At 71.4% G+C, this 47,123-nt stretch carries 47 protein-coding genes; 25 read left to right on the forward strand and 22 right to left on the reverse strand.

Features of this window, described 5'->3' with window-relative positions:
* Positions 1 to 847 (reverse strand): SLAC1 family transporter (locus tag ABD437_RS08150; protein ID WP_344648113.1); only part of this gene is annotated, 847 nt, incomplete at its 3' end.
* A 70-nt stretch (positions 848 to 917) separates the two neighbouring features.
* Between ABD437_RS08150 and ABD437_RS08155 the strand changes: the two genes are divergently transcribed.
* Both ABD437_RS08155 and ABD437_RS08160 read left to right on the forward strand, forming a co-directional pair.
* Positions 918 to 1,841, forward strand: coding sequence for a LysR family transcriptional regulator (locus tag ABD437_RS08155; protein ID WP_344648114.1), 924 nt, complete (start codon positions 918 to 920; stop codon positions 1,839 to 1,841).
* A gap of 90 nt (positions 1,842 to 1,931) precedes the next feature.
* Positions 1,932 to 2,393 carry a hypothetical protein gene (locus tag ABD437_RS08160; RefSeq protein ID WP_344648115.1) on the forward strand — a complete coding sequence of 154 codons (462 nt, stop codon included), beginning with the start codon at positions 1,932 to 1,934 and terminating at the stop codon, positions 2,391 to 2,393.
* A 7-nt stretch (positions 2,394 to 2,400) separates the two neighbouring features.
* On the opposite strand, the gene ABD437_RS08165 is transcribed toward ABD437_RS08160, so the two are convergent.
* The gene (locus tag ABD437_RS08165; RefSeq protein WP_344648116.1) at positions 2,401 to 2,856 is read right to left on the reverse strand and encodes a lamin tail domain-containing protein; all 456 of its coding nucleotides are present in this window, start codon (positions 2,854 to 2,856) and stop codon (positions 2,401 to 2,403) included.
* A gap of 261 nt (positions 2,857 to 3,117) precedes the next feature.
* Between ABD437_RS08165 and ABD437_RS08170 the strand changes: the two genes are divergently transcribed.
* From ABD437_RS08170 to ABD437_RS08180, 3 genes are all read left to right on the forward strand, one after another.
* The gene (locus tag ABD437_RS08170; RefSeq protein ID WP_344648117.1) at positions 3,118 to 3,519 is read left to right on the forward strand and encodes a hypothetical protein; all 402 of its coding nucleotides are present in this window, start codon (positions 3,118 to 3,120) and stop codon (positions 3,517 to 3,519) included.
* 88 nt (positions 3,520 to 3,607) lie between these two features.
* Positions 3,608 to 4,561 carry an ATP-binding protein gene (locus ABD437_RS08175; RefSeq protein WP_344648118.1) on the forward strand — a complete coding sequence of 318 codons (954 nt, stop codon included), beginning with the start codon at positions 3,608 to 3,610 and terminating at the stop codon, positions 4,559 to 4,561.
* A gap of 14 nt (positions 4,562 to 4,575) precedes the next feature.
* Positions 4,576 to 4,968, forward strand: coding sequence for an SCO5389 family protein (locus tag ABD437_RS08180; protein WP_035858565.1), 393 nt, complete (start codon positions 4,576 to 4,578; stop codon positions 4,966 to 4,968).
* Between the two features lie 122 nt (positions 4,969 to 5,090).
* On the opposite strand, the gene ABD437_RS43000 is transcribed toward ABD437_RS08180, so the two are convergent.
* The 3 genes from ABD437_RS43000 to ABD437_RS08190 all read right to left on the reverse strand — a co-directional run bounded on the left by ABD437_RS43000 (position 5,091) and on the right by ABD437_RS08190 (position 7,119).
* The gene (locus ABD437_RS43000) at positions 5,091 to 5,360 is read right to left on the reverse strand and encodes a transposase (RefSeq protein ID WP_425558108.1); all 270 of its coding nucleotides are present in this window, start codon (positions 5,358 to 5,360) and stop codon (positions 5,091 to 5,093) included.
* Positions 5,291 to 5,836, reverse strand: a complete 546-nt coding sequence (locus ABD437_RS08185) for an IS5 family transposase (protein ID WP_425558109.1) — start codon at positions 5,834 to 5,836, stop codon at positions 5,291 to 5,293. Before ABD437_RS08185 ends, ABD437_RS43000 begins: the two co-directional genes overlap by 70 nt.
* A gap of 101 nt (positions 5,837 to 5,937) precedes the next feature.
* Positions 5,938 to 7,119 (reverse strand): glycosyltransferase, encoded by a 1,182-nt coding sequence (locus ABD437_RS08190; RefSeq protein ID WP_344648119.1) that lies wholly within the window; start codon positions 7,117 to 7,119, stop codon positions 5,938 to 5,940.
* Positions 7,120 to 7,211: 92 nt separating this feature from the next.
* Here ABD437_RS08190 and ABD437_RS08195 point away from each other — a divergent pair, with 92 nt between their 5' ends.
* Together ABD437_RS08195 and ABD437_RS08200 are read left to right on the forward strand one after the other, a co-directional pair.
* Entirely contained in the window at positions 7,212 to 8,177 is a 966-nt protein-coding gene (locus ABD437_RS08195; protein ID WP_344648120.1) for a Gfo/Idh/MocA family protein, read from the forward strand.
* Positions 8,170 to 9,228 carry a zinc-dependent alcohol dehydrogenase gene (locus ABD437_RS08200; protein WP_344648121.1) on the forward strand — a complete coding sequence of 353 codons (1,059 nt, stop codon included), beginning with the start codon at positions 8,170 to 8,172 and terminating at the stop codon, positions 9,226 to 9,228. The genes ABD437_RS08195 and ABD437_RS08200 overlap by 8 nt, the downstream gene beginning before the upstream one ends.
* Here the strand turns inward: ABD437_RS08200 and ABD437_RS08205 are convergent.
* The 3 genes from ABD437_RS08205 to ABD437_RS08215 form a co-directional block, all read right to left on the reverse strand.
* A complete protein-coding gene (locus ABD437_RS08205; protein WP_344648122.1) occupies positions 9,201 to 9,887 on the reverse strand; it encodes a SemiSWEET family transporter in 687 nt (228 codons plus the stop codon). The two genes, ABD437_RS08200 and ABD437_RS08205, sit on opposite strands and share 28 nt — an antisense overlap.
* A gap of 111 nt (positions 9,888 to 9,998) precedes the next feature.
* The gene (locus ABD437_RS08210; RefSeq protein WP_425558110.1) at positions 9,999 to 11,129 is read right to left on the reverse strand and encodes a chitinase; all 1,131 of its coding nucleotides are present in this window, start codon (positions 11,127 to 11,129) and stop codon (positions 9,999 to 10,001) included.
* A 330-nt stretch (positions 11,130 to 11,459) separates the two neighbouring features.
* The gene (locus ABD437_RS08215) at positions 11,460 to 12,266 is read right to left on the reverse strand and encodes a hypothetical protein (protein ID WP_344648123.1); all 807 of its coding nucleotides are present in this window, start codon (positions 12,264 to 12,266) and stop codon (positions 11,460 to 11,462) included.
* A 227-nt stretch (positions 12,267 to 12,493) separates the two neighbouring features.
* Here ABD437_RS08215 and ABD437_RS08220 point away from each other — a divergent pair, with 227 nt between their 5' ends.
* From ABD437_RS08220 to ABD437_RS08240, 5 genes are all read left to right on the forward strand, one after another.
* Positions 12,494 to 14,290, forward strand: a complete 1,797-nt coding sequence (locus ABD437_RS08220; protein ID WP_344648124.1) for an AfsR/SARP family transcriptional regulator — start codon at positions 12,494 to 12,496, stop codon at positions 14,288 to 14,290.
* Positions 14,291 to 14,364: 74 nt separating this feature from the next.
* Positions 14,365 to 15,021, forward strand: a complete 657-nt coding sequence (locus tag ABD437_RS08225; RefSeq protein ID WP_344648125.1) for a DUF5709 domain-containing protein — start codon at positions 14,365 to 14,367, stop codon at positions 15,019 to 15,021.
* A 94-nt stretch (positions 15,022 to 15,115) separates the two neighbouring features.
* Positions 15,116 to 15,406: a DUF4190 domain-containing protein gene (locus ABD437_RS08230; RefSeq protein WP_344648126.1), complete on the forward strand. Its 291-nt coding sequence runs from the start codon at positions 15,116 to 15,118 to the stop codon at positions 15,404 to 15,406.
* A 204-nt stretch (positions 15,407 to 15,610) separates the two neighbouring features.
* Positions 15,611 to 16,195 (forward strand): SigE family RNA polymerase sigma factor, encoded by a 585-nt coding sequence (locus tag ABD437_RS08235; protein WP_425558111.1) that lies wholly within the window; start codon positions 15,611 to 15,613, stop codon positions 16,193 to 16,195.
* Positions 16,192 to 17,106, forward strand: a complete 915-nt coding sequence (locus ABD437_RS08240; protein ID WP_344648128.1) for a hypothetical protein — start codon at positions 16,192 to 16,194, stop codon at positions 17,104 to 17,106. The genes ABD437_RS08235 and ABD437_RS08240 overlap by 4 nt, the downstream gene beginning before the upstream one ends.
* Here ABD437_RS08240 and ABD437_RS08245 read toward each other — a convergent pair whose 3' ends face one another.
* On the reverse strand, positions 17,107 to 18,612 hold the full coding sequence (locus ABD437_RS08245; protein WP_344648129.1) for an APC family permease: 1,506 nt from the start codon (positions 18,610 to 18,612) through the stop codon (positions 17,107 to 17,109).
* A gap of 70 nt (positions 18,613 to 18,682) precedes the next feature.
* On the opposite strand from ABD437_RS08245, the gene ABD437_RS08250 reads away from it, so the two are divergent.
* On the forward strand, positions 18,683 to 19,399 hold the full coding sequence (locus tag ABD437_RS08250) for a TetR/AcrR family transcriptional regulator (protein ID WP_344648130.1): 717 nt from the start codon (positions 18,683 to 18,685) through the stop codon (positions 19,397 to 19,399).
* Positions 19,393 to 20,355 carry an acetylxylan esterase gene (locus tag ABD437_RS08255; protein ID WP_344648131.1) on the forward strand — a complete coding sequence of 321 codons (963 nt, stop codon included), beginning with the start codon at positions 19,393 to 19,395 and terminating at the stop codon, positions 20,353 to 20,355. Before ABD437_RS08250 ends, ABD437_RS08255 begins: the two co-directional genes overlap by 7 nt.
* On the opposite strand, the gene ABD437_RS08260 is transcribed toward ABD437_RS08255, so the two are convergent.
* Together ABD437_RS08260 and ABD437_RS08265 are read right to left on the reverse strand one after the other, a co-directional pair.
* Positions 20,343 to 22,046, reverse strand: coding sequence for a PAS domain-containing protein (locus ABD437_RS08260; protein ID WP_344648132.1), 1,704 nt, complete (start codon positions 22,044 to 22,046; stop codon positions 20,343 to 20,345). The genes ABD437_RS08255 and ABD437_RS08260 overlap by 13 nt on opposite strands.
* Before the next feature lie 79 nt (positions 22,047 to 22,125).
* Positions 22,126 to 24,471, reverse strand: a complete 2,346-nt coding sequence (locus ABD437_RS08265) for a hypothetical protein (protein ID WP_344648133.1) — start codon at positions 24,469 to 24,471, stop codon at positions 22,126 to 22,128.
* Positions 24,472 to 24,664: 193 nt separating this feature from the next.
* Between ABD437_RS08265 and ABD437_RS08270 the strand changes: the two genes are divergently transcribed.
* From ABD437_RS08270 to ABD437_RS08280, 3 genes are read left to right on the forward strand one after another with little or no spacing between them, the layout of a single operon-like run.
* Positions 24,665 to 25,093 carry a hypothetical protein gene (locus ABD437_RS08270; protein WP_344648134.1) on the forward strand — a complete coding sequence of 143 codons (429 nt, stop codon included), beginning with the start codon at positions 24,665 to 24,667 and terminating at the stop codon, positions 25,091 to 25,093.
* Positions 25,087 to 25,311 (forward strand): helix-turn-helix transcriptional regulator, encoded by a 225-nt coding sequence (locus tag ABD437_RS08275; RefSeq protein ID WP_344648135.1) that lies wholly within the window; start codon positions 25,087 to 25,089, stop codon positions 25,309 to 25,311. Before ABD437_RS08270 ends, ABD437_RS08275 begins: the two co-directional genes overlap by 7 nt.
* Positions 25,308 to 26,282, forward strand: a complete 975-nt coding sequence (locus tag ABD437_RS08280; RefSeq protein ID WP_344648136.1) for an NAD(P)-dependent alcohol dehydrogenase — start codon at positions 25,308 to 25,310, stop codon at positions 26,280 to 26,282. The genes ABD437_RS08275 and ABD437_RS08280 overlap by 4 nt, the downstream gene beginning before the upstream one ends.
* On the opposite strand, the gene ABD437_RS08285 is transcribed toward ABD437_RS08280, so the two are convergent.
* Complete coding sequence (locus tag ABD437_RS08285) at positions 26,272 to 28,221, reverse strand: serine/threonine-protein kinase (RefSeq protein ID WP_344648137.1); 1,950 nt, start codon at positions 28,219 to 28,221, stop codon at positions 26,272 to 26,274. The two genes, ABD437_RS08280 and ABD437_RS08285, sit on opposite strands and share 11 nt — an antisense overlap.
* Before the next feature lie 231 nt (positions 28,222 to 28,452).
* Between ABD437_RS08285 and ABD437_RS08290 the strand changes: the two genes are divergently transcribed.
* On the forward strand, positions 28,453 to 29,952 hold the full coding sequence (locus tag ABD437_RS08290) for an FAD-binding oxidoreductase (RefSeq protein ID WP_344648138.1): 1,500 nt from the start codon (positions 28,453 to 28,455) through the stop codon (positions 29,950 to 29,952).
* A gap of 140 nt (positions 29,953 to 30,092) precedes the next feature.
* Positions 30,093 to 30,964 (forward strand): IS5 family transposase gene (locus ABD437_RS08295; RefSeq protein ID WP_425558112.1). Its coding sequence is split into 2 segments (ribosomal slippage): positions 30,093 to 30,477 and positions 30,477 to 30,964, totalling 873 coding nucleotides; the frame shifts between segments, so codons are not numbered across the junction.
* A 19-nt stretch (positions 30,965 to 30,983) separates the two neighbouring features.
* Here ABD437_RS08295 and ABD437_RS08300 read toward each other — a convergent pair.
* The gene (locus ABD437_RS08300) at positions 30,984 to 31,640 is read right to left on the reverse strand and encodes a response regulator (RefSeq protein WP_344648139.1); all 657 of its coding nucleotides are present in this window, start codon (positions 31,638 to 31,640) and stop codon (positions 30,984 to 30,986) included.
* The gene (locus ABD437_RS08305) at positions 31,637 to 32,860 is read right to left on the reverse strand and encodes a sensor histidine kinase (RefSeq protein ID WP_344648140.1); all 1,224 of its coding nucleotides are present in this window, start codon (positions 32,858 to 32,860) and stop codon (positions 31,637 to 31,639) included. The genes ABD437_RS08300 and ABD437_RS08305 overlap by 4 nt, the downstream gene beginning before the upstream one ends.
* A gap of 131 nt (positions 32,861 to 32,991) precedes the next feature.
* Here ABD437_RS08305 and ABD437_RS08310 point away from each other — a divergent pair, with 131 nt between their 5' ends.
* Positions 32,992 to 33,690, forward strand: coding sequence for an ABC transporter ATP-binding protein (locus ABD437_RS08310; protein WP_344648141.1), 699 nt, complete (start codon positions 32,992 to 32,994; stop codon positions 33,688 to 33,690).
* Entirely contained in the window at positions 33,683 to 34,447 is a 765-nt protein-coding gene (locus ABD437_RS08315) for an ABC transporter permease (protein ID WP_344648142.1), read from the forward strand. The genes ABD437_RS08310 and ABD437_RS08315 overlap by 8 nt, the downstream gene beginning before the upstream one ends.
* 65 nt (positions 34,448 to 34,512) lie before the next feature.
* On the opposite strand, the gene ABD437_RS08320 is transcribed toward ABD437_RS08315, so the two are convergent.
* Genes ABD437_RS08320 through ABD437_RS08340 form a run of 5 tightly spaced genes read right to left on the reverse strand, consistent with a single transcriptional unit; the run spans position 34,513 to position 40,553 of the window.
* Positions 34,513 to 34,995, reverse strand: coding sequence for a hypothetical protein (locus ABD437_RS08320; protein ID WP_344648143.1), 483 nt, complete (start codon positions 34,993 to 34,995; stop codon positions 34,513 to 34,515).
* 6 nt (positions 34,996 to 35,001) lie between these two features.
* Positions 35,002 to 36,171 (reverse strand): ABC transporter substrate-binding protein, encoded by a 1,170-nt coding sequence (locus tag ABD437_RS08325; protein WP_344648182.1) that lies wholly within the window; start codon positions 36,169 to 36,171, stop codon positions 35,002 to 35,004.
* Positions 36,172 to 36,197: 26 nt separating this feature from the next.
* Complete coding sequence (locus ABD437_RS08330) at positions 36,198 to 36,791, reverse strand: GTP-binding protein (RefSeq protein ID WP_344648144.1); 594 nt, start codon at positions 36,789 to 36,791, stop codon at positions 36,198 to 36,200.
* Between the two features lie 13 nt (positions 36,792 to 36,804).
* Positions 36,805 to 37,227: a roadblock/LC7 domain-containing protein gene (locus tag ABD437_RS08335; RefSeq protein ID WP_035869809.1), complete on the reverse strand. Its 423-nt coding sequence runs from the start codon at positions 37,225 to 37,227 to the stop codon at positions 36,805 to 36,807.
* A complete protein-coding gene (locus tag ABD437_RS08340; protein ID WP_344648145.1) occupies positions 37,224 to 40,553 on the reverse strand; it encodes a sensor histidine kinase in 3,330 nt (1,109 codons plus the stop codon). The genes ABD437_RS08335 and ABD437_RS08340 overlap by 4 nt, the downstream gene beginning before the upstream one ends.
* A gap of 245 nt (positions 40,554 to 40,798) precedes the next feature.
* On the opposite strand from ABD437_RS08340, the gene ABD437_RS08345 reads away from it, so the two are divergent.
* Together ABD437_RS08345 and ABD437_RS08350 are read left to right on the forward strand one after the other, a co-directional pair.
* Positions 40,799 to 41,485 carry a response regulator transcription factor gene (locus tag ABD437_RS08345; RefSeq protein WP_344648146.1) on the forward strand — a complete coding sequence of 229 codons (687 nt, stop codon included), beginning with the start codon at positions 40,799 to 40,801 and terminating at the stop codon, positions 41,483 to 41,485.
* Positions 41,486 to 41,759: 274 nt separating this feature from the next.
* The gene (locus tag ABD437_RS08350) at positions 41,760 to 42,209 is read left to right on the forward strand and encodes a hypothetical protein (RefSeq protein WP_344648147.1); all 450 of its coding nucleotides are present in this window, start codon (positions 41,760 to 41,762) and stop codon (positions 42,207 to 42,209) included.
* A gap of 55 nt (positions 42,210 to 42,264) precedes the next feature.
* Here ABD437_RS08350 and ABD437_RS08355 read toward each other — a convergent pair whose 3' ends face one another.
* Positions 42,265 to 43,476 carry an ABC transporter substrate-binding protein gene (locus ABD437_RS08355; protein WP_344648148.1) on the reverse strand — a complete coding sequence of 404 codons (1,212 nt, stop codon included), beginning with the start codon at positions 43,474 to 43,476 and terminating at the stop codon, positions 42,265 to 42,267.
* Between the two features lie 221 nt (positions 43,477 to 43,697).
* On the opposite strand from ABD437_RS08355, the gene ABD437_RS08360 reads away from it, so the two are divergent.
* A complete protein-coding gene (locus ABD437_RS08360; protein WP_344648149.1) occupies positions 43,698 to 44,912 on the forward strand; it encodes an MFS transporter in 1,215 nt (404 codons plus the stop codon).
* 130 nt (positions 44,913 to 45,042) lie between these two features.
* Here the strand turns inward: ABD437_RS08360 and ABD437_RS08365 are convergent, their stop codons facing one another.
* Positions 45,043 to 45,402 carry an alpha/beta fold hydrolase gene (locus tag ABD437_RS08365; RefSeq protein ID WP_425558114.1) on the reverse strand — a complete coding sequence of 120 codons (360 nt, stop codon included), beginning with the start codon at positions 45,400 to 45,402 and terminating at the stop codon, positions 45,043 to 45,045.
* The gene (locus ABD437_RS08370; protein WP_344648150.1) at positions 45,395 to 46,231 is read right to left on the reverse strand and encodes a helix-turn-helix transcriptional regulator; all 837 of its coding nucleotides are present in this window, start codon (positions 46,229 to 46,231) and stop codon (positions 45,395 to 45,397) included. Before ABD437_RS08370 ends, ABD437_RS08365 begins: the two co-directional genes overlap by 8 nt.
* 54 nt (positions 46,232 to 46,285) lie before the next feature.
* On the opposite strand from ABD437_RS08370, the gene ABD437_RS08375 reads away from it, so the two are divergent.
* Complete coding sequence (locus ABD437_RS08375; RefSeq protein ID WP_425558115.1) at positions 46,286 to 47,077, forward strand: SDR family NAD(P)-dependent oxidoreductase; 792 nt, start codon at positions 46,286 to 46,288, stop codon at positions 47,075 to 47,077.
* Positions 47,078 to 47,123 lie beyond the last annotated feature (46 nt).

The raw sequence follows: 47,123 nt of genomic DNA on the forward strand, positions 1-47,123 counted from the left end.
TCGTTCCGGTGACGAGTGTGCCGGTCGGGAACGTGAAGCCCCACCAGGCGAGGCCGAACGGCGGTCGCGTCCGGAGCGTGACCGCGCCGGCCAGCGCGAGCCACAGCAGGGCGAAGCCCCACACCGGCAGCGTGTACGCGAGCGGGTGTTCCCACAGCAGGTGCGCCGCGGTGATCGACTGGCCGAGCGGGCCGAGCACGATCCAGAGCGTGGGCACGAGCTTGGCCGGCAGCGGCGGGCCGGCGACCAGCCGCCCCCAGAGCTGGGAGATCACCAGCAGCGCGGCGATCAGCGCGGCGCCGAACAGCGCCGTGCAGACGAGCGTCAACTCGGCCCCGAACGGCACGTGCGGTGCGAGGAGCGCCCCGTTGGCCGCCGACACCATCGGCGGCACGACCGGCATCAACCACCCGCCGAACGGCAGCTCGCGGTGCTGGCGGGTGATCATCCGGTAGGGCACGCCGACCGCCGTCACGAGGCCGCCGACGGTGCCGAGCGTCCAGAGGACCGTGTCGAGCGCGACGGCGGCCGGCGCCGCACCGGACAGCACGAGCGCACCCCCGCCGACGGTCATCAGCGCCATCGGTGGCGCACCGTAGAACTGCAGGGTGATCGGGTCGGCCAGATGCCGGGTGACCCTTCTCCACTGCGCCGCCGACACCACGAGCAGGCCGACGAGCAACCCGGCCGCCGCGAGCCAGGTGACGGTGGCGAGCACGCGCAGCCCCGGCACCTGAACCGGTAGCCCGGCCGCGGAGACGGCGACGATCCCGGTGCCCATCACCGCGGCGAACCAGTTGGGGAGCAGGTCGCCCCGGGTAGGGGCGGGAAGTTCGATCGTCGTCACGCCTCCAGCCTCGGCCGCACCGGGACGGGCCGGTAGAGAGCGAATCGCGCTGAGCTCATAAGCTGCGGTTATGCCTCTCGCGCCGCTGTTCGCCGATCTGGGTAGCTTCGACCTGCTGCTCTCGGTCGCGCGGCTCGGCAGCGTCGGGCAGGCCGCCCGCGAGCACGGCGTCTCCCAGCCCGCGGCGAGCGCCCGGCTGCGTCAACTGGAACGCCGCCTCGGCATCGCGCTGCTCAACCGCACGCCACGCGGCTCCACGCTCACCGGCGAGGGCGCGCTGGTCGCCGATTGGGCCCGCGCCGCGATCGACGCCGCCGACGCGTTGGCGGCCGGCGTCGGCGCGCTGCGGGCCGCGCACGACAGCACGCTGCGGGTGGCGGCCAGCCAGACCGTCGCCGAGTACCTCTTCCCGGGCTGGCTGGTGTCGGTGCGGGCCGCGCACCCGGCCCTCGGCGTGACGCTCGACGCGGTGAACTCGGCCGACGTCGCCCGGCGCGTGCTGGCCGGCGAGGTCGACCTGGGCTTCGTCGAGGGCCCCGACCTCCCGTCCGGCCTGCACGCCGAGACCGTCCATTCCGACCGGCTCACGCTCGTCGTCGCGCCGAACCACCCGTGGGCGCGGCGTCGGCGCGGTGTGCCGGTGCGCGAACTGGCGGAGACGCCGCTGGTCGCACGCGAGTCCAGCTCCGGCACCCGCCGTGCGCTGGAGAGCGCGCTGAACGCGGCCGGCGTGACCTCGATCGTCCCGCCCCTGCTCGAACTCTCCTCCACCACCGCGATCAAGCACGCGGTGGCGGCCGGGAGCGGCCCGGCCGTGCTCAGCTCGCTGGCGATCGCCGGCGAGCTGAGCAGCGGGACGCTCGTCGAGGTGACGGTGAAGGCCGACCCCGGCGCCGCGCCGCTGGTGTTGCGGCGCGAGCTCAGGGCGGTGTGGCCCACCGGGCAGCCGCTCTCCGGCCCGGCGCGCGACCTCTACGCGATCGCCCGCAAATAACGTCCCTTGTGGATCGACGGTTGCCTCGCGGCGGTGGAACGACAAGAATGTAAGACGCGTGTCGTTTCTCGGTAGGGCGGGTGTTCAGGCGTGTTGGAGTTCGGCTTCTCGTTAGCCATCGCCGCGGTTGCGGTGTTCCTCACGATCGCCCTGGTCACGACGCTCTTACCGGTCGGTGCCGGCCTCGGCGGCGTCGCCGTCACGTTCCTCGGCCTCACCGGCGCCCTGTCCGGGTACTCGGCTTGGCGCTGGGTGCGTTGGGTCCGCTCCCGGGTGGAGCGCATGCACTGGTCGGTGATCGCCTCGCTCGGCGCCGCGGCCACCGCCGCCGAACTCTACGGAATGACGCGCCTGGCCACCGACTCGCTCGTCGGCATGCCGCAGCAGCTCGCCGGGCTGGCCGGTTTCAGCCTGCTCGCCGCGGTCACGGTGGCGATCACCGGCGTGTCGAGCCTGGGCCTCTACCAGCGCGCGATGACCGACCAGGCGCTCACCCGGTGGGCCGAGCGTCGCCTGAGCCGGCTCTCGGCCGGCGCGCTCACCGTCGCCTGAGGCCGCTTCAGCAGGCCACCGATCCGGTGCCCTTCTTCCAGCCGCAGGTGTCGATCTGGTTCCCGGCCGGGTCACGCAGGTACGCGGTGTCGCCGGTGTTGTTCCAGATGTAGTTCCCGGAGTTCCAGTACCGGTGGGTGGCGGTGTTCGTCCCCCGCCCGGTGTGCAGCCACAGCGTGGCGCCCGGCCGCACCGTGACGTTTCCGGTGAACGTGTAGACGTGGTTCGCCACGTCGCGCACCGTCCAGCGGTTGAGGTTCACGGTGGCCTTGCCGGTGTTCTTCAGCGTCAGGTACTCGGCGTTCAGGCTGGTGTTGGTGCGGGTGTCGGTGCCCGGCGAGTCGTAGACCGCGCGGCTGAACTGGACGACCGGCGCGGCCGAGGCCGGAGCCGCCGGAACGAGGGCGAACACGACAGCGGCGGCCGCAGTGGCCGTGGACGTCAGACCCGGGATTAGACGCAACGTAGTGCTCCATCGTCGTTGATCGCGGCACGAAGTGGGTCGACCGTATCCACACCGCAGCCGGAAAACCTCAGCCGCCGGGACGTGTCGGGCGGGCCGTTCATCCACAGGGGAATCTGCGTTCGGCGGCGGCGGTGGAGAAACGGCTGAGCCGGCATCGGCGTCCCTAGCGTGGTCGACGACCCCGCTTCGTCCGCCGGAGGGAACACCGTGAGCTGCCCGGGAAGCCACTGCCACGAGCACGACGGCCACGAGGTCGCGATGCAGCGAATGCTCCTCGACGCCGTCGACGAGATCCTCCGGTCCGGCTCGGCGGCGCCGGCCGACGAGGTGAGCCGGCGGCTCTCCGGTGTCGGCGCCCGGCCCGGCGAGGCCGCGTTCGCGGTCGAGTCGGTCGCGGCGGACCAGTTGCTCGCCCTCCGGTTCGGCTGGGCGCCGCTCGATCCGGTCGCCGTCGTCCGCTGGGTCTCCGATCGGCTCGGCGCCGAGCACGGCCGCCGAGCGCTGGGCGCGGCCGGCCTCCTCGGCCACCCGGAGGCTCCGCGGTGGTCGTCGGTGCGGCCGCAGCCGGGTGGTGCCGGGCGTCTGCTGCCCGCACTGGTTCTGCTCCTCGCCGGTGTCGTGGCTCTCGCCACCGAAGCGTCGGCCGATCACACGCCGTGACCCGACACGCCGCTGCCGACTCCCCTCGAGGCAGATCTTCATGATATTCATTTTCAGGTCCGGGCCAACCGTCTATCGAGGAGTTCCCGTGAAGATCGCGTTCGTCGGAAAGGGAGGGAGCGGCAAGACGACGCTGAGCGCGCTCTTCATCCGCCGGCTCGCCGCCGAAGGCCGGCCGGTGCTCGCCTTCGACGCCGACATCAACCAGCACCTCGGCGTCGCGCTGGGGCTACCGGAAGACGTCTCGATCACCCCCTTGGGCCAGCACCTCGATGAACTCAAGGACTATCTGCGCGGCGACAATCCGCGCATCGCGTCGGCGGCCGAGATGATCAAGACCACGCCGCCGGGGCGTGGCTCCCGGCTGCTGCGTGTCGGCGACGACGAGCCGCTCTGGGCGAAGTACGGCCACCCGGTCGGCGGGGCCCGGCTGCTGGTCACCGGGCCGTTCGCCGAGGCCGACCTCGGGGTGGCCTGCTACCACAGCAAGGTCGGCGCGGTGGAGCTCCTGCTCAACCACCTGGTGGACGGCGCGGACGAGTACGTCGTCGTCGACATGACGGCCGGCGCGGACGCGTTCGCCTCCGGGCTGTTCACCCGGTTCGACCGGACGGTGCTGGTCGTCGAACCCACCCGCAAGAGCGTCAGCGTCTACCACCAGTACCGCGGGTACGCCGCCGAGCACGGCGTGGAGGTGTCGGTCGTCGGCAACAAGGTGCTCGATGACGGCGACGTCGCCTTCCTGCGCGAGCAGGTCGGCGGCGACCTGCTCGGCTGCGTCGGGCTCTCACCCGCGATCCGGGCGGCCGAGCGCGGCGAGCCGCTGCACCTGGACGACCTGGCCCCGTCCGACCACTCGGCGCTGACCGCGGTGCGTGCCGCGCTCGACGCGACACCCCGCGACTGGCACCGCTACACCCGCCAGGCCGTCGATTTCCACCTGCGTAACGCGGCGGCCTGGGGCGACCAGCGCACCGGCACCGAGCTGGCCGATCAGATCGATCCCGGCTTCGTGCTGGGCCCCGACGCACTCATCCACTGATCGAAGGAGAAAACATGTCCCTCAACGTCCCCACCGCACTGCTCGAGCGGGCCGAGCACGGCGAGGTCAGCGACGCCGAGTTCGTCGACTGCGTCCGTGAGTCGCTGCCCTACGCCTGGTCGACGATCACCCGGGTGATCGCCGACCTGGAGTCCGGCTCCGACCCGTTCGCCGACGACTCGACGCCGCCGCCGAGCGAGGCCGAGCGCGGGCAGCTCCTGCGCGCCCTGGCCAGCGACGCGATCCGCGGTGGCCTGGAGCGGCACTTCGGGGTGGCGCTGGCGTTCCAGAACTGCCACCGCGTGGCGGCGTTCCGCCCGGCCGCGGTCGGCGGCCCGGAGCACCGCGCGTTCACGTCCACCCGGGGCCAGCTGCTCAACCAGTCCCCGGAACTGCGCGACTGCTGATCCACGCCGGCCGGCCGCCCCACGCACGACGGCGGCCGGCCGGCGGTCTCCCGTGGGCACACCGTCGAGGACGGACGTACCGGACCGGGCGCGGCCGTGTCCTGCGAATCACGTCAGCCAGATCAGCGTCGCTGCGAGGGTGAATAAAGCACGGCGCGTTTGGCGTAACGAGTCGCGATCGCGCGGAACTGTTCGAGCCGATTGAAGCCGCGTTCGACGAGGTTGCGCTGCCGGTAGACCACCGCGTCGAAGGCAGGCGGGCGGCCACCGGCCGAGCCTTTGGCTGCCCGCCGGGCGAGGTGATCCGACCGTTCCGGGATCGTCACCGCGATTCCGCGCCGCCGCAAAGCGATGCGGGTCGATAAATGTGCGTAAGCCTTATCTGCGACCACCCGGTCAGGGCGTTTGCGGGGCCGGCCCCGGCCCCCCGCGGCACCCGGACCTCATCGAGCAGCGGCAGCAGCTGCGGGTTGTCACCGGCCTGTCCCTCGGTCAGCCGGACAGCCATCGGTCGGCCTCGCCCATCGACAGCGAGGTGGATCTTGCTGCTCAGCCCGCCGCGGGACCGCCCGATCGCCTCACCCGCGACCGCAGGGATCGTGACGCCCGCACGCGTGGTGCCCCTTTTTTCACCGTCCCGGGCTTCGGGCCCCGGCGGCGTGCTGGTGAGCGCGGACCACGCTGGAATCGACGTGAAAGGTCCACTCGATCTCACCGACCGCGTCGTCGTGGACCTGCACATGTCCCAGGTCCCGTCCGCCGACCAGCGCCGCAAACGCTCGTGAGCGGTCTTCCACGATCCGTATCTATCGGGGATGTCGCGCCATGGCGCGCCCGTGCGCAGCTTCCACACGATCGCGTTGAGCACCTGCCGGTGGTCTTTCCACCGGCCTGTTCGAATTGCTGGTCAGCGCGGCCACTCGTTGATCGCGGCGATGTGCAGGGTCGCGAGAGCCGTTGTCCGGGCACCTAACCGGCTGGGGCATTACCTGGGAGGTCGGCGCCGCGGGTCAGAATTCGGTGGTAGAGGGCCACGTACTCGTCAGCGGCTCGGGACGGGGTGAAGCGTTGGGCGGCCGAGGCCGCGCAGTCTGCTGGGCTCAAGCGATCGGCCAGGCGCCAGGCCTCGGCGAAGCCGTCCTCGTCGTCGGCGAGTAATCCGGTGACGCCGGGCTCGATCAGCTCGGGCAGACATCCCCGCCGCAGCCCGATCACCGGCGTACCGAGCGCCAACGACTCCACCGCCGCGGTGCCACCCGGTTCCTCCCACCGCAGCGGGAAAAGCATGGCCCGCGCCGTGGCCACCAGCTCGTCCCGCTCCGCACCGGCCACGGTGCCGACCCACCGCACCAACTCGCCGTCCACGAACGGTTCCACGCTCTCCCGCCAGTACCGCACGTCCGGGTTGGAGAGCGCCGCATCACCGGACGCCACCAGATCCTCCGGCCGGTGATACGGCCCGATCGGCCCGGCCAGCACCAACCGCCGACCGACCCGGTGTGCGAGACGGGCCGCCAGATGCTGCCCCTTCAACGCACTGATTCGCCCCAGCACCACGCTGTGATCCCCTTTGGGGGGCCGAACCCGCTGGTCGGCGTCAGTGGCGAGAGGCGTCGCCAGATAGACGTGCCCAACGCTGTGCGCGCGCAACGCCGCCGGGGCCCGAGCCAACTGCGAAGCGGACACCCCGTTGACGAACACCCGGCCGCCACCGTCGAATCCGCTGTACAGAGCCGGGTGCTTGGCCAGGTCCCAGTGCAGCGTGTGCAACACCGGCGCACCCGTGCCGGCGGACAGCACCACCGGCCCCCACACCTCCACGTTGTCGTGCACGACGTCGATCTCGGGGCGTCGTTGGAGTTCCCGCGCAACCTGATGCATGTGGGCCGCGGCTACTCCCGCCGCCCGGTTGTACGGCCGCTGCAGCTGAGCGAACTGCCCGTCGTCGAAAGTCACGATCCGGTCCTCCGCCGCGAGCGTGCTGGTGCCTACCGTCGCCAGCACCACCCGCACACCTCGGCGGCGGAGTTCCGGCACCAGCGCCGCGATGACGTTCTCGATGCCGCCGTAGCCGTTCGGCGGCACCGGTAGCCAGGGGCCAGCATTCATCAGAACGGTGAGCGTCGACATCGGCACCTCCAGGGGCCACATGTCCATCACCGGTTTGCACGCCTCTAAACAATGAACGTTTTCCTCGTTGGGCAACGGGAACCGAACGCCCGACCCCCACTCGGAGGAACTCCATGCGCGCAGACCGGTACCGCGTCGGATTCGTCGGAGCCGGAGGCGTGGCCGCCCGCCACGCCTCGGTACTGGCCGGATTTCCGGACGTCGCAATAGTCGGTGTCGTCGATCCGTACGCGGACGCGGCCCGCTCGTTGTCCGAGAAATTCGGCGCGACCGTCGAGGAGAGCGTCGATGATCTCCTCGCGCTGGAGCCCGACGCGGTCTACGTCTGCGTGCCGCCGTTCGCCCACGGGCCGGCCGAGGCCGCGGTGCTGGCGGCGGGGATACCGCTGTTCGTGGAGAAGCCGCTCGGCCTCGACGCCGAGTTACCGCAGCAGCTCGCGGCGCGCATCGTCGCTGCCGACGTGGTGACCGGCGTCGGCTTCCACTGGCGGTACTCGGCCGCGGTGGCGCGGGCGCGGGACATCCTCGACGGCCACCGCGTGAGCCTCGTCGCCGGTACCTGGCTGGACAAGGTGCCGCCGGTCGGCTGGTGGCCCCGGCGCGACGGCTCCGGTGGTCAGCTGATCGAGCAGGCCGTGCACGTCGTCGATCTGGCGCGGGTTCTGGTGGGCGACGTGACCGAGGTCTACGCCGTAGCCGACGCGGCTCCGCCGGACGTGCCGGACGCCGACGTCGACAGTTCGGCGGCCGCGACGCTCCGGTTCGCCTCCGGGGCGGTCGGCACGCTGTCGACGACGTGCCGGCTGGGCTGGAAGCACCGCGCGGCGCTGGAGATCTTCGCGGACGGGATCGCGCTGGCGATTTCGGAGGAGGGGTGCGAGGTGCGGACCACCGAGGGGAACGAGTGGCATCCGGTGGATCCGATGGACGCCAAGCGCGCGGTCGACCGGGCGTTCCTGAACGCGGTCGGTGGCGACCGTGAAGGTCTGCGCGTCGATTATCCCGACGCTCTGCGCAGCCATCAGCTCGCGTGCGCACTCGCCCGCTCCGCGTCCGAACGGCGTCCGATCGATGTCTGACCGGGTGCTCGTCGTCGAGCAGCCCGGGCACCCGACGATTCGGGAAGTGCCGTCGGGCGGCGGTGGTCTGCGGGTCGAGACCGTGTTCAGCGGTCTGTCGGCCGGCACCGAGCTGGCCGCGGTGAAGGGCACCACGCCCTTCGCCACCTCGGCGTGGGACAGCGAGCTCGGCCTCTTCCGACCGGGCTCCGGCGCCGGGTACCCGATCGAACGACTCGGGTACATGGAGGTCGGCCGGGTGGCCGAGACCGGAGCGCTGGTGGCCATGGCCTACGGGCACCGCACCGGGTACGAAGCCGACCCGCTGGTCGATCGGATCGTGCCGCTACCACCCGACCTCGACCCGATCCTCGGGGTGTACGTGGCCCATGCCGGGCCGATCTGCGCGAACGGGCTGCTGCACGCCGCAGCTGATCTGTACGGCGAGGCCCGGACGCTCGGCGACGGCGTCCGCGGGCGTCGGGTGGTCACGCTGGGCGCGGGCATGATCGGACTGCTCACCGCCCTGCTCGCGCGCCACCACGGCGCGGCATCGGTCGTCGTGGTGGATCCGACGCCCGCACGGCGTTCCGTCGCGGAACGGCTCGGGTTCGAGACGCTCGACCCGGACGCCGTGGACGTGGCCGTGACGCTCAAGACGCGATGGCGGCACGCGGCCGCCGACCACGGCGCGGATGTGGTGTTCCAGTGCCGGGGGCGGGCCGAGGCGCTGGCGCTCGCACTGCGGGTGCTGCGACCTCAGGGCTCGGTGATCGACTTGGCGTTCTACCAGGGCGGGGCGGAGGCCGTTCGGCTCGGGGAGGAGTTCCATCACAACGGGCTCACCGTGCGGTGCGCGCAGATCGGGCGGGTGCCGCGCGGTACCGCACACGCGTGGGACCGTGACCGGTTGTCGGTGGAGACGGTCGATCTGCTGCGAGCGGAGGGCGCCGCGATCCGCGAGCACCTGATCACCGACCTGGTGCCGTTCGACGATGCGCCGGCCCACCTGCGAGCCCTGGCCACCCGGGACCGTTCGACCGTTCAGACCGTCTTCACGTTCACGCCGTGACGAGGTCCGGGCGACAGGTGCCCGGCGGCCCGGCGCTCGAGCGGAGTGGGGACGGTGCTGCGGCGGCGACGGCGGGCGCGAAGTAGGAAGTAGATGACCGTGCTCGCCATGAAGAGCTGCCAGAGGTTCGGGGCCCAGACGGCCGCGTCGGCCCGGAGGAACCCGTGCCCGAGCCAGGCGAGCGTGCAGACCAGCCCGAGCGCACAGGACACCGGCGACAACCCGGAGACATCCGGATCACGGACGAGCGACACCAGCTGCGGGATCCCCGGCAGCACCGTGGCCAGCGCGGCGACCGTACCGACGGCGGCCGCACCTCCCACCGCGTTCAGCCCCACCGCGACGAGCAGGACGCCTGCCAGCCCCAGCGCCCAGCGCGGCGCGGTACGCCGTGCGGACGGGGTCAGCCGGTAGACCGTCACCAGGATCAGGATCCCGATCGTGCTGTTCACCGCGTTGCCCACGATCTGGATCGCCCCGGCACCGGACAGCCCGTAGAACAGCCAGAGCACCGAGTTCTGCAGGCTCAGCCAGAGCCGGGCCGGCGGGATCCCGCTGACCTTCCCCCGAACGCAGCTGCGGTGCGCCTGCGGAAGGTTGAAGCCGATCGCCAGAACCGTCGCGACCCAACCCAGAACCCACGCTGCTTCCACCCGCATGCCGCCGACGCCCCCGCATCACGTGAAGTGCGGGTCTGCGCCCGCGGACACGGATCGGTTCGGCGGGGAAAGTTGCCGGCTGACGGATCGGGCGCGCAGGCTCCCGTTCTGCTACCCGAGGAACGAGCGGGCGAGGTGGTACTTGCTGTCGCTGGCTCCGGAGCAGGAGTCCGAGCTGGCGTTCGCCTCGGTGCCGTCGGTGCAGGGCTGGTCCCGGGCGAGCTGCCAGAACGACGTCCAGGCCGCGCCGCGCGAGCGGGCGAACGCGCCCAGCTGCTGGGCGTCGGAGGCGGTGAACACCTCGGTCGAGGGCTCGTTGACGCCGATCAGCGTCGTCACCGCCACCCGGCCCCAGGCAGCGGAGTCCGACAGCCCGAACGCGCTCTTGACCTGCTTCTGGGTGCCCTTCATCGACTCGATCGCGTAGTAGCCCATCCGGCCGTCGGGGTCCGGAGCCGCCGACTCGCCGAAGTCCATCGCCATCACGTTCACGGCGTGGATCGTGGCGCCGTTGCTCGCCGCGCTGGTGAGCAGGTTGACGCCGTCGGAGGTCAGGCCGGTCGGGTTCACCGGGAGCGTCACCGAGACCTCGAGCGACTTCCCGGCCGCCGACGCGGTGCGCTCCAGGATCGCGATCGCCTGGGAGCGGCGGTCGACCGACGCGCTGTCGCTCAGCACCCCGCCCTCGACGTCGAAGTCCACCCGGGTGAGCCCGTAGGCGTCGATCACGCTCTGGTACGCCGACGCCAGCTCCTCGGCCGACGAGCAGCTCGCCGCGAGCTCGGTGCCCGACTCCCCGCCGAACGAGACACGCACCTGGCCACCGGCGGCACGGTACGCCGACACCTTGCTCTTGACCGACGAGTCGCCGACGCCCACCTGGCCGTCCCACGCCGGGGTGCAGCCGTTGCCGGAGATGATGAACGCCAGGTTGAGGTGCTTGACCCCGGCGTTGCGCACCTCGAGCAGTTCCGCTTCCGAGTACTGCAGCACGTCGACGTAGGGCGAGAACTCGGTGCCGTTGGAGTTGGTCGGCTTGGGCGACGGCGAAGCCTTGCCGCCCGCGGCCGGGAGGTGCGATCGACGCGCGTGCGGCCGCTTCGACTCCGCGGACGGGGCCGGCTCGGCCGACGGGGTCTCGTCGTCCTCGCACTCCTCCGCGCTGCAGCCCGCCGCGAGCGGCGACGCGGTGTGGCGGATCGTCGGCCCGACCGCGGCGTACGCACCGGCGGTGGTCATCACGAACGCGACGACGAGGCCGATCGAAAGGACGAGGCGTCGAGGCGCTCGGCGTCGATGGGCACCCCCGGCACCCTTTCTCGATCGATGCACGGGGACCTAGCACTCCAGACGTGGCCGTTTGTTTCAGTCGTCAACAATATCGGTTCAGCGCAACGATCCGTTACCGCCGTCCACCGGACTTAAGGCAGCGTTAGGCCGATATCCAGCCTGCTCACAGGGTTGCGGCGAGAATCGTGACGGCGCCCACTCGGTCGCGTTTCGACGGTCACGGCACGGCGCCGGGCGACCGCCCCCCGTGGTGGCGGCCGCCCGGCGCGGAGTGGGCTCGGATCAGCTGGCGAGCAGCTCGTAGACGGAGTCCGGGGTCTCGGTCGTCTCCGCGGCCGGCGGCGCGGTGATCGGAGTTCCGGAACCGGGCTTCTGGTAGGTCACCGTGTAGGTCTGGGCCTTGCTGACGCTCGTCGCCGGCGCCGAGAGCACGAATTCGGTCACGACGCCGTCGGTGACCGTGGTCGTGAACGGCAACGCGTTCGCCTTGTCACCGAGCGCCTTCATCGTCTCGGCGGCGAAGAACTCACTCTTCGGCTGCTCGGCGAGGTTGATCGTCCCGCTGAACTTGCCCGGGGAGTCCTCGGTCGCGTCGACGATCGAGGTGAACAGCGCGTCGAGCCGCACCGGGTCCTCGTCCTGCGGGCCGAAGACCAGCTTCGTCGTCAGCCGGGACTGGTCGAGGGCCATCCACTTCTTCGGGTACTCGACGAAGCCCGCGTCCGGGTCGGCTTCGAGGTTCACCTTGACCCACGACTTCTGGTCGATGACCCGCAGCTCCAGGCTCAGCGTGTACTCCTCGGTCTTGTCGACGGACTTCTGGTTGTACGCCTTGGCCGGAGGGTTCACCGAGCCGGTGAAGGTCTCGGCCTCCTTCGGGTCACCCTGCTGCACCACCGTGTAGTCGTACGGCGCGGTGGTGGGCTTCACCGCGGCGTCGATCAGCTTCTGCTGCGGGGTCTGGACGGCTTCCTTCACGGTCTGGGCGACGCTGTCGGTGCCGCAACCGGTGAGCACGACGGAGGCGGCGAGCGCCAGGCCCGCTCCGAGCACACGGACGCGACGGCTGGACTTCACGGCAAAACGCATGACTTCTCTACTTCCAAATCGAGTGGGGCCGCTGTTACGGCGGGGGCACGAGTTGTCGCGCTTCGGAAGCGTGTCGAGGCCCGCTGCCGAAGCGCTGCGGCCCCGCTGCCGTGCACTGCCGAACGACTTCCCCACCCCGCTGAACTGCTGTTTTGTTATGTCGCAAATCGAATAGAGAGAAGTTGCTAAGGTCGCGTGCGCGCGCACAGTCGGTCGAGGAGGTACGGGTGGACGTCGACGGCGCCGAACCGGCGCTGCGTTTCGCCGCCCTCGGTCCACTCCGGATCTGGCGCGGTGGCCAGGCGCTCGATCTCGGTCCGGGAAAACAGCGGGCCGTGCTCGCCGTACTGCTGCTCGAAGCCAACCGCGCGGTACCGGCGCAACGCATCGTCGAGGCGGTCTGGGACGACGATCCGCCGGAGAACGGCGCGAACGTCGTCCAGAAGTACGTCGCCGGGCTGCGCCGGGTGTTGGAGCCCGAACGCTCGCCGCGCACCCCGTCGCAGGTGTTGACGCTCGGCGACGGCGGGTACCGGCTGCACGTCGGCGAGTACGACGTGCAGACGTTCCAGAACCGGGTCCGCCGGGCGGAGACGTTACGCCGGAGCGACGACACGCCCGGAGCCGCGGCCGAACTGCGTCGCGGCCTCGAGCTCTGGCGCGGGGTTCCAATCGCCGGGCTCGCCGGCCGCTGGTTCGACGCCCGGCGCCAGCAGCTCGGGGACCAGTACGCCGCGGCCTGGGAGTCGCTGGCCGAGCTCGAGCTCGAGCTCGGCCGGCACGCCGGGCTCACCACCGAGCTGGGCCGGTTGGTCAACGAGTACCCGGGGCGCGAGGGCCTGCGTGCGGCGTTGATGCTCGCGCTCTACCGCTCGGGGCGGCAGGTGGAGGCGCTGGCGGCGTACCGGGACGCCCAGGACCACCTGCGCGAGGAGTTCGGCGTCGATCCCGGCGACCATCTCCGCGAGCTGCACCAGCAGATCCTGTCGTCGGACCCGGCGCTGTCCCCCACCACGGCGACGACCCCCACCACGGCGACGGCCCCCGCCGCGGCGACGACCCCCGCGATGGCGACCGCGCCGACGCCGCCGCCCGCCGAACAGCCGCTCAGCCCCGTCCCGGAGGCGCCGTTCCCGGCTCCCCCGCCGGTGTCTCCCGCTCTCGCCTTCCCGCCGCCGGCTCACGCCTATCCACCGGTGTCCCCGCCGCCGGTCTACCCGCCGCCGACGGCGCCTCCGCCGGCCACCCAGTGGCATCCGATCGGCGCACCGACGGCGACCAGACCCGTGTACGCCGCGCCGCCGTACCCCGCGATGCCGCCCCCGCCGCCCACCCCCACGCCGACCACCGACGGCCGGGCCCTGTTCGGCGGTATCAAGGCGGCCCTGTTGACGCTGGTGGCGATCCTCACGGTCGGTCACGCGACGTTCCTGATCATCGGTCACATCGGCATGCGTCGACGCAGCATCCTGAACCTCCTCGCCGCGGTCGTCTACGCGGCGGCGACCGTCGGGCTGTGGATCGCGCTCATCACGATTCCGACCGAGTACAGCGAGGTCGACAGCCCGTGGACGGTCTGGGACTGGTTCATCCTGTCCGGCTTCGTCGGCCCCCCGATCCTCGGCGCGGTGCACGTGTTCGCGCTGGTGCTGCACGACGAGAGCAGCCGGCGGACCGTCGACAGGGCCGCGGTGATCAGCGGGCAGATGGACCGCGAGCGGGCGCTCCAGATCGTCACGCATCACCCGGAGATGGCACGGGACCTCCGGATCGGTCGCCCCGACCTCCCCCGCTGGTTCGCCGACGGTGGCCTGATCGACGTCAACGGCGTGCCGGAGTACGTCCTGTCCCAGATCGCCGGCCTGTCCATCGAACAAGCGGGTCGCATCATCGCCGACCGGTTCGTGCGCGGGCCCTACACGTCGGTCTACGACCTCACCTGCCGCCACCCCGACCTGCGGCTCAACGTCGCCGCGCTGCACCGGTTCGTGGCCCTCGTCGTGCCGAGCAACTCGACTACGTGACGTAACCGCACGTATGACCTGTTCCGGGATGGGTAGCCAACTCAACGAGCTACCCCGACGATCCCGGAGGACCCATGAGCACCGAACATTTCGCCGAATCGGTCACCGACCCCGAGGCCGAGGGGCTGCCGGGGTACGCCGACGACGATTCGTTCGCGGACCCGGAGCGTGACGCCGCCCGCGCGGCGGACGGGCCCTCGGCGGCAGCTCTCCCGACCGACCGCCCGATCGCGTCGACCGAGTTCGGCACCACGGCGGAGGAGCAGCGCGAGGGCGAACCGCTGGAGGACCGGCTGCGCCGCGAGGTGCCCGACGTCATCGAGGAGCTCGACGCTCCGACCGTGGCCGACCCGGTCGGTGAAGCCGAGGCCGAGTGGGAGTCCACCAACACCGACGAGACCGATCTGGACACCGGCGGCAGCCCGCGCGACGACTACCCCGAGGTGCAGGCGCGCCCCCTCGACGCCGACGACGTCGCAGTCGAGATCGACGGCGTGGCGCCCGAGGCGGAGGACCCGGAGACCGCGGCGGCCCTGGACGGCCTCGACCCGCGCACCGACTCGCCGGTCTCGGTCTACGACCGGGACATCGACGACCAGGCCGGCCGGCTGGTCGAGCCGGACGAGGGCGCCCACGTCGACGACGAGAAGGACGCGATCGCCGACGAGCGCGGGTTCGGCGGCACCTCGGCCGAGGAGCAGGCCATCCACGTGGTCCGTGACCTGCCCTGATCGATCGTCCTTTCTAGAGAGTGGTTAACGGCGCCCGGAACCGGGAACCACAGCAGCAACACAGTCGACGCACAGCTCCCTGGGGAGGAAGCTCATGGCGAACGTCTCCGGACACCCCGAGATGGGTTACGACAGCGCACCGGCTCGCTCGACCGGTAACGGTCTCGCGATCGGCTCGCTGGTCGTCGGTATCCTCGCGCTCGTCGCCAGCTGGGTGCCGATCGCCGGGTGGATCCTCGGTGCGGTGGCCGTCGTGCTGGGCGTTCTGAGCCGCCGTCAGGCCAAGGCCGGCAACGGGCTCGCGCTCGCCGGTCTGATCCTCGGCGCGGTGGCGTTCGTGATCTCGACCGCGCTGTTCCTGGTGGCCATCAGCCAGACCACCTGACGTTCGGCACTCCACGCGGGCCGCCCCGATCCCGGGGCGGCCCGCGTTGTCTTATCTGGACCTTCTACTGACTTAGGGCCCATTTAAATGGCCGCCCGGCAACCTTTTTTTGTATTCTCACCATTGATTTGACGGCCTATTTTCCGTGGCTAACATTCGATTTGTTTCCAGGCGCTGACTACGCACCCGGCAGCGCTGTGGGAGGTGGAAGGCGTGTTCGATCGGCCCCGCGAGCACGCCTTCCACAATTTTTTCGAAGCCCACCACGGAGAGCTGGCCCGCATGGCGTCGCTGATCACCGGTGACAGCAGCGTCGCCGACGACCTGGCCGCCGACGCACTGGCCGAGATCTGGCGCTACTGGGACCGCGTGACCGCCGCGGACGACCCGCTGGCCTACGCGCGCGGAGTCCTCGTCAACGTCGCCCGGAGCTGGAACCGGCGGCACGGGCTGGAGGAACACAGCGCCCGTCTGCTCGGCCTGTTCCGCCGCGACGAGCGCACCGCGGAGACCGACGTCCCGGCCGCGCTCGACGTCCGGGCCGCGCTGGCCCGCCTGCCGTACCGCCGGCGCGCGTGCGTCGTGCTGCGGTACGCGTTCGACGTGTCCGAGCGCGAGGTCGCCGACATCCTCGGCATCTCCGTCGGCACCGTGAAGAGCCAGACGTCACGTGGGGCCGCGCAACTCGCCGCGTTGATCGCGGCCACCGACGGGTCGGCCGACCCACGGGCCGCGCTGGTCCGGAGCGCGGCCGGTGGCCGCCGGGGCGCGACCGGGGGCGTGAGATGACGCCGGGCCCCCGCGAGGAGGAACTGCGCCTCCGCCTGCGCGCGGCGGCCGACGAGCACCAGCCCGACCGCGACGCGATGCTCGCCCGGATCGAACGCCGCCGCGCCGAAGCCTCGAGCGGCCGCTACCGCGCCGAGTTCTCGCCCGGCCCGTACCGCACCGGGAGGCCGGGCACCGGCGGACGCCGGTCCGCCGGGCGCGGGGGTTTCAGCGGCCTGCGCCCCCTGGCGGCCGCCGGTGCCCTGGGTGCCGTCGTGGCACTGGGAGTCAGCGGCGCCTGGCTCGTCGGCGGATTCGGGGCCGACGAGCAGCCCGATGCGGCCAGCGCGCCACCCCCGCCGGTGACCGCGGCCGCACCCACCGAGGCCTCCGCCGAACCGACCCCGCCCACGTCGACGCCCTCGGCCGCGTCGCCGTCCGCGGCGTCACCGTCGGCGCGGTCGGAGTCCCCGCGCGGGTCCTCCTCGCCCCGGACGAGCCGGTCGCCCGGGACGTCACGCCCGAACGAGACGTTCCCGGACGGGAGCGCACCCGTGCGGGGCTGGCTCTGGTCGGACGGCTCGATGGACCCCAACACCAACGACCACTACGCGCAGAGCACGGTCACGCTCAAGAACCAGACCGAGATGACCGCGCTCGACGTGACGATCCGGGTCGCGCTCTCGTCCGACGTGCGGACCATCGGCAACTGGAGCACGATCTCCAAGGACAAGCTCGTCATCACGACGCGTGAGCAGTCCGGGTGGCTCTACTACCGCTTCCAGCTGCGTGCCGGGGCCACCATCGCGCCGGGCAGCTACACGTTCGCGGGTCAGTACGACCCGGGCGGCCCGCGGAGCACCGGCAAGGACGCGTACCTGGCGTCGGCGAGCGCCGGCAGCTCGGACGTGCAGGTGCACGGCGGTTTCTGATCAGCGGTGGTACGAGTAGGTCTCGTGCACCGGGACGGGCTCGGTGACCAGCGGCGGAACGGCGTCGGGTTCCGGGCGGCCGATCCCGGCGTGGACGGCCGGGCGGCGGGCCCGCAGCACCAGCGCCCACGCGACCCCGGCGGCGAACGCCGTCCCGATCAGCGCGGCGAGCAGCCACGAGGGGCGGCCACCGGCGGGCGGGAACACCGACGACAGGCGTAGCAGGCCGAAGACGAACACGAAGCCGGTCACGACCGCGGCGACCGCGCCGGCCACCGCGCGCAGCTCCCAGCCGCCGACGTCGGTCTCGTCCTCGTCGCTGCGGAGGAACCAGAACAGCGCGCTGATCGACGTCAGCGCGAGCGCGCCGGTGATGCCGAGCCCGCTGGCCAGCCCGAGCCAGAGCGCGTAGATGCGGTCACCGCTCGCGACGACCCCGACCGCGCCGATCGCGGCGAGGGCCGGCACGCCGGCGCGGACGAGCCCGGCCTGGCGGGCACCGAGCCGGAACGCCGGCGGGAGCACACCGTCGAGCGCCAGCCCGGACAGCTGCCGGTTGACCGCCTTGTGCAGCACGACCGCACAGCCGACGACCGCGAGCACGAGCGTGAACATGATCAGCCGCCCGACGTTCGGCGCCGCTTCGGGCCCGACGATGCGGCCGATCAGCGTGAACAGCGACTGCCCGGTGGTGCCGGTCGTGGTGGCGACGTCGTCGGGCGCGACGGCGGCGCGGGCCTGGCCGCTGGTGGCCGCGCTGACCGCCCACGCGCTGAACGCCGACGCGGTGGTCATGATGATCCCCGCCAGGTAGGCCGCGCGCGGGACGTTGCGGCCGGGGGCGCGGACGTCGCGGATGAAGTTGAGGCTGGTGTCCAGGCCGATGAACGCGGTGACCGCGAAGCACAGCGCGATGCCGAACGACCCGCTGAACAGCCAGCCCGGGTCGAGCGGCGCGGTGAGATCGCCGTCGCGCATCGGCAGTTGCAACGCACGCACGTCGAACCAGATCAGGATGACGGCCTGGGCGACGAGCAGCCCACCGAGCAGCCAGATCACCCGGCGCAGCCGGACCATGCTCAGCAGTGACACGAGCACGACACCGATCAACGCGGCGGCCTCACCGGGCAGGTCGACGCCCAGGACGTCGACCGACAGGCCGGAGAGCGTCAGCGCGAACACCGCGTAGAGCGAGACGAGCGACCCCAGGTACGAGACGAGCACCACCGCGGCGACGCCGAGCCCGAGCGTCGGGCCGAGCCCGACGGAGACCAGCGCGTAGAGGCCACCCGGGTGCCGTACCCGGCGGGCCATGCTGGTGAAGGCCAGCGCCGCACAGAGCAGCGCCACACCGCCGAGCACGTAGACCAGCGGCATCGCGACCACGTGCCCGAACTGGAAGGCGCCGGGGATCGCGACCCACGCCACCAGCAGCGGTGCGTGGCTCATCGTGGCGACGATGGCCAGTTGCCAGCCGGCGAGCGTGCCTTCGTGTGACCTGGACATGCGAACAACTCCAATGCGAACAACGTTCGCGTAATAATAGGTCGATTGCTCGATGCGTCAAGATGAGCCAATGAGCTCCGCGACCGAGATCGGGCGGGCCGGAAGCGCGGCGTGGTGGCAGGACCGCCGCGCCGCACGGCACCGGCGCCGTCACCGCCAGGGCGGCTTGACGATCGAACAGATCACCAGGTCCGCGCTGGTGATCGTCGACGGCGAAGGGCTGAGCGCGCTGACCATGCGCCGGTTGGCCGACGATCTCGGCACCGGGGCCGCGTCGCTGTACCGGCACGTCGCCAACCGCGAGGAGCTGCTGGTCGAGGCCGTCGACCACGTCCTCGGCGAGGTGGAGTTCGGCACCCCGAAACCGACCTGGCGCGAGGACTTCGCCAACCAGGCCAACCTGCTGTGGTCGACGCTCATCGCGCACCCGCACCTGCTGCCGGTCGTGCTGCGGACGCCGCTGCTCGGGCCGAACGCGGTCGCCGGACGCGAGGCGAGCCTGCGCCGGATGCTCGACTTCGGTTTCCACCCGGTCGACGTCCAGCCGATCTACACCGTGATCGTCACGACCGCGCTGGGCCACGCCGCGTTCGCGGGTGCCATCGAGCGGCCCGGCCCGCTGCGCCCGGAGGTGTACGCGGCACTGCCCGCCGACGAGTACCCGACGGTGACCGCGCTGGCCGAGCGCACCGAACCGCAGACCTCGTCGGCACTGTTCGCGCTGACGATCGACATCATGTTGGACGGCATCGAAACCCGTTATCCCCGCAAGGAGCGTCCGTGCTGACCGATCTACCCCTCGACCAGCTGATCTCGTACCGCAGCAGCCAGACGCGACCGGACGATTTCGAGGAGTTCTGGGACACCACGCTGGCCGAGGCCCGGCAGCACGACGTCGACGTGTCGGCGGAACTCGTCGAGACCGGCCTCACCACGATCGACACCTACGACGTGGCGTTCGCCGGGTACGGCGGTGAGCGGATCCGGGCCTGGCTGCGGGTGCCCGCCGGGGCGTCCGGGCCGCTGCCGACGGTGGTCGAGTACATCGGGTACGGCGGCGGCCGTGGGCACGTGCTGGACAACCTGACCTGGGCGTCGGCCGGCTACGCGCACCTGTACATGGACACCCGCGGCCAGGGCTCGAGGTGGAGCGTCGGCCACACGCCGGACTCGGCCGCGTCCGGTCCGCAGATCCCGGGGTTCGTCACCCGGGGTATCGAGGACCCGTCGACCTATTACTACCGGCGCCTCTACACCGACGCCGTACGCGCGGTCGACGCCGCCCGCGCGCTGCCGCAGGTCGACGTCGAGCGCATCGCGGTGCACGGGCGGAGCCAGGGCGGCGCGCTGACGCTGGCCGTCGCCGGGCTGCGTAACGACGTCCGCGCGGCGCTGGCGTTCGTGCCGTTCCTGTCGGACTTCCCGCGGGCGACACGCATCACCGACGCGCAGCCGTACCGCGAGGTGGCCGACTACCTGGCCACCCACCGCGAGGACGTGGCCCGGGCGCACCGCACGCTCTCGTACTTCGACGGCGTGAACATGGTCTCGCGCGCGAGCGCACCGGCGTTGATCTCGGTCGGGCTGATGGACCCGGTCTGCCCGCCGTCGACGGTGTACGCGGCGATCAACGCGTACCCGGCTCCGTGCGAGGTACTGACCTGGGACTACAACGGCCACGAGGGCGGCGGCCCGGTCGACGTCGAGCGGGCGCTGACGTTCCTGAAGGCTCAGCTGGGCTGATCCTGGCGGTGCACGTGGATGTGGTGACCGAGGTCGGCGGCGATCCGGGACAGGTGCGCGGCCAGCGCGTCCGGCTCGGCCTCGCCGTCGGCCGGCTCGGCGTCGAGCACCCCGAGGACGCCGTCGGCACCCGGTACCGGCACCGCGACGCCGGTGCCGTGGTCGAACGCCGCCGCTCCGGTGTCCCAGGCCGCGCCCACCCGGCTCTCGCCCCGGCGCACCGCGGCCGGTCGGGACTCCCCGGAGGAGTCGGCGACCAGCCGGAGCTCGGCGTCCTCGACGAGCCAGAGCCGGACGCGGCTGCCGGGTTGCGCGTCCGCGACCGCACCGACCAGGCGCTGCGCCACCTCGGCCGAGTAGCCGCAGCGCAGCAGCAGCCGGGCGATGGCCAGCTCGCAGGCGCGCCGGACGCGGTCCTGGCTGGCGACCGTGACGTCCCGTAGCGCCACGACCGCACCCTCCGCGCCGTTGCCGACGACGATCCGCTCGGCGTTGGCGAGGAATCGCCGCACCGGTCTCCCCGGGACGTGGAAGTCCATCGGGGCGTCACGCACGTGTTCCCCGGCCAGCGCCCGTGCGCTCGGGTAGTCGGCCGGGTCCAGCACGGTGCCGTCCGGGCCGGAGAGGTACTGGCGCAACCGCAGCGCGGCCTCGGCGAGCGACGTCGGCTTCGCCTCCATGACGTCGAGCAGCGCCGGGTTGCCGAACAGCGGCCGGCCGTTCGCGTCGCACACGTACACCGCCGTGGTGAGGCTGTTCAGCACCGCCTGCAGCAGGCCTTCGCGCCGGTCGGCGTCGGCTTCGGCGTCGAACCGGCCCGAGGCGTCGAGCAGCGAGACGCAGATCCGGGTGCCACCGGCTCCGGACACCGCGCGGATCGACGCGTCGACGGGCATCCGCCGTCCCGCTTTCGTCGTCGCCCACATCGTCTGGCGACGGACCGCGCCGCGCCGTTCGGACGGCAACGCGGACAGCGTCGCCAGGATCGCGCGGATCGTCACGGCGTCGCGGTCGGGGAACAGCAGTTGGTGCAGCGGGGTGCCGAGCACCTCGTCCCGGGTCCAGCCGAACGTGCCGGTCGCGGCCGCGTTCCAGGCCAGGATCGCGCCGTCGCCGTCGACCACCAGGAACGCTTCGGCCAACGCGTCCAGCAGCGGGACGAGGTCGAGCAGGTTGACCGTGAGCTCGGCGGCCATTCCCGCGACGCCGGGCAGCAGTCCGGCCGTCGTCGCGACGCCGGACAACGCGGCACGCTGAGCCACGGTCCACGACCGCGGGCCGTGATCGAGCGCGCAGACGCTGCCGACGACCGCACCGTCCGATCCGAGCAGCGGCACCCCGGCGAACGCACCGATGCCGAGGTACGAGACCACCGCGGCCCTGGCCGCCGCCGGATCGTCGGCGGTGTCGGCGAGCCAGACCGGTTCGCCGGAGGCCACCACGCTGCGGCACAGGGAGTCGGCGACCGCGATCCGCCGGGTGAGCGCGAACACGCCACCGATGCCGTGCAGTCCGACCAGCCGGTCCCACTCGCCGTCGACCAGGGAGACGACGCCGATCGGCGCGCCCGTGACGTTGGCCGCCGCGCCCGCGATGGCGTCCATCGAGAGCGGTACTCCGGAGAGGATCGCCGCCGCACGGTCGACCGCCGCGAGCCGTCGTTCGTCGTGGAGGTCGCCGTTCTCGTCCATGTGCGCGTGCCTGCCGTCGTCCGACCGCGGAGGGGGTGCAACGCGCGGGACGATAGCAGTATTAACGGCATTTCCGGCGCTATGCGGCAGGCACCGGCTCTGGCACTGTTGCTAGCGCTTCATCCGGTTCGTCGGGGACGGGGATGTTCCACGGGCTCAGGCCGTCGAAGAGCCGGACGAGCGTCCCCATCGCCGAGAGCAGGATCAGCGGGAAGACCGGACTGAACGCGCGTGCCCCGGAGGGCGTCCCGCTCGCGACCTCGAGCAGCACGGCGGCCACGATGCCCCCCAGCGCCAACGCCGCCATCGGGTCACGCAGAGCACGCAGCGACGAACCGGCCACGGCGAGCACGAGCACCGAACAGAGCACGGCGTCCTCGGCCAGGTACGTGCCGTCGATCCGGAGCAGCGCGCCCAGGCCCTTCCCGAGGCTTCCGAGGTACCGCGCGTCGGCGATCGTCGCGACCTGCCCGAGCGCGACCAGCCCGACCGCGAGCCCGGACGCGACCGCGGAGTAGGGCAGCCAGGCGTTGCGCACGGAGCGTTTCCGCACGGCCGTGACCGCCCACACGGTTACGACCGCGGCCACGAACGCCATCGCCGGTGCCCGGCCGGCCAGCAGCAACGCGGTGAGCACCGCGAAGGCGACGAGGGCCCGACGTCCGCGTCGGCCGTCGAGCGGCAACGTGAACAGCAGCGCGCAGCCGAGCGCGAGCGCGAGCATGTCGGCCGTGCCGGTCAGCGACGACGCGACGATCTGGTCGCAGACCAGGAACACGACCGCGGTGACGGTGCCGACGAGCGCACCCCAGCGCGCGACCGCGAACCACGTCAGCAGACCGACCGCGGCGAAGAACGACAGCACCGGGACGACGATCAGGCCCTTGTCACCGAGCAGGGCGACGAACGGCGCCGAGAGCACCGGGTAGACCAGGTTCGGGTCGGCCGACGTGGCGTGCCCGAACAGCCAGTCCGAGCCGACACCGAAGCACGAGTCGCGGCCGCAGAACGTCGCGGCGAACGGTTTGTCGTAGAGCTCGGCGCGGGTGCGTATCGCCGCCTCGTCCGGCGAGAAACCGAGGGCCCGGTACGACCAGCCCAGGTGGTACGTGCTCGCCGAGTAGAAGTGCCAGATCCGGTACGACAGCACGACCGGCACCAGCGCCGCGAGGCTCACGACCGTGACCCAGGCGTGCGTCGGCATCCGTCCGATCCGTCGCACGTCCTGTTCGAGCGCGATCGGTTCGCGCGGTCCGGCCTCGGTCGAGCGGGAGGGCCGCCGCCGGATTGGCCCCCACAGGTCGACCATCAACGCGACGACCGCCAGCACCAGCAGCGGCACGATCGGCGCGTGGTAGCGGAACGCGGCCGGCCAGAACTCGATCACGTTGAACGCGCTGACCACGAAGAACGCGCCGGCGGCCAGTGCGGAGAGCTCACTTCGGAACCGCCAGACCACGGCCACTGCCGACGCCGCGAGCAGCGCCACCAGCGCCAGGTCGTACCGCACGGCCAAGAGGTCGGACCGGACGATGTTCCAGGTGACCTCGGGGATCGCCGCGATCCCGCTGGTGCCGAAGTACTTGAGCGTGAGCTCGTCGAGGCTCTCCAGGAGCGACAGGTCCTCGCCGCCGAAGATCATCGGTGTGATCACCATCTGCGCGGCCAGCACGACGAACGCGACGACGTTCCCCCAGATCGCGAACGGGAGCCAGGGGTTGCGGAAGGCCCGGTCCCGGACCGCCACCAGCAGCCACGCCGCCGCGACCGCGGCCGGGAGCGCGATGGCGAACTGCCGGTTGAGCATGCCCAGGAAGACCAGCGCGACGTAGACGACCAGCTGCTTGCGGCCCACCCGGCGAGCCAGCGGGAGCACCAGCAGGGGCAGCGCCAGCAGCGCGAACGCCGGTCCCTCGGTGTGCGCGACGACGCTCCAGCGCGACACGTAGACCGGGAGCAGCAGCATCGCGCCGGCCACCAGCGCCCACCGCGGCCCCCACAGCCGGGAGGCGAGCAGCACGGTCGCGAGGATCGTCAACGCGTAGCCGACGATCGGCACGACCAGCATTCCGGCCGGCCCGAACAGCGCCACGAACGGTGCCGAGAGCACCGGCAGCAGGACCCGCGGGCCCACCACGGCGGCGTACGGGCCGGTGAAGAAGCTCTCCCGGAAGTCGGCCGGCCAGCAGGTCAGACAGGTGGCCAGGCCGGGGTCGTCCCGTAGGTAGTCGTAGGACAGCTGCGCGGCCTCGGCCTGCGGGTGCCCCAGGTACCAGTAGGTCCAGGCCAGGTAGATCCGCGAGTCCGGACCGTACTGGGCGTTCGTCACCAGAGCCAGCACCACGGCGAGGACGCAGAGCGCCCCGAGCACGAGCCATCCCTGGGGCGGCAGAGCGGTGCGGAGCGATCGGGCCATCGTCTTCATCGGTTCGGAACGCTAGGCAACGTCCACCCCCGATCTCTGCTCCGAACGGCGGAGTTCGCGGGGTGTACAGCAGCTGTTCGGCCGAACGGTGCCCGCTGGTCGGCAGTCCGACAGCGTGTAAAGAAGTCTTGACATCATGTCGGCTCTGCCTGACATTGGAGGTGTCAAGAATGCTTTACATCGGAGGTCGGTCGTGACGCTCACCGAGAAACGGGCGTGGATCACGTTGGTCGTCACCGTCGTCACGTACGCGGGGTACGTGGTCACGGTCCTGCGCCGGGCCGACGGGCGGACACTGGTCGACGTGCCCTACGCGGGGCCGTTACTGTCCACGATCGGCATCGCGATGGTCGCGGCGATCGTGCTGGAGATCCTGATCAGCATGGTCACGCCGAACGCGTCCCGCGTCACCGACGTCCGGGACAAGGAGATCGGCCGGCTCGGCGAGTACATCGGCCAGTCGTTCGTCGCGATCGGCGGCGTCGCGGCCCTGCTCATGGCGCTGGCCGAGTGGGACTGGTTCTGGATCGCCAACGTGATCTACCTGAACTTCGCGCTGGCCGCCGTGTTGGGCGCCGTGGCCAAGGTCGTCATCTACCACCGCCCGTTCCCGGGATGGTGAAGCCGACCCGGGTCACGAACTCGATCCGCGCCCTGCGCTTCGCGAACAGCGAGATGACCCAGGCCGACCTGGCCGAACGCATCGGCGTCACCCGCCAGACCGTCATCGCCATCGAGCAGGGCCGCTACTCGCCCTCACTGGAGATGGCGTTCCGCATCGCCCGCGTGTTCTCGGTTCCCCTCGACGACGTTTTCCACTACCCGGAGGAGACGCCATGAAAGCGTGCATCCGCTCCGTCTACGGTTCCGCCGACGTGCTCCAGGTCCGCGACGTCGAGTCGCCCACCCCGGCCGGCGACGAGGTGCTCGTCCAGGTCCGGGCCAGCAGCAACGATCGCGGGGTCTGGCACATGATGACCGGGTTTCCCCTCGTCGTGCGGCCGGTCATCGGCCTGCGTGCCCCGAAGGTCCAGGTGCTGGGCCGGGCCTTCGCCGGGGTGGTGACCGCGGTCGGCTCGGCCGTCACCCGGTTCTCCCCCGGCGACCAGGTGTTCGGCACCACGAACGCGGGCAGCTGGGCCGAGTACACGGTCGCGCCCGAGCGTCTGCTCGCGCCGCTGCCGCCCGAGGTCTCGTTCGAGCAGGGCGCGACCGTCGGCTGCTCCGGCACCACCGCGTTACAGGCCGTCCGCAGCGGCGGCGTACGCGCCGGGCAGCGCGTGATGGTGATCGGCGCGGGTGGTGGGGTCGGCTCGTTCGCGGTGCAGCTCGCCGCCCTCCGCAGCGCCGGCGTGACCGCGGTGTGCGGCGCCTCGAAGCACGACCTGGTGACGTCGCTCGGCGCCGACGAGGTCGTCGACTACACCCGCGAGGAAGTGGACGCGCGCGGGCCGCGGTACGACGTCATCGTCGACTGCGCCGGCAACCGGCCGCTGTCGCTGCTGCGCAAGGCGCTGGTGCCGGGCGGCACGCTGGTGTCGGTGGGCGGCGAGGACCACCCGGGCCGGTTGATGCAGGGCTTCCAGTGGCAGCTGGTGCGGCCGATCGCCGGGGTGTTCGTCCGGCGCCGGGTCCGCAGCGTCGTCGCGCGCGAGGGCGGCGAGGACCTGGTCGAGCTCGGCCGGCTGATGGCGGCCGGCGAGCTGACACCCGCGATCCCGCGGACGTACTCGCTCGCCGAGGCGCCGGAGTGCATGCGTTACCTGGCCGAGGGCCACCCGGCCGGCAAAGTCGTGATCGCTATTTCGTGAGCGAGCCCAGTGCGGCGCCGAGGCCGATGCTGATCGCGGCCACGAGGAGCACCACGATCGCCAGGACGATGACGACCCGATGCGGGACACCTTCGTCCTCGGTGGCGTCGTCGGGGTGCGATTGCGAGCGCGAGGTGCGCTGCTGGGAGCGGAGTTCCTTGCGCCGCTCGGCCCGGCCGCGACGGGGTGGCCCGTCGGACGAGTTACGCGCGGTGCCGGGCTCCACCCCCGGCGCCGGACGCAGATCCAACCCGGACGCGACGTCACTCCCGTAGGGCGGCTGGGCCTCCGGCCCGGAGTCGTTCCCGTAGGGCGGCTGCGGGTCGAGCGCGCGGTGCGAGCCCGAGCCGGCGTCACCGCGGTACGGCGGTCGATCGCCGGTGGACGGGTACGGCGGCTGGCCGGCCGCCGACGGCGGAGGCGTGTCGTACCCGGGGTACGAACCCGACGGTGACCGCACCCCGGACGGCGTCCGGGATCCTGGCGGCGTCCGGGTCCCCGGCGGCGGAGAGCCCAGCACGGGATGCGAACCGGACACCGAGTACGCCCCGGAGGCCGGCGGGTCGGACGCCGGCGGACCGGACGTCGGCGGGGCCGAGACCGGCGGACCCGACACCGGCGGTCCGCCGACCGGAGGCGCCGACACCGGCGGAGCGGAGAAACCCGAGAGGGACGGCGCCCCGGACATCGACCCGGCCACCGGTGAGGCGCCGGACACCGGTCCCCCCGAATGCCGCCCCGATCCACTTCCCGGCGGTGGGGTCACCGGCGGCGACGTCTCCGACGGCGTACCGAAGAACGCGTTGGCGTCGAACGGGCGCGCGTCCCCCGGCCCGCCGAACCCCGGCGTCGTCAACCCACCCGGAGGAACCCCGTGCCCGAACGACGACAACGGGTTCGGCGTCTCCGGCTGGTGCGGTTCCGACGAATAGGACTCCGGCACCGCGAGATGCCCCGGCGGCGGCGTCCGCAACTGCAGCGAGGCCGCGTCGGCCTGCGACCGCCTCGGCGTCGACCGGACCCGCGTCGCCAGCGAGGCCTGCGCGCCCCGCGTCGTCATCGCCATCACCGCGCGCACGTCGTCGTCCACCCGCAGTGGCGTGTCGGCGTGAGCCGACCAGCTCGACCCGAAATCGGCCACCGCCGCCGTCGCGAGCGCCAACGCGAACGCCTTCGCCGACTCCGGCCGCGCCGCCGGTTCCTTCTCGAGCGCCTGCCCGACGACGGCGGCGATCTGCGGCGGCATCCCGGCCGGCAGCTCGGGCCGCATGTTCAGGTGGTGGTGCAACATCGCCGAGAACGGCAGGTCGAGCGAGAACGGGGTCCGGCCGGTGAGCATGTGGTAGACCAGCCCGCCGACGGCGTACACGTCGGTGGCCGGCCCGACCCGGGAACCCAGGATCTGCTCGGGCGCGGCGTACGCCGGCGTTCCGACGAGCGTCCCGGTGGTGATCGACGATCCCTCGAACAGCTTCGCGATGCCGAAGTCCGTGACCTTGACCGCCCCGTCGCCGGCGAACAGGACGTTGTCCGGCTTGATGTCCCGGTGCACGATGCCGCGCTGGTGCGCCGCGTGCAGCGCGTCGGCGATCGCCAGACCGATCGCGCACGCGGCTTCGGGCCGTAACCCTTCGGCGATGCGCGAAGTGAGCGTGCCACCCGGAAGGTGTTCCATGACTATCAGACAGAGACCGTCACTTTCCGCGTAGTCGTGCACGCGGACGACATGCGGGTGGTCGAATACGGCCATCACTTGCGCTTCGGCGAGAAATCGCCGTTCCACATCCGGGCCGGAAATCGTCAGAATCTTGATTGCGACGGGTCGTCCGAGGCGCCGATGTCGGCCCTCGATGACCAGCCCGAAGCCTCCGCGACCCAGCTCGGCTCCCACCTCGTACTGGGGTAGCGCGGCCGTGAGCTGGGCCCGGTCGAAAAGCATTCGATGGATCCCATCACGTCGAACGGTTATCTACTGCACTACTCGTTGTCTCGATGAAACACCATCCGGTGAGCGCTTTCAGGAGAATTCCGGTTCCAGCGAGGTGCGTTACAACACTTCACCGCGTTATTGCTCAGCTACGCGTCAGTACTATTACGGAAAGTGATTAGCGGCGCGCAATTCCCCTGATTTCGCACTTCTTGGAGTGCGTGGGGGTGGCACAGTGGGGCCGTGACCGGTTCCGCGCTGTCCCGCCGTGGTTTCCTCGCGCTGGGTGGCCTCGCCGCCGTGGCCGCCTGCACCGAGACCAAGGCGGTGCGCACCGCCACCACGGCCCCGTCGGCCGCCGCGTCCCCCACGGCCGCCCTCGACCTCCCCGGTCTGCGCACGGCGTTGACGGGCCAACTGCTGCTTCCGGGCGACGCCGGGTACACCACCGCCGCCCAGCCGTTCAACGTCGCGCTCGGCACCCGCAAGCCGGCGGCGATCGCGAAAGTGGCGAACGTCGACGACGTGCGTGCCTGCATCACCCGCGCCGGTGGCCGGGGCGTGCCGCTCGCCGCCCGCTCCGGCGGTCACAGTTATCCCGGGTACTCCACGCCCGACCGCGGTGTCGTCGTCGACCTCGGCGCGTTCCACACGATCACGGTGAAGGACGACGGCACCGCGGTCGTCGGCGCCGGAGCGCGGTTGATCGACGTCTACACCGCGTTGGCCGCGCGGGGCCGTGCGCTGCCGGCCGGCTCGTGCCCCACCGTGGGCGTCGGCGGCAGCACGCTCGGCGGCGGGCTCGGCGTGGTCGCCCGCCCGTACGGCCTCACCTGCGACCACCTGCGTGCGGCGACGATCGTCACCGCCGACGGCGAGGTCCGCACCGTCGACGCGAACCGCGACGCCGACCTGTTCTGGTCACTGCGCGGTGGCGGCGGCGGGAACAGCGGCATCGTCACCGAGTTCACGTTCGACACCGTGCCCGCGCCCGCCGTCACAATCTTCACGCTGCGGTTCCCGGCCGCGTCCAGCGCGCGGGTGCTGGCGGCCTGGTCGGCGTGGATGGCCGCGGCGCCGGAGCGGTTGACCGCGCTGTGCGCCGTGACCGCGGCCGGCACCCCGACGAACCGCGTCACCGGCACCTGGACCGGCGCGGTCGCCGGGCTCTCCGCCCAGTTGAACGCGTTGATCTCCGAGGTCGGCGCGGCCCCGACGTCGCGCACCACGCACACGTACGACTACCTCGACGCGATGAAGTCGTTCGGCGGCTGCCTGAGCAAGACCGCGGCCCAGTGCCGCCCCGAGTCCGCCGGCGGGGTGCTCCGCCGGGAGACGTTCCGCGCCACGTCCCGGGTGGTCGGGAAACCGATCGACCGCTCGACGGCGAACTCGGTCGTCGACGTGATCGGGCGCCAGTCCGGGATGGTGCTGCTGTTCGATTCGCTCGGCGGCAAGGTGGGGGCGCTCGCGCCCGGCGACACCGCGTTCGTCCACCGGCGGGCCCACGCCACCGTGCAGGTCTACACCGGTCGCGCGAACGGCGGCCCCGCGGTCAATGCCGTGCAGGCGGCGCTGCGCCCCCTGGTGGGCACCGGCGCGTACGTGAACTACCTCGATCCGCAGCAGACTGACTGGGCCACCGCCTACTACGGCGCCAACCTGCCCCGGCTGCGCACGACCGTGCGCCACTTCGACCCCGACGGCGTCTTCACGTTCCCGCAGTCGGTGCTGCGGGCCTGACCGGCAGCGACACCCACCGGCCCGCCGTCTCCGCGTGCGGGTGCAGCGCGCGGCCCCGCCCGTACGCGACGAGCGCCGCCAGCCGGGCCAGCGCGGCGGCTAGGCCGTGTTTGAAAAGCGTCTCGGTCGTTGGGTGATGTGTGGCTCGTGGTGATCTGACGAACGCCGAATGGGAAGTCCTGTCGGCGGTGTTACCGCCGGCGAAGCCGGGTGGCAGGCCGCCGCGTCCGCGGCGGCAGGTCATCGACGGGATCCGGTGGCGAATCCGCACCGGCGCGCCGTGGCGGGACCTGCCGGAACGGTATGGGCCGTGGGAGACCGCGTATGGGCTCTTCCGGGACTGGCAGCGCGACGGAACATGGGCGCGGATCGTGTCCGATCTGCAGTCCCGGGCGCAGGTGCGTGGGCTGATCACCTGGGACGTGTCGGTGGACTCGACCGTGGTCCGGGCCCACCAGCACGCCGCAGGCGCCCGTAAAAGGGGACTGAACAAAAACAACCGCCCGGAGGCTGCTCCACAGAGCCCAACGACCATGGCCTGGGACGGTCACGCGGCGGGCTGAGCACCAAGATCCACCTCGCGGCCGAGGCCGGGCAGCGACCCCAGGCGCTGCTGATCACCGCCGGGCAAGCCGGCGACGCCCCGCAGTTCCAGCCTGTCCTCGACGCCATCCGCGTCACCGGACGAGCAGGCAGGCCCCGGACCCGGCCGACACGCGTGCTGGCCGATAAGGCTTACGGATCTCGCGCCAACCGCATCTACCTGCGCCGACGCGGGATCCGCGCCACGATCCCCGAACCGGCTGACCGGGTCAGCCACCTCAAACGCCGCGGCCGCGACGGCGGCCGGCCACCCGCGTTCTGTCCCGAGACCTACAAGCAGCGTCACGCGGTCGAGTGCGGGATCAACCGCCTTAAGCGATACCGCGGCGTGGCCACCCGCTACGACAAGCTCGCCGTCCGCTACCTGACCACCCTGATGATCGCCGCGATCAACGAATGGCTGCGCTGACCAGCAATTCAAACAGCCCCTAGGTGTTCCGGGCGGTGATCAGGCCGCTCTCGTAGGCGGCGATGACCAGTTGGGCGCGGTCGCGGGCGGTGAGTTTGTCGAGCAGGCGGCCGATGTGGGTTTTCACGGTGGCCGCGCTCAGGTGCAGGCGGTCGGCGATCTCCGTGTTCGACAGGCCGCGCGCCACCAGGAGCAGTACCTCGCGCTCGCGCGGGGTGACGCCGTCGAGGGCCGGGGTGGGGAGCGGGCGTTCGGCCTCGGCGAAGCGGGCGATCATCCGGCGGGTGATCGTGGGGGCGAGGAGCGCGTCGCCGCCCGCGACGACGCGGATCGCGGCCAGGAGGTCGGCCGGTGGGGCGTCCTTGAGCAGGAATCCGCTGGCGCCGGCGCGGAGGGCGCCGTAGACGTACTCGTCGAGGTCGAACGTGGTGAGGATCAGGACGTGCGCGCCGGGTACCCGTTCGCAGATGCGACGGGTGGCCGCCACCCCGTCCAGTTCGGGCATCCGGACGTCCATCAGCACCACGTCGGGACGCAGGCGCACGGCGAGCTCGACCGCCTCCAGGCCGTTCCCCGCCTCGCCGACCACCGTGAGTCCCTCCGCGGTCTCGACCAGCAGCCGGAAACTCCCTCGCACCAGCGCCTGGTCGTCCACCACCAGCACCCGGATGCTCATGCGCTCTCCTCCCCGGCCGACGCGACGGCCGACGGGACGGCCGCCGTGCTGCCGGCGGGCAGGGTGACCAGGAGCTGGAAGCCCGGCCCGCCCGGGCGCGGGCCCGCCTCCAACTCGCCGCCGAACAGCGCCGCCCGCTCGCCGAGGCCGACGAGGCCGTGCCCGCTCGGAGCGGGCGGCGGATGCGGCGCGATCGGGCCCTCGTCCTCGACGAGGATCCGCAGGGTGCCGCCGGCCTCCGAGAGCACGACCCGGCACGTGGTGGGCCCGGCGTGCTTGACCACGTTCGTCAGCCCCTCCTGCACCACGCGGTACGCGGCCAGCTGCACGGCGTCGGAATAGTGGCGCGGATCCACCCGCACGTCGGACGAGACGCGCACCCCACCCGCGACCGCCAGCTCGACCAGCGCGGGCAGGTCCGCCAGGCCGGGTGTCGGCGCGAACTCGGCATCGGGGGTGCGCAGGACGCCGAGCAGCCGGCGGATGTCGGTGAGCGCGCCCCGGCTGGTGGCCTCGATGACCCGGAGCGCGTCCTGCGCCGCCTCCGGGCGCTGCGCGACGACGTGGTTCGCGACGCCGGCCTGCACCGCGATCAGGCTCATGCTGTGCGCCACCACGTCGTGGAGCTCACGGGCGATCTGCAGCCGCTCGTCGGCGACGACCCGCTCCGCGTCCCGGCGACGGGACTCGGCCGCGGCCGCCCGGCGCTCACGCATGACCACCCCGGCGACCCAGAACCCGGCGTTGACGAACCACACGTACGTGGCCACCGCGACGGCGGACGCCAGCGTGCCTCCCTCGGCGCCGGACGCGATCAACGTGCCCGCGCTGAACACCAGCGTCGCCGCGAACGCGCCGACCACCCACCGCCAGCTGGAGCGCAGCGCGATCACGTACAGCACGGTCGCGGTCGGGAACCACGGCTCGAGCGTGATGTCGAGCAACGTGGCCGTGACGAGCCCGGCGGCCGAGACCGCCCAGGCCGCCTCCGGCCACCGGCGACGCACCGCGACCGGGACGCCGATCACGAGCGCGACCAGCACGGCCAACCAGGTGGGCCCGCCGAAGTGCGGCTGGTCGGGCGGGAAGTCGGCCGGGTCGAACGTGCCGAACGCGATGTACAGAGCCACGTAGAACACGGCCGCGGCGACGTCGACGCCGACGAGCACCGCGTCGTTCACGCGTGGGGAGCGCACCACCCTGCGCAGCGCCGAAGTCACCGGCCGACCGTATCCAGCGCCCCCGACGAAAACATCCGACCGGGGCATGTCATCCCGGGGGCGGACCCCGCCGTCCGCGCCCCGACTCTGGTCCGATCCGCCCGGCGCCGACACCGTCCACGGTGGAGACCATGATTCGCATCGACCAACTCACGAAGCGGTACGGCCGTACGCTCGCCGTCGACCGCCTCTCGTTCACCGTGCCGCCGGGGCAGGTCACCGGCTTCCTCGGCGCGAACGGCGCGGGCAAGTCGACGACGCTGCGCGCCATCCTCGGACTCGACCGGCCGACGTCCGGCCACGCGCTCGTCCACGACCGGCCGTACCCCTCCTACCGCCACCCGCTCAGCGTGGTGGGCGCCGCACTCGACGCCTCCGCCACGCACGACGGTCTCCGCGCCCGCACCCATCTGCTCGCGCTGGCACGCAGCAACGGCATCGCGGCCCGGCGCGTCGACGCCGTGCTCGACGAGGTCGGGCTGGGAAACGTCGCCCAGCGCCGGGTCCGCGCACTCTCGCTCGGCATGAAACAACGGCTCGCGATCGGCGCCGCGCTGCTCGGCGACCCCGAGGCGCTGCTGTTCGACGAACCCCTCAACGGCCTCGACCCGGAGGGCATCCGCTGGTTCCGCGCACTCGCGGCGCGGCTGGCCGGCGAGGGTCGGGCGGTGCTGATCTCCAGCCACCTCATGTCCGAGATGGCCAGGACCGCCGACCGGGTCGTGATCATCGGGCAGGGCCGGCTGCTGGCGGAGGAGCCGCTGGCCGAGCTGGGCCCGTCGCTGGAAGACGCCTACGTCCGACTCACCGAGGGAGCCACCCATGTCTGACGTCGTCTCGTCCCAATGGCTCGTGCTGCGCTCGGTGCGGTCGACGTGGTGGCTGCTCGGCGCGCTCGGGCTGCTGCTCGCCGGGTGCTGGGGCGCGGGCACGCTGATGGTGTCGGCCTGGGACGAGGCCTCCCCGGCCGACCGGGCGCTGTTCGAGAGCGCGGACATGACCGTCATCTCGGGTCCGCTGACCCAGCTGGTGCTCGGGGTGCTGGGGGTGCTGGCGGTGACCGCCGAGTACCGCACCGGCTCGATCACGACGACGCTGACCGCGGTGCCGAACCGGCTGCGGCTGCTGGGAGCGAAGACCCTCGTGGTCACCGGGCTGGCGTCGGCGGCGGCGCTCGTCGTCGTCGGGATGTCCGTGGTGTTGTCGCTGCAGATCGCCGGTGACCGGCCGACGCCGATCGACCCGTGGACGTCGGCCGGCGACATGGTGGGAACCGGGGCGGCGAACGTGGCCGTGTGCCTGGCCGCCGCGCTCACCGGGGTGGGGCTCGGTGCCGCGCTGCGCTCGTCGGCCGGTGCGGTGATGGCCGTCGCCGGGCTGCTGTTCGTCGCGCCGGTGATCGCGGTCTACCTGCCGGACCCCTGGGACCACCGGATCTCCAGCGTGCTGCCGTCGTCGCTGGCGGCTCAGCTCTCCGGCGACGACTACTACTCGCTGGGGGTGGCCGGTGCGGTGTGCGCGCTGATCGCGTACCCGGTGGTGGCGTTGACCGCCGGTGGCTTGACTCTGCTCCGGCGGGATGCCTGAGGAGGCGTGCACGCTTTGGTGGGCTCCACGTCACCAAAACGTGCACGCCTCAGGACCCGGGGCCGTCAATCCCGGGGGCTGGGGAACAGGCTCGAGAAGAACGAGCCCGGTTCTTCGGTGGTCGGCGCCACCGAGGGCGGCGGGGCCGCCGGTGAGGAGCTGCGGGAAGGCGAAGGCCGCGCGGACCGGGTGACCGGAGCCTGCACCTCCGGCGCCGGCCCGCGCGGGGCCCGGGCCGACGGTGACCTGCTGCTGGCCGGTGAGGAGGGCGGGGGAGCCGACGGCGAGCGATGAGAGGGTGCCGCCGACTCCCCCGGTATCGGTAGCGCCGAGTCCGCGTCGACACCACCGAGCATGCTGGCGGCCAGCGCCACCGTGTACAGCAGGCCACCGACCGCGGCCAGGGCCAGCACCCAGGTGAGACGCCGCTTCCGCCGTCCGCTCCGGTCCACGAAGATCGCCTGCTCGGCCGGAGCGCCGCCGCGGCGGTGACGGCCGGGCACCGCGGTCAGCACCGCGGTCTCGGCGTCGTGTGGGGAGCGAACCATCGGACCTCAGCCCTTGATCGTGGTCCAGGCCTGAGCCCAGTCCTCGTAGTCCTTGCACCTGACGTTCGTCCGTCCGTCGAGGCACGAGGAGATCGGCGTCGTCCAGTACCAGATCTTCCGCGCGTACGACGCGTCGCCGGCGTGGAACGTCTTGCAGTGGTTCGGATCAGTGGTGTACGCGCACGACTTCGCGTTGCCGGGCGACTCCCCGAAGTACTCCGCGACCTGGGCGTTGACCTGCGGGCTGACGATGTGGTCGAACCACTTGTACGCGCAGTTCTTGTGCGACGACTTCGCCCCCACCATCCAGGTGTCCGACCAGCCGGTCGCACCCTCGGTGGGCAGCACGGCCTTGATGTTCGTGCCCTCGGCCGCGGTGAGGTTCGCGATCACCTGCCACGCCGTACCGACGATCGCGTCGCCGGCCTTGAACGCCGCGACCTCCTCGGAGTAGTCGCTCCAGTACTCGCTCACGCTCGACTTCTGCTGCTCCAGCAACGCGATCGCGGCCGCGAACTGCGTGTCGTCGAGCGCGTACGGGTTCTTGATGCCGAGGTCGGGCTGGTGCTTCATCAGGTACAGCGCCGCGTCGGCGATGTAGATCGGCGAGTCGTACGCGGTCACCTTGCCGACCACCGACAGCGGCGGCGCGAAGACGGCCGACCACGACGTCGGCGCCGGCTTCACCTTGTCCTGGTGGTACATCAGCAGGTTCGCGCCCCAGCCGTGCGGGATGCCGTAGGGCACGCCCTTCACGCTGTTCCACGTCTGCTTCTTCAGGAAGCCGTAGATGTCCTTGTAGTTCGGCACCAGGTCGGTGTTCACCGGCTCGACGTCGCCGTCGGCGATGAGCCGCAGCGACGCGTCACCCGACGCCGAGATGACGTCGTACTTCCCGGTCTTCATCAGCGTCACGGCCTCGTCGGACGTGTTGAAGACCTTGACCGACACCTGGCAGCCGGTCGCCTCCTCGTACGGGGTGACCCAGTCGATCGCCGGATCGGTGCTGCCGTCCTCGGCGTAGCCCGCCCAGGACAGCACGCTCAGCGCGCCCTCTCCCGCGCCGACCTGCTCGAGCACCGGGAGCTTCGGCGGGGTGAACTCCCCGCCGGCCTCGGTGTTGTCCGAACCGTTGTCCTTGCTGTTGCACGCGGCCGCGGCGAGCACCAGGGCCATCAGGGCTGCGGTGACGCGTAAGGCCCTCACGTCAGCGCAACCGGTGCGTGCAGCGGAGCGGTGCCCCGCGACCGGAGCACGTACTCGACCAGCGCGATCAGCAGCTGCTTGGTGGAGTCCCGCCGACGGGCGTCGCAGGTGAGGATCGGCACCTCCGGCTTGATCGTCAGCGCTTCACGCAGCTCGCGGATGGTGTTCGGCTGCACGCCGTCGAAGCAGTTCACACCGACGACGTACGGCAGGCCGCACTGCTCGAAGAAGTCGACCGCCGAGAAGCAGTCCGCCAACCGGCGCGGGTCGACGAGCACGACCGCGCCGATCGCACCGCGGACCAGCTCGTCCCACATGAACCAGAAACGGTTCTGGCCCGGGGTGCCGAACAGGTAGAGGATCAGTTCCTCGTCGATCGTGATGCGGCCGAAGTCCATCGCGACCGTGGTGGTCTTCTTGCCGGCCACCGCCGTCGTGTCGTCGACGTCGACCGACGCCATCGTCATGATCGCTTCGGTCGTGAGTGGACGGATCTCGGAGACCGAACCGACCATCGTCGTCTTGCCGACGCCGAAGCCACCGGCGACGACGATCTTGGCCGACGTGGCCCGTGGGCTGGTCATGTCCATGCCGATCCCTCCCTCACAGCGCCAGCGACGTGTGCAGCTCGGAGCGCAACGCCGGCGTCAGCACCTGGCCGACACGCTCGACGAGCAGCGCCATCTCGTACCCCACCTGGCCGATGTCGCAGGCGCGGGAGGCCAGCACCGCCAGCGACGAGCCGTCGCTGATCGACATGACGAGCAGGAAGCCGGTGTCCATCTCGACGACGGTCTGGCTGACGCTGCCGCCTTCGAAGCACATCGCCGCGCCGTGCGTGAGGCTCACCAGACCCGAGGCGATCGCGGAGAGCTGGTCGGCCCGGTCGCGCGGCAGGCCGTCGGAGACCGCGAGCAGAAGTCCGTCGGCCGAGACGGCGACCGCGTGTGCGATACCGGGAACGCGGTTGGCGAAGTTGCCCACCAGCCAGTTCAGGTTCTGCGCATCGTGGCTCAGCGAGCTCACATTTCCTCCTTGGAGCCGGTCTCTGCGGGGCCGCCGGCCTGCCGGCCCTGCTCGAGACCACTGCGGTAACTGGACAGAACGCCTCGCACCGCCTCGGGTGAACGGCGAGTGGCGGGAAGAGCCTCGGAGCGCTCCACCTTGCCGGGCACGTAGTGCGCCATCGGGACGCGCTTCGGGAGCCCCGACGACGTCGTGCTGGTCGGCTGGGTTTCCGCGGCCGCCTGCGCGGCCCGCCAACCGGCGTCGGCCGGCGACTTCCAGCTTTCGATCGGTTCCGACGCCTTGAGCGGCGCCGCCGGCGCCGCCGGCACCATCGGTGCGGCCGGGACCGCGGGTGCCGTGGTCACGATCGGTCGCCCGGGCACCGACGGGGTGGCCGGGACCGCCGGAGCGGGCGGGGCCTGGCGCACGGGCGGCGCGACGAGCGTCGTGCCGTTGGCGTGATGGGTCAGCGGGGTCTCGCCCACCGTGACGTGCACCCGGGGTGCCGGGGGCTGCACTCCCGCCGCTTCCGGGACGCGCGGCAGGTTCCGGACCCGGAACCAGTCGTTCTCCGTCGCCTCGAAGATCGGCAGCGGCATCTCGATCGTCGGGTCGGGAGCCGGCTCCGGCTGAACCGGCAGCGCGTGCACCGGCAACGGCGCCAGCGCCTGCGCCGGAACCGGCCGGTCCGGGAACGGCGACCGGGTCGGGAGCGGCTGCCCCTCGGAGGGGCGCACCGGCAGCATCGGCTCCGGACGGGACTCCGCCCGGCTCGGCAGCGACGGCTCCCGCAGCGGCCGGGTGGGCAGCGGCTGGGTCGGCTGCGCCCAGCTGGCCTCGATCGGCTCGACCGGTGTGGCGTCGACGATCGGCACACCGTACGAGGTGTACGTGCCCCCCAGGGCCGAGGTCGCCGAGGGCGGAGTCTCGACGACCTCGGCGGTCCGGTTCGCCGCGGACGGCGGTGCGTCGGCCGCGGCGGCACGCCGCTCGGCGGCCGTCTGGAACCCGTTCCACGACTCCGCCCGCGCCACCGGCGCCGGCTGCCGCTGCGGAGCCGGCTGCTCCACCGGGGCCGGGGACGGTGCCGACCCGTTGCTGTGGAACGTCGTCGAGTGGGCGCCGTTCTGGGCGTCGTACTGGTAGGCCGTCGGCCCGCCGAAGCCACCGGTCGGCACGTACGACCGCGGCTCGGGCCGGTCGACCCGCTCCGACACGACCCGCTCGACCGGGCGCATCGAGACGTCACGCGGCCCGTTCGGCTGCTGGTCACCGTGCAGCACCCCGGTCGGCAGCGTGATCATCACGAGCACACCACCGCCGGCGGCGTCACGCAGCATGACCTTGACGCCGTGCCGGGAGGCCAGCCGGCCGACCACGAACAGGCCCATCATCCGCGAGACCGCGATGTCGAACACCGGCGGCTTCGCGAGCCGCTCGTTGAACTCCGCGAGCTGCGTCCGCGACATCCCGATGCCCTGGTCGATCACCTCGACCACGACCTGGTTGCCCTCGCGGCGTGCGTCCACGGTCACGTCGGTGCGCGGCGACGAGAACGACGTCGCGTTCTCCAGGATCTCCGCGATCAGGTGGACGGTGTCGTTCACCGCGCCCGAGGCGATCTGGACCGAGTCGTCGACGGAGCCGAGCTTGACCCGGGTGTACTGCTCCACCTCGGCCGCGGCCGCACGCAGGACGTCCACCAGCGGAGCCGGCTTGGACCAGCTACGACCGGAGTCCGCGCCGCCGAGCACCAGCAGGTTCTCGTCGTTCCGGCGCATCCGGGTGGCCAGGTGGTCGAGCTTGAACAGCTCGGCCAGCCGGTCCGGGTCGCGCTCGCCCTGCTCCAGACCGTCGATCAACCGGATCAGCCGGTCGACCAGCAGCTGCGAGCGCCGGGAGAGGTTGACGAACATCGCCGAGACGCTCTGGCGCAGGCGCGCCTGCTCGGACGCGACCCGCACCGCCTCCAGGTGAATCGCGTTGAACGCCTGCGCCACCTGGCCGATCTCGTCGGTGGAGCGCACGTCCAGGGTGTGGGCCACGGTCTCCGCCGAGGCCTGCTCCGCCGTCTTCGAGTCCGCTTCCTGCAGCTTGCGGACGACGTCGGGCAGGCTCTGGTACGCCACCTCCAGTGCGGAGGAACGCAGGCTCACCAGCGGGCGGATCATCGAGCGGGCCACCGCCAACGACACCAGCAGCGCCACGATCAACGCGGCCAGCGCGGCCGAGATCACGCCGATCGCCTTGCGCACCGCGTCGGACCGGAAGTCGCCGGCCGCCTGCACCGTGATCGCGTTGATCCGCGTCTCCACCGAGCGGAGCAGCTTGTTCTCGCGGTCGCTGGTCTCGAGCCAGGTGTCGAGGCTGAACGACAGCTTGTTCCCGAGGCCGGCGTTCTGGGCCCGGGTACGCAGCTGCTGATAGGTCAGCTCCTGCGTCACGGTGCTGTTGCGGATCTCCTGCTGCTTCGGGGTACCGCTCAGCGTGAACTGGGCGCGGTAGGCGCTCTCGTCCGAAACCGCGGCGCGGAAAGCACCGAACGTGTCGTTGGTGAACTGGCTGTTGCCGTCCTCCAGCGCGGTTCGCACGACGATCTGCTGCTGCCAGACCGCTTCCTTGTACTTCGCGAACGCGGCGACGGCGGTGAGCTGATTGGACAGCGTCTCGTCGCCGGCCGAGGCGGCCGCGAGCCGCTCCTTCATCTGCAGCAGGCTGGTGATGAGCTGGCCGTAGATCGTCACGGCCGCGCCCACCCGGACGCCGTTGCCCTGCCTGGCCTGGGCGAGCACCGCGGCCCGGTTGCGGGACAGCGTGCTGAACCCGCGCTTCACCTGCTCGTACTCGGAGCTGATCGGCTGGGCGATGTCGTCGTCGAGCTGCTCGTACTCGGCGAGGAACAGACGCAGGTCCTCGTCGGTGGTGCGGGCGTGCGCGGTGAAGCTCTTCAGCGTCGGGGCCTCGGCACCCTGGCCGGGCGTGGTCACGTACGCCGCCGCGGCCGAACGCTCGGTCTGCAGCACGTCGACGAGCGACGACGACTCGTTGCCCAGCCGCGCGTAGTCCTGGATGCGGTTCGCGGCCTGCGCTTCGTCGATGACCGACCGCGCGAGCACGCCGGAGAACACGAACATCGCGACCAGCGGAACCACCGTGATCAGGATGACCTTGGTCCGGATCGAGGTATTGCCGAAGAACCGGCTACCGGGCAGGCGGGTGCGTTGGTCCGAACCGCCGATCTCAGTGGAAGTTCTCTCCCCGGTCGGCGCGCCGACCGTACGGAATCGCTCCGACGAGTCCTCCTCGGGCCGCGCCGGGCTGGGGTCCAGAAGGGACGTGGACACGACTCCTCCGTCCTGTGACGAAACACTTTCGCGGAGGAATTTGACCACAACGGAATGGCGAAAGGAAAGCCGGAACGCAATTTCTGTGGCTCACCATTCACTTCATCAATTCCTCATGAATGGACTTCATGAAATCCTCATGAGGATGGTCACCGAGCGAGGCTCGACCAATACCGGGAGCGCACCGGATAACCAATTACTACTGACGGACACACGAACTCGGTATCGGCTGGCAGGATGAACCGGTGCGCGTACTTGTGGTCGAAGACGAGGCCGAGCTGGGATACGCGGTCGCCGCCGCTTTACGCGGAACCGGCATGGCGGTGGACCTGGTCGGCGACATTCCCCCCGCCGACGAGGCGATCGCCACCCATCCCTACAGCTGCGTCGTCTTCGATCGGATGCTCCCGACCGGCGACAGCATCGGCTACGTGGACGCGAGGCGGCGCGGTGGCTGGTCCACACCGGTGCTCTTCCTGACCGCGCGCGACACCGTCGCCGACCGGGTGGCCGGCTTCACCCACGGCGGCGACGACTACCTGGTGAAGCCGTTCGCGACCGCGGAACTCGTCGCACGGGTACGCAGCCTGTGCCGGCGCACCGCCCGTGACGGCGCGCAGCCCGCCCCGATCGCCCGCGTCGGCGACCTGGAGATCGACGTCAGGCGTCGGCAGATCCGGCGCGGGGGCGTCCTGCTGACGATGACCGCCAAGGAGTTCGCGGTACTCGAGGCCCTGGCCGCGGCGGACGCCACAGTGGTCAGTCGGTCGCAGCTGATCGAGCACTGCTGGGACTCCGGCACCGAGCCGATGTCCAACGTGGTCGACGTCGTCATCGCGCAGCTTCGGCGCAAACTGGGCTTTCCCGGGCTCATCCACACCGTGCGCGGCGCGGGGTACGTGCTCGAGGTGCGACAGCCGGAAGGCGTCTGACCAGCATCCGCACCAATGCACAACGGCGGAATCATCAGCCCATCTGTGCACAACTGGTCACACGGTTTACCATGCAACCATGGCTCGAGTGTCGTTACCGGGCGGTCTAAAAGACGCTCCACCCACCGAGACAACCGAACCCATACCAACAGAAACGTCCAGATCGGGCCGCCATCGGGCCCCCGAGAAGGTGACCGAGAGTCCACGACCGCGGCGCGAGCGCCCGGCGTTCTCGTCCTCACCGGCTGGTCGTGCGTTCCGGGTGACGTTGTGCTTGGCCAGCCTCGTGGGGCTGGCCTATGCGACGGTCATGGTCCTCGGCCTGCACAGACCGACCGGCCAGGAGGCCCTCGGGTTACCGACCCGCCAGTCCGGCGAGGGCGGCCAGGTCACCACGATCGGGCCGATCGACGTCCAAGCCGAGAACGAGGCACTCAACCCGTCCTCGGCGTCCCCCTCCACGACTTCCACCCCGTCGGCCACCCCGAACGGCGTCTCACCGTCGCCGGTCGCGGACCAGCCGGCGGGTGAGGCCCCGGCGCCACCGGCCGCTTCGGACTCGGGCAACGATTCGGCCGGGGCTCCACCGGCCGACGACCCCGAGCCGACCTCCGGATCCGACTCCGGTTCCAGTAGCTCCGGTTCCAGCAGCTCCGACGACGAAGACGACGACCGGGGCAAGCTCATCGACGTCAACCTCCTCGGAATCCGTATCTCCATCTGACGTACGTACGCGGCCCGCTGGGAGTGTCGGGACTCCCAGCGGGCCGTGTGCTCACTCAACCCTTGATGGACGTCCAGGCTTGGGTCCAGGCCGAGTAGTCCTTGCACTTCACGTCGGTGCGGCCGTCCAGGCACTGGCTGATCGGCGTCGACCAGTACCAGATCTGCTTGGCGTAGGACGCGTCACCGGCGTGGTAGGTCGTGCAGTGGTTCTTGTCCGCGGTGAACGCGCACGCCTTCTCGTTGGCCGGCGACTCCCCGAAGTACTCCGCGACCTGCGCGTTGGCCTTCGGCGAGACGATGTGGTCGAGCCACTTGTACGCGCACGTCTTGTGCTTCGACTTCGCGCTGACCATCCAGGTGTCCGACCAACCGGTCGCACCCTCGCTGGGCAGCACCGCGTCGACCTTCGCGCCTTCGGCCTTCGCCACGTTCGCGATGACCTGCCACGTCGTGCCGATCACCGAGTCGCCCGACTTGAACGCCGAGACTTCCTTCAGGTAGTCCGACCAGTACTCGCCCACGTTGGCCTTCTGCTTCTTCAAAAGGTCGACGGCCGCCTCGAACTGCTTGTCGTCCAGCGCGTACGGGTTCTTGATGCCCAGTTCCGGCTTGGTCTTCATCAGGTACAACGCCGCGTCAGCGATGTAGATCGGCGAGTCGTACGCGGTGACCTTGCCCTTGGTCGCCGCGTTGTCCTCGAAGACCGCGCTCCACGACGTCGGCGCCGGCTTGACGACGTCCGTGCGGTACATCAGCAGGTTCGCACCCCACCCGTGCGGCACCCCGTACGAGACCCCGTCGACGCTGTTCCACTTCTGGTTCTTCAGGAAGTCGAAGACGTCGGCGTAGTTCGGCACCAGGTCGGTGGTCACCGGCTCGACGTCACCGGCCGCGATCAGCCGCAGCGACGCGTCACCCGACGCGGAGACCACGTCGTACTGTCCGGTCTTCATGAGGCTGACCGCCTCGTCGGACGTACCGAACACCTTCGCGTTGACCTGGCAGCCGGTCGCTTTCTCGAACGGCGTGACCCAGTCGACCTTCGGGTCGTTCGACCCGTCCTCGGCGTACCCGGCCCACGACAGAACGTTCAGCGCGCCCTCGGGCTGGCCGAGTTCCTTCAAGGCCTCCAACTTCGGCGGCTTGAACCCGGAACCGGAGTCCGATGATTCGGTCTCGTCACTCGTCCCGCAGGCCGCAGCGGACAGCACCAGCGCTGCGACGACAGCGCCGGCGAACCTGCGGCTTAACGGACGGATCTTCATCGTGCCTGCCTTCTGCAGAATCTCACTCCTAACGAATAGCGGCACCTCGATGGCGAAGGGGTGCCGCAGCGCGCATCGCCTCCCAACGGTGCGCGGCGCAATTCCATCACAGCCGGAGCGAGCGAGGAAGTGGATCTCTCCAGATTGGAAAGAATTGCTTTCCTCATGAATTCTTCATGATGGACTAAATTGCGGGAAGCGGGGCCGGTAGGATTGTTGCAGTGACCAATAGATTGACGTGGCTGTTCGCGGTGGCCGGCGGCACGGCGGTCGGCAACCTGTACTGGGCGCAGCCGCTCCTCGAGTTCATCGCGCGGGACCTGCACTCGTCGCCGGGCACCGCCGGATGGCTGGTCACCGCGACGCAGATCGGGTACGCGGTGGGCATCCTGCTCGTCGTCCCGCTCGGCGACGTGCTCGACCGCCGCCGGCTGGTGCCGGTCATGATGGTGTGCGCCGCGGCGGCGCTCACCGCGTGTGCGCTGGCCCCGTCGCTCGGCACGCTGCTGGTCGCGATCGCCGCGGTCGGCGTGACGACGGTCTCCGGTCAGATCCTCACGCCACTGGCCGGCGATCTGGCCGACGACACGAACCGCGGACGGGTCGTCGGCACGGTCGTCTCCGGCCTGCTGATCGGCATCCTGGTCTCGCGGACGATCAGCGGGTTCGTCGCCGACGTCGCCGGCTGGCGCACGATCTTCGCCGCCGCGGCGGTCGTCGCGCTGGTGCTCGCCGGCGTGCTCCACCGGTCGATCCCGACGCTGCCGCCGAAGGAGCGGCTCCGGTACCCGGCGTTGATCGCCTCGGTGGGCACCGCGGTGGCCCGCGAGCGCGCGGTGCGCTGGACGCTGTTGCTCGGCGCGATCGGCTTCGCACTGTTCACGATGTTCTGGACGGCGTTGACGTTCCTGCTCAGCGCACCGCCGTTCGGTTACCCGGTGTCGGTGATCGGGCTCTTCGGACTCGTCGGGCTGGCCGGGGCGCTCGCCGCCCAGCGTGCCGGCCGGCTGCACGACCGCGGCTGGTCGCTCCCGGCCACCGGCGTCGCCTGGGTGCTGACGCTCGTCGCGTTCGTGGTCGCCGGGTTCGGCGGCCACTCGGTCGTCGCCGTGCTGGTCGCGATCCTGGTGCTCGACGTCTCCGTCCAGGGCATGCTCATCCTCAACCAGGCCCGGGTGTTCTCGGTCTCGGCCTCGGCCCGCAGCCGGCTCAACACCGCGTTCGTGACCAGCAACTTCGTCGGCGGGGCGGTCGGCTCGGCCGGGGCGTCGGTGCTGTGGTCGACCGGTGGGTGGGCGGCGGTGTCGACCGCGGGCACGGTCCTGAGCGGCGTCGCGCTGGTGATCTGGCTGTTCGGCCGCCGCGGCGCGCTCGTCGTCAGCGGTGGAACCGACACAACGCCGCAAGCGTCGCCGACGGGTTCTCCTCGGGGATGAAGTGGCCGCTGTCGATCGCCTCACCGGTCACGTCGTCGGCCCACCCGCGCCAGACCGCGAGCGGGTCGTACCACGCGCCGACGGCACTGCGAGAACCCCACAGCACCGGCGCCGGCTGCGCCAGCAGCGGTCAGTGCCAGTAGCCCAGCGCGAGCCGGTAGGAGACGCGCCCGCCCCGGTCGTGCCCGGCCACGTCGAACCGGTCGAACCCGAGACGACGCATCAGCTCGACGGCGTCCAGCGCCATCGCCCGCTTGCCGTAGGTGGCGTGGTCGGCGACCGTGCGTGGCGCGCTGCTGTCGCCGTAGCCGCGCAGATCCGGCGCAACGACCGTGAATTCTTCGGCGAGCCCGCCGAGCACCGCGTCCCACATCCGGTGGGTCTCCGGGTACCCGTGCAGCAGCAACAGCGGCGGTCCGCTGCCGCCGTGGCGCACGTTCAGCACCACCTCGCCGACGTCGATCCGCTCGGTGACGAACCCGTCAGACATGCGCGTCCCCCAGTTGCTGGGTGCCCACGACCGAGAGCAGGCGCAGGGCCTCCTCGGACGCCGAGCCCGGTACCGCGGTGTAGATGACCACCCGCTGGTCCCGGTCGGCGACGTCGAGCGCATCGCAGTTCACGGTGACCGGCCCGACCAGTGGGTGGTGGAACGTCTTGCGCAGCGTCGGGCTGGACGCGACGTCGTGGGAGGCCCACAGCGCCCGGAAGCGCTCGCTGCCGCGGTGGAGGTCGTCCACCAGGGCGCGCACCTCCGGATCGTTCGGGTACCGGGCGACGACCGCACGCAACTGCCTGGTCGACGACCGCTCGAACTCGGCGCGGTCGGACACGCCGTACAGGCTCCCGAGGAACGCGCGGCGCAGCAGGTTGCGCTCACCGCGCGGCACGGCCGAGAAGTCCTCCATCAGCGCGGCCGCCAGGTCGTTCCAGGCGAGCACCTCGTAGTCCGCGGCCGTCACGAACGCCGCCGACAGCGGGAGCCGCTCGATCAGGTCGAGGATGCTCGGCCGCACCTCACGCGGCGGGCCCGGCGGCGGCGTCGGCGGTGCACCGGCGAGCTGGTGGAGGTGGACGCGTTCGGCGTCGGACAACCGCAGTGCCCTGGCCAGACCGGCCAGCACCTCGCGTGAAGGCCGCGGGCCCCTGGCCTGCTCCAGGCGGGAGTAGTACTCGGGCGAGATGAACGCCAGCCGCGCCACCTCCTCGCGGCGCAGGCCGGGGGTACGCCGTCGCCGCCCGGCCGGGAGGCCCACCTCGGCCGGGGTGATCCGCTCGCGCCGGCTACGCAGGAAGTCCGCCAGTTCGCGTCTGTCCACGCGTCCGAGTGTGCTCCGGGGGCCGGCCCGGAGCCAGGTACCGACGGTGCCTGGATGGGCCCCACCGCCCGGAACAGGCTCGGGCCCATGAACCTGCTCGAGAACAAAGTCGCGTTCGTCACCGGCGCCGGTCGGGGCATCGGAGCCGCCGCCGCGCGGCTGTTCGCCCGCGAAGGGGCCCGGGTACTGCTCGCGGCACGCACCGAGGACCAGCTGACGGCGGTCACCGAGGAGATCCGCGCGGCCGGTGGCACCGCGGACCACGTCCGCTGCGACCTGGCCGACGCCGACGACGTGCGCGCCGCCGTCGACCGCGTGGTCTCGCTCTACGGACGCCTCGACGTCGCGTTCAACAACGGGGCGACGATCTCGCCGCCCGGGCCGCTCGACGAGGTGAGCGTCGAGGACTTCGACCGCCTCTACCAGGTCAACCTGCGCGGCCAGTGGCTGGCGATGAGCGCGGAGATCGCCGCGATCAGGGCCACCGCCGGTACCGGGGCGATCGTCAACAACTCCAGCGTCGGCAGCTTTCTGGGCAACCCGGCGCTGCCGGCGTACGGCGCGATGAAGCGGGCCGTCAACAGCCTCACCGAGTCGGCGGCGGTCACGTACGGCCCGGAGGGCATCCGGGTCAACGCGATCGCGCCCGGCAACACGCTGACCGAGATGATCCGCACCTGGGAGGCCGACTCGCCCGGCCTCCAGGAGCGGCTCGTCGCGTCCACGCCGCTGCGTCGCGGCGCCGACCCGGACGAGATCGCCCAGGCCGCCGCGTGGCTGCTCAGCGACCGGTCGTCGTTCGTGACCGGCGTGATCCTGCGCGTCGACGGCGGCGCACGCGCCTAGGGCCTGTCCTCAAAGCCAGAGGGTGAGGGTGGCGAGGTCGATCATT

Origin of the sequence: Cryptosporangium japonicum, from assembly GCF_039524755.1 — a bacterium.
Lineage (GTDB): Bacteria > Actinomycetota > Actinomycetes > Mycobacteriales > Cryptosporangiaceae > Cryptosporangium > Cryptosporangium japonicum.

Excerpts from the sequence above, each read along its gene's own strand:
- ABD437_RS08225 (WP_344648125.1), top strand. The coding sequence starts at position 14,365 with ATGAGCACCGAACATTTCGCCGAATCGGTCACCGACCCCGAGGCCGAG.
- ABD437_RS08310 (WP_344648141.1), top strand. The coding sequence starts at position 32,992 with ATGATTCGCATCGACCAACTCACGAAGCGGTACGGCCGTACGCTCGCC.
- ABD437_RS08325 (WP_344648182.1), bottom strand. The coding sequence starts at position 36,171 with ATGGCCCTGGTGCTCGCCGCGGCCGCGTGCAACAGCAAGGACAACGGT.
- ABD437_RS08300 (WP_344648139.1), bottom strand. The coding sequence starts at position 31,640 with ATGAGCATCCGGGTGCTGGTGGTGGACGACCAGGCGCTGGTGCGAGGG.
- ABD437_RS08315 (WP_344648142.1), top strand. The coding sequence starts at position 33,683 with ATGTCTGACGTCGTCTCGTCCCAATGGCTCGTGCTGCGCTCGGTGCGG.
- ABD437_RS08230 (WP_344648126.1), top strand. The coding sequence starts at position 15,116 with ATGGCGAACGTCTCCGGACACCCCGAGATGGGTTACGACAGCGCACCG.
- ABD437_RS08245 (WP_344648129.1), bottom strand. The coding sequence starts at position 18,612 with ATGTCCAGGTCACACGAAGGCACGCTCGCCGGCTGGCAACTGGCCATC.
- ABD437_RS08180 (WP_035858565.1), top strand. The coding sequence starts at position 4,576 with ATGTCCCTCAACGTCCCCACCGCACTGCTCGAGCGGGCCGAGCACGGC.
- ABD437_RS08195 (WP_344648120.1), top strand. The coding sequence starts at position 7,212 with ATGCGCGCAGACCGGTACCGCGTCGGATTCGTCGGAGCCGGAGGCGTG.
- ABD437_RS08170 (WP_344648117.1), top strand. The coding sequence starts at position 3,118 with ATGCAGCGAATGCTCCTCGACGCCGTCGACGAGATCCTCCGGTCCGGC.
- ABD437_RS08365 (WP_425558114.1), bottom strand. The coding sequence starts at position 45,402 with ATGTCTGACGGGTTCGTCACCGAGCGGATCGACGTCGGCGAGGTGGTG.
- ABD437_RS08280 (WP_344648136.1), top strand. The coding sequence starts at position 25,308 with ATGAAAGCGTGCATCCGCTCCGTCTACGGTTCCGCCGACGTGCTCCAG.
- ABD437_RS08240 (WP_344648128.1), top strand. The coding sequence starts at position 16,192 with ATGACGCCGGGCCCCCGCGAGGAGGAACTGCGCCTCCGCCTGCGCGCG.
- ABD437_RS08205 (WP_344648122.1), bottom strand. The coding sequence starts at position 9,887 with ATGCGGGTGGAAGCAGCGTGGGTTCTGGGTTGGGTCGCGACGGTTCTG.
- ABD437_RS08265 (WP_344648133.1), bottom strand. The coding sequence starts at position 24,471 with ATGAAGACGATGGCCCGATCGCTCCGCACCGCTCTGCCGCCCCAGGGA.
- ABD437_RS08275 (WP_344648135.1), top strand. The coding sequence starts at position 25,087 with ATGGTGAAGCCGACCCGGGTCACGAACTCGATCCGCGCCCTGCGCTTC.
- ABD437_RS08285 (WP_344648137.1), bottom strand. The coding sequence starts at position 28,221 with ATGCTTTTCGACCGGGCCCAGCTCACGGCCGCGCTACCCCAGTACGAG.
- ABD437_RS08330 (WP_344648144.1), bottom strand. The coding sequence starts at position 36,791 with ATGGACATGACCAGCCCACGGGCCACGTCGGCCAAGATCGTCGTCGCC.
- ABD437_RS08200 (WP_344648121.1), top strand. The coding sequence starts at position 8,170 with ATGTCTGACCGGGTGCTCGTCGTCGAGCAGCCCGGGCACCCGACGATT.
- ABD437_RS08250 (WP_344648130.1), top strand. The coding sequence starts at position 18,683 with ATGAGCTCCGCGACCGAGATCGGGCGGGCCGGAAGCGCGGCGTGGTGG.
- ABD437_RS08375 (WP_425558115.1), top strand. The coding sequence starts at position 46,286 with ATGGGCCCCACCGCCCGGAACAGGCTCGGGCCCATGAACCTGCTCGAG.
- ABD437_RS08215 (WP_344648123.1), bottom strand. The coding sequence starts at position 12,266 with ATGCGTTTTGCCGTGAAGTCCAGCCGTCGCGTCCGTGTGCTCGGAGCG.
- ABD437_RS08320 (WP_344648143.1), bottom strand. The coding sequence starts at position 34,995 with ATGGTTCGCTCCCCACACGACGCCGAGACCGCGGTGCTGACCGCGGTG.
- ABD437_RS08155 (WP_344648114.1), top strand. The coding sequence starts at position 918 with ATGCCTCTCGCGCCGCTGTTCGCCGATCTGGGTAGCTTCGACCTGCTG.
- ABD437_RS08355 (WP_344648148.1), bottom strand. The coding sequence starts at position 43,476 with ATGAAGATCCGTCCGTTAAGCCGCAGGTTCGCCGGCGCTGTCGTCGCA.
- ABD437_RS08260 (WP_344648132.1), bottom strand. The coding sequence starts at position 22,046 with ATGGACGAGAACGGCGACCTCCACGACGAACGACGGCTCGCGGCGGTC.
- ABD437_RS08190 (WP_344648119.1), bottom strand. The coding sequence starts at position 7,119 with ATGTGGCCCCTGGAGGTGCCGATGTCGACGCTCACCGTTCTGATGAAT.